This window comes from Sutcliffiella horikoshii, assembly GCF_021991925.1.
Taxonomy (GTDB): Bacteria; Bacillota; Bacilli; order Bacillales; family Bacillaceae_I; genus Sutcliffiella_A; species Sutcliffiella_A horikoshii_F.
In genome coordinates, this window is sequence record NZ_RXZI01000006.1 from 170,361 (window position 1) to 226,348 (window position 55,988).

The 55,988-nt window shown below is 39.7% G+C and carries 66 protein-coding genes and 1 other RNA gene (1 of these 67 only partly in view); 46 read left to right on the forward strand and 21 right to left on the reverse strand.

Annotated elements, in window-relative coordinates; genetic code table 11:
• On the reverse strand, positions 1 to 362 hold the 5' portion of the coding sequence (recU, locus tag EKQ44_RS15860) for a Holliday junction resolvase RecU (protein ID WP_237664516.1). Its footprint begins 235 nt before the window's first position; 362 of the gene's 597 nt are visible here — the first part of the coding sequence; the start codon lies at positions 360 to 362; its stop codon lies beyond the left edge, outside the window.
• A gap of 100 nt (positions 363 to 462) precedes the next feature.
• On the opposite strand from recU, the gene EKQ44_RS15865 reads away from it, so the two are divergent.
• Positions 463 to 1,476 carry a DUF2515 family protein gene (locus EKQ44_RS15865; protein ID WP_414491338.1) on the forward strand — a complete coding sequence of 338 codons (1,014 nt, stop codon included), beginning with the start codon at positions 463 to 465 and terminating at the stop codon, positions 1,474 to 1,476.
• Between the two features lie 43 nt (positions 1,477 to 1,519).
• Here the strand turns inward: EKQ44_RS15865 and EKQ44_RS15870 are convergent, their stop codons facing one another.
• Complete coding sequence (locus EKQ44_RS15870; protein ID WP_237664518.1) at positions 1,520 to 1,624, reverse strand: spore protein; 105 nt, start codon at positions 1,622 to 1,624, stop codon at positions 1,520 to 1,522.
• Positions 1,625 to 1,815: 191 nt separating this feature from the next.
• On the opposite strand from EKQ44_RS15870, the gene EKQ44_RS15875 reads away from it, so the two are divergent.
• On the forward strand, positions 1,816 to 2,073 hold the full coding sequence (locus EKQ44_RS15875) for a hypothetical protein (RefSeq protein WP_237664519.1): 258 nt from the start codon (positions 1,816 to 1,818) through the stop codon (positions 2,071 to 2,073).
• A gap of 39 nt (positions 2,074 to 2,112) precedes the next feature.
• On the forward strand, positions 2,113 to 2,469 hold the full coding sequence (locus EKQ44_RS15880; RefSeq protein WP_237664520.1) for a YppE family protein: 357 nt from the start codon (positions 2,113 to 2,115) through the stop codon (positions 2,467 to 2,469).
• Between the two features lie 52 nt (positions 2,470 to 2,521).
• Here the strand turns inward: EKQ44_RS15880 and EKQ44_RS15885 are convergent, their stop codons facing one another.
• Together EKQ44_RS15885 and yppF are read right to left on the reverse strand one after the other, a co-directional pair.
• Positions 2,522 to 2,689 (reverse strand): hypothetical protein, encoded by a 168-nt coding sequence (locus EKQ44_RS15885; RefSeq protein ID WP_237664521.1) that lies wholly within the window; start codon positions 2,687 to 2,689, stop codon positions 2,522 to 2,524.
• 604 nt (positions 2,690 to 3,293) lie between these two features.
• Positions 3,294 to 3,497 (reverse strand): YppF family protein, encoded by a 204-nt coding sequence (yppF, locus tag EKQ44_RS15890; RefSeq protein ID WP_237664522.1) that lies wholly within the window; start codon positions 3,495 to 3,497, stop codon positions 3,294 to 3,296.
• Between the two features lie 197 nt (positions 3,498 to 3,694).
• On the opposite strand from yppF, the gene EKQ44_RS15895 reads away from it, so the two are divergent.
• Positions 3,695 to 4,321, forward strand: coding sequence for a YppG family protein (locus tag EKQ44_RS15895; protein WP_237664523.1), 627 nt, complete (start codon positions 3,695 to 3,697; stop codon positions 4,319 to 4,321).
• A 284-nt stretch (positions 4,322 to 4,605) separates the two neighbouring features.
• Here the strand turns inward: EKQ44_RS15895 and EKQ44_RS15900 are convergent, their stop codons facing one another.
• Both EKQ44_RS15900 and EKQ44_RS15905 read right to left on the reverse strand, forming a co-directional pair.
• Positions 4,606 to 5,100, reverse strand: a complete 495-nt coding sequence (locus EKQ44_RS15900; protein WP_237664597.1) for a GNAT family N-acetyltransferase — start codon at positions 5,098 to 5,100, stop codon at positions 4,606 to 4,608.
• A 66-nt stretch (positions 5,101 to 5,166) separates the two neighbouring features.
• Positions 5,167 to 5,361, reverse strand: coding sequence for a hypothetical protein (locus tag EKQ44_RS15905; RefSeq protein WP_237664524.1), 195 nt, complete (start codon positions 5,359 to 5,361; stop codon positions 5,167 to 5,169).
• A 135-nt stretch (positions 5,362 to 5,496) separates the two neighbouring features.
• On the opposite strand from EKQ44_RS15905, the gene EKQ44_RS15910 reads away from it, so the two are divergent.
• Positions 5,497 to 5,646 (forward strand): hypothetical protein, encoded by a 150-nt coding sequence (locus EKQ44_RS15910; RefSeq protein WP_237664525.1) that lies wholly within the window; start codon positions 5,497 to 5,499, stop codon positions 5,644 to 5,646.
• 527 nt (positions 5,647 to 6,173) lie between these two features.
• On the opposite strand, the gene EKQ44_RS15915 is transcribed toward EKQ44_RS15910, so the two are convergent.
• Positions 6,174 to 6,638 (reverse strand): Hsp20/alpha crystallin family protein, encoded by a 465-nt coding sequence (locus EKQ44_RS15915; RefSeq protein ID WP_237664526.1) that lies wholly within the window; start codon positions 6,636 to 6,638, stop codon positions 6,174 to 6,176.
• Positions 6,639 to 6,794: 156 nt separating this feature from the next.
• Here EKQ44_RS15915 and EKQ44_RS15920 point away from each other — a divergent pair, with 156 nt between their 5' ends.
• The 13 genes from EKQ44_RS15920 (at position 6,795) to EKQ44_RS15980 (ending at position 21,058) form a co-directional block, all read left to right on the forward strand.
• Entirely contained in the window at positions 6,795 to 8,717 is a 1,923-nt protein-coding gene (locus tag EKQ44_RS15920; RefSeq protein WP_237664527.1) for a flippase-like domain-containing protein, read from the forward strand.
• A 163-nt stretch (positions 8,718 to 8,880) separates the two neighbouring features.
• Positions 8,881 to 9,093 (forward strand): cold-inducible protein YdjO-related protein, encoded by a 213-nt coding sequence (locus EKQ44_RS15925; RefSeq protein WP_237664528.1) that lies wholly within the window; start codon positions 8,881 to 8,883, stop codon positions 9,091 to 9,093.
• 115 nt (positions 9,094 to 9,208) lie between these two features.
• Positions 9,209 to 11,476: a DEAD/DEAH box helicase gene (locus tag EKQ44_RS15930; RefSeq protein WP_237664529.1), complete on the forward strand. Its 2,268-nt coding sequence runs from the start codon at positions 9,209 to 9,211 to the stop codon at positions 11,474 to 11,476.
• 15 nt (positions 11,477 to 11,491) lie between these two features.
• Positions 11,492 to 12,754, forward strand: a complete 1,263-nt coding sequence (locus EKQ44_RS15935; RefSeq protein WP_237664530.1) for a ribonuclease H-like domain-containing protein — start codon at positions 11,492 to 11,494, stop codon at positions 12,752 to 12,754.
• Between the two features lie 340 nt (positions 12,755 to 13,094).
• Positions 13,095 to 13,538: a spore coat protein gene (locus EKQ44_RS15940; RefSeq protein WP_237664531.1), complete on the forward strand. Its 444-nt coding sequence runs from the start codon at positions 13,095 to 13,097 to the stop codon at positions 13,536 to 13,538.
• 138 nt (positions 13,539 to 13,676) lie between these two features.
• On the forward strand, positions 13,677 to 14,243 hold the full coding sequence (locus EKQ44_RS15945) for an SLOG family protein (RefSeq protein ID WP_237664532.1): 567 nt from the start codon (positions 13,677 to 13,679) through the stop codon (positions 14,241 to 14,243).
• Between the two features lie 95 nt (positions 14,244 to 14,338).
• Positions 14,339 to 14,644, forward strand: a complete 306-nt coding sequence (gene gpsB / locus EKQ44_RS15950; RefSeq protein WP_237664533.1) for a cell division regulator GpsB — start codon at positions 14,339 to 14,341, stop codon at positions 14,642 to 14,644.
• A 62-nt stretch (positions 14,645 to 14,706) separates the two neighbouring features.
• An RNA gene (gene rnpB, locus EKQ44_RS15955) (RNase P RNA component class B) lies at positions 14,707 to 15,096 on the forward strand.
• Positions 15,097 to 15,248: 152 nt separating this feature from the next.
• Positions 15,249 to 16,391, forward strand: a complete 1,143-nt coding sequence (locus tag EKQ44_RS15960) for a THUMP domain-containing class I SAM-dependent RNA methyltransferase (RefSeq protein ID WP_237664534.1) — start codon at positions 15,249 to 15,251, stop codon at positions 16,389 to 16,391.
• A gap of 54 nt (positions 16,392 to 16,445) precedes the next feature.
• Complete coding sequence (locus tag EKQ44_RS15965; protein WP_237664535.1) at positions 16,446 to 16,649, forward strand: hypothetical protein; 204 nt, start codon at positions 16,446 to 16,448, stop codon at positions 16,647 to 16,649.
• A gap of 93 nt (positions 16,650 to 16,742) precedes the next feature.
• Positions 16,743 to 16,937: a hypothetical protein gene (locus tag EKQ44_RS15970; protein WP_047968909.1), complete on the forward strand. Its 195-nt coding sequence runs from the start codon at positions 16,743 to 16,745 to the stop codon at positions 16,935 to 16,937.
• Positions 16,938 to 17,474: 537 nt separating this feature from the next.
• Positions 17,475 to 19,394: an ATP-dependent DNA helicase gene (locus EKQ44_RS15975; protein ID WP_237664536.1), complete on the forward strand. Its 1,920-nt coding sequence runs from the start codon at positions 17,475 to 17,477 to the stop codon at positions 19,392 to 19,394.
• 146 nt (positions 19,395 to 19,540) lie between these two features.
• Positions 19,541 to 21,058, forward strand: a complete 1,518-nt coding sequence (locus EKQ44_RS15980) for a carboxypeptidase M32 (RefSeq protein ID WP_237664537.1) — start codon at positions 19,541 to 19,543, stop codon at positions 21,056 to 21,058.
• A 124-nt stretch (positions 21,059 to 21,182) separates the two neighbouring features.
• Here EKQ44_RS15980 and EKQ44_RS15985 read toward each other — a convergent pair whose 3' ends face one another.
• Positions 21,183 to 21,641 (reverse strand): chemotaxis protein CheX, encoded by a 459-nt coding sequence (locus EKQ44_RS15985; RefSeq protein ID WP_237664538.1) that lies wholly within the window; start codon positions 21,639 to 21,641, stop codon positions 21,183 to 21,185.
• 168 nt (positions 21,642 to 21,809) lie between these two features.
• Between EKQ44_RS15985 and EKQ44_RS15990 the strand changes: the two genes are divergently transcribed.
• The 10 genes from EKQ44_RS15990 to EKQ44_RS16030 all read left to right on the forward strand — a co-directional run bounded on the left by EKQ44_RS15990 (position 21,810) and on the right by EKQ44_RS16030 (position 32,042).
• Positions 21,810 to 22,343, forward strand: coding sequence for a GNAT family N-acetyltransferase (locus tag EKQ44_RS15990; RefSeq protein WP_237664539.1), 534 nt, complete (start codon positions 21,810 to 21,812; stop codon positions 22,341 to 22,343).
• A 227-nt stretch (positions 22,344 to 22,570) separates the two neighbouring features.
• A complete protein-coding gene (locus EKQ44_RS15995) occupies positions 22,571 to 23,650 on the forward strand; it encodes a type III polyketide synthase (RefSeq protein WP_237664540.1) in 1,080 nt (359 codons plus the stop codon).
• 6 nt (positions 23,651 to 23,656) lie between these two features.
• Positions 23,657 to 24,226 (forward strand): isoprenylcysteine carboxyl methyltransferase family protein, encoded by a 570-nt coding sequence (locus tag EKQ44_RS16000; RefSeq protein WP_237664541.1) that lies wholly within the window; start codon positions 23,657 to 23,659, stop codon positions 24,224 to 24,226.
• A 553-nt stretch (positions 24,227 to 24,779) separates the two neighbouring features.
• Positions 24,780 to 28,469 carry a dynamin family protein gene (locus tag EKQ44_RS16005; RefSeq protein ID WP_237664542.1) on the forward strand — a complete coding sequence of 1,230 codons (3,690 nt, stop codon included), beginning with the start codon at positions 24,780 to 24,782 and terminating at the stop codon, positions 28,467 to 28,469.
• A gap of 12 nt (positions 28,470 to 28,481) precedes the next feature.
• Complete coding sequence (locus tag EKQ44_RS16010; protein WP_237664543.1) at positions 28,482 to 29,234, forward strand: nucleotidyltransferase domain-containing protein; 753 nt, start codon at positions 28,482 to 28,484, stop codon at positions 29,232 to 29,234.
• A complete protein-coding gene (locus EKQ44_RS16015; protein ID WP_414491339.1) occupies positions 29,218 to 29,430 on the forward strand; it encodes a hypothetical protein in 213 nt (70 codons plus the stop codon). Before EKQ44_RS16010 ends, EKQ44_RS16015 begins: the two co-directional genes overlap by 17 nt.
• Positions 29,417 to 29,674 carry a YpbS family protein gene (locus EKQ44_RS16020; protein WP_237664544.1) on the forward strand — a complete coding sequence of 86 codons (258 nt, stop codon included), beginning with the start codon at positions 29,417 to 29,419 and terminating at the stop codon, positions 29,672 to 29,674. The genes EKQ44_RS16015 and EKQ44_RS16020 overlap by 14 nt, the downstream gene beginning before the upstream one ends.
• A 16-nt stretch (positions 29,675 to 29,690) precedes the next feature.
• A complete protein-coding gene (locus tag EKQ44_RS16025) occupies positions 29,691 to 30,530 on the forward strand; it encodes a sulfurtransferase (RefSeq protein ID WP_237664545.1) in 840 nt (279 codons plus the stop codon).
• Positions 30,531 to 30,604: 74 nt separating this feature from the next.
• Positions 30,605 to 30,739: a hypothetical protein gene (locus EKQ44_RS21480; RefSeq protein ID WP_010193767.1), complete on the forward strand. Its 135-nt coding sequence runs from the start codon at positions 30,605 to 30,607 to the stop codon at positions 30,737 to 30,739.
• A 433-nt stretch (positions 30,740 to 31,172) separates the two neighbouring features.
• The gene (locus EKQ44_RS16030) at positions 31,173 to 32,042 is read left to right on the forward strand and encodes a 5'-3' exonuclease (RefSeq protein WP_237664546.1); all 870 of its coding nucleotides are present in this window, start codon (positions 31,173 to 31,175) and stop codon (positions 32,040 to 32,042) included.
• A gap of 29 nt (positions 32,043 to 32,071) precedes the next feature.
• On the opposite strand, the gene sspL is transcribed toward EKQ44_RS16030, so the two are convergent.
• Positions 32,072 to 32,212 carry a small, acid-soluble spore protein L gene (gene sspL, locus EKQ44_RS16035; protein ID WP_237664547.1) on the reverse strand — a complete coding sequence of 47 codons (141 nt, stop codon included), beginning with the start codon at positions 32,210 to 32,212 and terminating at the stop codon, positions 32,072 to 32,074.
• Positions 32,213 to 32,316: 104 nt separating this feature from the next.
• Between sspL and EKQ44_RS16040 the strand changes: the two genes are divergently transcribed.
• The 3 genes from EKQ44_RS16040 to EKQ44_RS16050 all read left to right on the forward strand — a co-directional run bounded on the left by EKQ44_RS16040 (position 32,317) and on the right by EKQ44_RS16050 (position 35,105).
• Positions 32,317 to 32,805, forward strand: a complete 489-nt coding sequence (locus tag EKQ44_RS16040; RefSeq protein ID WP_237664548.1) for a divergent PAP2 family protein — start codon at positions 32,317 to 32,319, stop codon at positions 32,803 to 32,805.
• A gap of 62 nt (positions 32,806 to 32,867) precedes the next feature.
• A complete protein-coding gene (locus EKQ44_RS16045; RefSeq protein WP_237664549.1) occupies positions 32,868 to 33,140 on the forward strand; it encodes a DUF6123 family protein in 273 nt (90 codons plus the stop codon).
• 507 nt (positions 33,141 to 33,647) lie between these two features.
• Positions 33,648 to 35,105: an IS1182 family transposase gene (locus tag EKQ44_RS16050; protein ID WP_237664550.1), complete on the forward strand. Its 1,458-nt coding sequence runs from the start codon at positions 33,648 to 33,650 to the stop codon at positions 35,103 to 35,105.
• 262 nt (positions 35,106 to 35,367) lie between these two features.
• Here the strand turns inward: EKQ44_RS16050 and EKQ44_RS16055 are convergent, their stop codons facing one another.
• Complete coding sequence (locus EKQ44_RS16055) at positions 35,368 to 36,507, reverse strand: zinc-dependent alcohol dehydrogenase (RefSeq protein WP_237664551.1); 1,140 nt, start codon at positions 36,505 to 36,507, stop codon at positions 35,368 to 35,370.
• Positions 36,508 to 36,978: 471 nt separating this feature from the next.
• Positions 36,979 to 37,371: a reverse transcriptase-like protein gene (locus EKQ44_RS16060; protein ID WP_237664552.1), complete on the reverse strand. Its 393-nt coding sequence runs from the start codon at positions 37,369 to 37,371 to the stop codon at positions 36,979 to 36,981.
• Between the two features lie 176 nt (positions 37,372 to 37,547).
• On the opposite strand from EKQ44_RS16060, the gene EKQ44_RS16065 reads away from it, so the two are divergent.
• A complete protein-coding gene (locus EKQ44_RS16065) occupies positions 37,548 to 38,201 on the forward strand; it encodes a reverse transcriptase-like protein (RefSeq protein WP_237664553.1) in 654 nt (217 codons plus the stop codon).
• 22 nt (positions 38,202 to 38,223) lie between these two features.
• On the forward strand, positions 38,224 to 38,412 hold the full coding sequence (locus tag EKQ44_RS16070) for a zinc-finger domain-containing protein (protein WP_237664554.1): 189 nt from the start codon (positions 38,224 to 38,226) through the stop codon (positions 38,410 to 38,412).
• Positions 38,413 to 38,493: 81 nt separating this feature from the next.
• Here the strand turns inward: EKQ44_RS16070 and EKQ44_RS16075 are convergent, their stop codons facing one another.
• On the reverse strand, positions 38,494 to 38,775 hold the full coding sequence (locus EKQ44_RS16075) for a DUF2564 family protein (protein ID WP_237664555.1): 282 nt from the start codon (positions 38,773 to 38,775) through the stop codon (positions 38,494 to 38,496).
• A gap of 126 nt (positions 38,776 to 38,901) precedes the next feature.
• Positions 38,902 to 39,102, reverse strand: coding sequence for a cold-shock protein CspD (gene cspD / locus EKQ44_RS16080; RefSeq protein WP_168864184.1), 201 nt, complete (start codon positions 39,100 to 39,102; stop codon positions 38,902 to 38,904).
• A gap of 197 nt (positions 39,103 to 39,299) precedes the next feature.
• On the opposite strand from cspD, the gene EKQ44_RS16085 reads away from it, so the two are divergent.
• The 5 genes from EKQ44_RS16085 (at position 39,300) to EKQ44_RS16105 (ending at position 43,749) form a co-directional block, all read left to right on the forward strand.
• Complete coding sequence (locus EKQ44_RS16085) at positions 39,300 to 39,545, forward strand: hypothetical protein (protein WP_237664556.1); 246 nt, start codon at positions 39,300 to 39,302, stop codon at positions 39,543 to 39,545.
• 105 nt (positions 39,546 to 39,650) lie between these two features.
• A complete protein-coding gene (locus EKQ44_RS16090; protein ID WP_237664557.1) occupies positions 39,651 to 41,822 on the forward strand; it encodes a DNA topoisomerase III in 2,172 nt (723 codons plus the stop codon).
• A gap of 231 nt (positions 41,823 to 42,053) precedes the next feature.
• A complete protein-coding gene (locus EKQ44_RS16095) occupies positions 42,054 to 42,773 on the forward strand; it encodes an ABC transporter ATP-binding protein (protein WP_237664558.1) in 720 nt (239 codons plus the stop codon).
• Positions 42,770 to 43,522, forward strand: coding sequence for an ABC transporter permease (locus tag EKQ44_RS16100; RefSeq protein WP_237664559.1), 753 nt, complete (start codon positions 42,770 to 42,772; stop codon positions 43,520 to 43,522). The genes EKQ44_RS16095 and EKQ44_RS16100 overlap by 4 nt, the downstream gene beginning before the upstream one ends.
• Positions 43,522 to 43,749, forward strand: coding sequence for a hypothetical protein (locus EKQ44_RS16105; protein ID WP_237664560.1), 228 nt, complete (start codon positions 43,522 to 43,524; stop codon positions 43,747 to 43,749). The genes EKQ44_RS16100 and EKQ44_RS16105 overlap by 1 nt, the downstream gene beginning before the upstream one ends.
• Positions 43,750 to 43,815: 66 nt before the next feature.
• On the opposite strand, the gene EKQ44_RS16110 is transcribed toward EKQ44_RS16105, so the two are convergent.
• The 6 genes from EKQ44_RS16110 to EKQ44_RS16135 form a co-directional block, all read right to left on the reverse strand.
• On the reverse strand, positions 43,816 to 44,619 hold the full coding sequence (locus tag EKQ44_RS16110; RefSeq protein ID WP_237664561.1) for an ABC transporter permease: 804 nt from the start codon (positions 44,617 to 44,619) through the stop codon (positions 43,816 to 43,818).
• Positions 44,620 to 44,623: 4 nt separating this feature from the next.
• Positions 44,624 to 45,415 carry an ABC transporter permease gene (locus EKQ44_RS16115; protein ID WP_237664562.1) on the reverse strand — a complete coding sequence of 264 codons (792 nt, stop codon included), beginning with the start codon at positions 45,413 to 45,415 and terminating at the stop codon, positions 44,624 to 44,626.
• The gene (locus EKQ44_RS16120) at positions 45,378 to 46,406 is read right to left on the reverse strand and encodes an ABC transporter ATP-binding protein (protein ID WP_237664563.1); all 1,029 of its coding nucleotides are present in this window, start codon (positions 46,404 to 46,406) and stop codon (positions 45,378 to 45,380) included. Before EKQ44_RS16120 ends, EKQ44_RS16115 begins: the two co-directional genes overlap by 38 nt.
• A 120-nt stretch (positions 46,407 to 46,526) precedes the next feature.
• Positions 46,527 to 47,159 (reverse strand): FMN-binding negative transcriptional regulator, encoded by a 633-nt coding sequence (locus EKQ44_RS16125; RefSeq protein WP_237664564.1) that lies wholly within the window; start codon positions 47,157 to 47,159, stop codon positions 46,527 to 46,529.
• A gap of 158 nt (positions 47,160 to 47,317) precedes the next feature.
• The gene (locus EKQ44_RS16130; protein WP_237664565.1) at positions 47,318 to 47,461 is read right to left on the reverse strand and encodes a hypothetical protein; all 144 of its coding nucleotides are present in this window, start codon (positions 47,459 to 47,461) and stop codon (positions 47,318 to 47,320) included.
• A gap of 23 nt (positions 47,462 to 47,484) precedes the next feature.
• Positions 47,485 to 47,709 (reverse strand): DUF3892 domain-containing protein, encoded by a 225-nt coding sequence (locus EKQ44_RS16135; RefSeq protein ID WP_082153463.1) that lies wholly within the window; start codon positions 47,707 to 47,709, stop codon positions 47,485 to 47,487.
• A gap of 70 nt (positions 47,710 to 47,779) precedes the next feature.
• On the opposite strand from EKQ44_RS16135, the gene EKQ44_RS16140 reads away from it, so the two are divergent.
• From EKQ44_RS16140 to EKQ44_RS16150, 3 genes are all read left to right on the forward strand, one after another.
• On the forward strand, positions 47,780 to 48,460 hold the full coding sequence (locus EKQ44_RS16140; RefSeq protein WP_237664566.1) for a class I SAM-dependent methyltransferase: 681 nt from the start codon (positions 47,780 to 47,782) through the stop codon (positions 48,458 to 48,460).
• A 15-nt stretch (positions 48,461 to 48,475) separates the two neighbouring features.
• Positions 48,476 to 49,165, forward strand: a complete 690-nt coding sequence (locus EKQ44_RS16145) for an AIM24 family protein (protein WP_237664567.1) — start codon at positions 48,476 to 48,478, stop codon at positions 49,163 to 49,165.
• A 111-nt stretch (positions 49,166 to 49,276) separates the two neighbouring features.
• Positions 49,277 to 49,429 (forward strand): DUF3934 family protein, encoded by a 153-nt coding sequence (locus EKQ44_RS16150; protein ID WP_237664568.1) that lies wholly within the window; start codon positions 49,277 to 49,279, stop codon positions 49,427 to 49,429.
• 33 nt (positions 49,430 to 49,462) lie between these two features.
• Here the strand turns inward: EKQ44_RS16150 and EKQ44_RS16155 are convergent, their stop codons facing one another.
• Positions 49,463 to 50,635 carry a diglucosyl diacylglycerol synthase gene (locus EKQ44_RS16155; RefSeq protein WP_237664569.1) on the reverse strand — a complete coding sequence of 391 codons (1,173 nt, stop codon included), beginning with the start codon at positions 50,633 to 50,635 and terminating at the stop codon, positions 49,463 to 49,465.
• A 305-nt stretch (positions 50,636 to 50,940) separates the two neighbouring features.
• On the opposite strand from EKQ44_RS16155, the gene EKQ44_RS16160 reads away from it, so the two are divergent.
• The 5 genes from EKQ44_RS16160 (at position 50,941) to EKQ44_RS16180 (ending at position 55,632) form a co-directional block, all read left to right on the forward strand.
• Positions 50,941 to 52,632, forward strand: a complete 1,692-nt coding sequence (locus EKQ44_RS16160) for a formate--tetrahydrofolate ligase (RefSeq protein ID WP_237664570.1) — start codon at positions 50,941 to 50,943, stop codon at positions 52,630 to 52,632.
• Positions 52,632 to 53,123, forward strand: coding sequence for a hypothetical protein (locus EKQ44_RS16165; RefSeq protein WP_237664571.1), 492 nt, complete (start codon positions 52,632 to 52,634; stop codon positions 53,121 to 53,123). The genes EKQ44_RS16160 and EKQ44_RS16165 overlap by 1 nt, the downstream gene beginning before the upstream one ends.
• 133 nt (positions 53,124 to 53,256) lie before the next feature.
• On the forward strand, positions 53,257 to 53,733 hold the full coding sequence (locus tag EKQ44_RS16170) for a glutathione peroxidase (protein ID WP_237664599.1): 477 nt from the start codon (positions 53,257 to 53,259) through the stop codon (positions 53,731 to 53,733).
• 153 nt (positions 53,734 to 53,886) lie between these two features.
• Positions 53,887 to 54,744: an amidohydrolase family protein gene (locus EKQ44_RS16175; RefSeq protein ID WP_237664572.1), complete on the forward strand. Its 858-nt coding sequence runs from the start codon at positions 53,887 to 53,889 to the stop codon at positions 54,742 to 54,744.
• 45 nt (positions 54,745 to 54,789) lie between these two features.
• Positions 54,790 to 55,632: a DegV family protein gene (locus EKQ44_RS16180; protein WP_237664573.1), complete on the forward strand. Its 843-nt coding sequence runs from the start codon at positions 54,790 to 54,792 to the stop codon at positions 55,630 to 55,632.
• Between the two features lie 4 nt (positions 55,633 to 55,636).
• On the opposite strand, the gene EKQ44_RS16185 is transcribed toward EKQ44_RS16180, so the two are convergent.
• On the reverse strand, positions 55,637 to 55,885 hold the full coding sequence (locus tag EKQ44_RS16185) for a hypothetical protein (protein ID WP_237664574.1): 249 nt from the start codon (positions 55,883 to 55,885) through the stop codon (positions 55,637 to 55,639).
• Positions 55,886 to 55,988: the final 103 nt, after the last annotated feature.

Genomic DNA, 55,988 nt, shown 5'->3' on the forward strand with positions numbered 1-55,988 from the left:
TGAATTTGATGTTCATGAAAGTTTTGCAGGGGGAAGGATGTCTTATTCTTTGTTTCCTTCGCTTCAAAGTCGATATACCTTCCTTTATACACTCCATTGAAGTCTGTTGTGGATGCCTGTTTAAAATAGGCTTCTTTTATAACAGCAGCACTTCTTTTTGGATAATGAACATCCACTATTTGAATCGGTGTAGGCTTTTTATGGACAACCGCTATTCCTTGGTGTAGGTAATATAAATTGGAATTATGCAAATCATCCTCCAAACTCATTCCTCGATTGCCATACAATGTGGGACCAGTCTTTTTAGAAGGTATATTGCCATTAGCCTGAAAAACCTTACCGTTAGGGTATCGGATATTCATAAATTTCCCCCTCTAGACTAAAACTAATCTTATATTAGAAAAAAACGTCATCTTTTCGTAATCTTTGTCACTTATTGTTGATGAAAGGAAGTCTATGGCATTGAAGCATGTTTCATTATACACGCAGATAAAAGAAAGAAGGGCAGAGGATAAGCACTCCTTTCAAGAAAATAAGTTTATCACTACTATTAAAAAAAATACAGCAAAATACAATCTCGATAATATCTCCCGTACTAAAGCATATGCAGCCTATTATAATAGGAATCCAGAGGTCAAATGGGCCTTTTTGGCGAGCATGGTATCCCGCAATGCCGGATGGAATATGACAGACCTTCAAGGAAGATGGTTTACGCTTGCACTGGAATGGCAAAAACGTTTTCCGATTTTTCTTACGTACGAGAAGGCCAATTGGCTTATTTTTAACGATGCTTTTCCACAATTATTACTTTATGAATTATCCCTTCATTATAACAGACCGTTTTTTCATTTATTGAAAGAATTTAATGTATCTTGCTTTATGGAAGCAGAATGGCAACTTTTTTGGGAAGAAGGGGATAAGGAAAGATTGATGACATCCTTGATCATCAATGAACAGAATTTGATACAAGAACCAGTATTACATAATAAAAAAATAAAAAGAAAAGTATTTGGTACAAGTGTATATGCTTTCCAGGACTTGGGACATTTTAGTTGTGTCATTTTTCCGACACTTGAGGGCAGGTTATATGGCTACTCTGTCCATGGTTTTCAGAAACTTGATAATAGAATTGAACTTGGAAAGAAATTGTCTTCATTGTTGTTTGTCGATGAACTCAAAGATTCCTTTTATAACTTTTCCTTGAAAACCGAACATACCGGATCTCGTTATGATTATGAACAATATTTACATGAAAATTTGTATAGGGAGACCCCTTTTCTTAGGGGAGTATATCCAATCATCCCACATAATAATGTAATAGCTCAGAATGATTGGGTTTTTGGAAAGGAAAAGCAAATTCAGAAATGGAGAAAACCTGTTTCTCGAGTAGTAGGCGAAAAAATGGACATTACCGAATGGTTTATTCATAAACAACATCAAATGCACAGCTTAATTGCATTAAAAAGCTGGCTATAATAAAACAGCTCCCGTTAAAGGAGCTGTTTTCATGTTTGGTACATCATGTGGAAGGGCGGTTTGGCCCTTTTAGTTTTTTGTCTTCTTGCCCAGGTGCGCTTTCCACTTGGTTTTTTCGTTGTTGTTGATTTTTCTGTTGTTTGGACATTGTAAGAACTCCTCCTTGCTTTATCATTCATTAGTATTTTTCACTATTTGCCGTACATTCATGCGAAAAATGAAAGAGGATTTGCAAATAAACACTTTCTTTGACGAATTGCTTCTAGTTTTGTCACACGGGAAGGGAGAGGGGCTGATACGGCGAAATCATATACTAACAAAGTATGGAGGGGATTTCGTATGTCCAATTTATTGGTATCTAGAAGTGAGATTACGGACTTGTTCCACGAAATGATGCTTCAAATGGATGTGTTGGAAGAGACAATGTCAAGTTCACTTAAAATAGAGAGGGAAGAAATGGAAGAGGTAATGAAACACCAGATTAATCGCCTGCACGTTACATTGGATGAAGTGGAAAAAGTGATGGCAGAACATCGTGTGTCAAAGGTACCGGCTCCAAAAGCGATCAACTTTAACCAGAACGCTTACTCTGTGTAAGAAGTTATGGTAATATGTATTGCTAGAGGTGAGGGAAAAATGTCTGGCAATCAAAAGAGTGTCCATAAACAATCTGCTCAAGTATTGCATTACTTGGACAGGGTGGAAGATATATTTCATTTAACGAGAGAAAAGAATGAAAATCCCGATTTTTTTCTTACGGTCAAGCCATTCGCGGATGAAGTTCATGCATTGGTTCAGCAGTGGGAAAAAACAGTGAAAGAGTGGATTCTGACAGAAAAGCCAAAGAACATCCATATCCAGCAGATAGACAGTACAGTAGAGAACATAAACATGGTTACTGTACAGTGTTTCTATCCTGATACACGTGAAAAACGGTTTAAGGGCATGATACAATCCATTAGATATGTATTGAATGATACCCTATCAAAATAAAAGGATGGTTAAGCCTGATCAAGTAATTGGTCAGGCTTACCTTTTTTGTTGCTTATGAGCGATCCTTTTCTGCTTTGTTGCTTACTGGTCGGTCCTCAGCCGTTGCAACAGGCTCGATTGCATATTCTACCTTTTCGAAGACCTTCTTCTCAGCTGGCATTGCACCAATAGTTGGTTCATGCCCTTTTTTCTTATGATTAAAGCTTTTTCCACGACTCATTCTTTTCCCTCCTTTACTCGACTTAGCTTTCCACGCAAATGAATTTCTCATTACTTATAGGTCAGAAAATAAAAGGCTGTTTTCGCAAACTTTATTGTTTTTTCGTACGTTCGAATATACTTGGAGTAAGTTTAAGCTGGGGAGCCAAGCCAATTGAGATGTAAATTTCAAGGTTTCCATTTATCCAACAACTTTAGAATTTTATCCGCGAATTTTTAGATTTATCCGCTACTTTTTCAATTTATCCACTACTTTTGCTTAGATAACCGCCAATCGACACGCATCGACACAAATTAAAAGGGAGCGACCCATCAAGATACCTTCTTCTCCTCGATCTCATCATCCATAAACCTGAAATACGGCAGCAACATACCCACCAACGCGACAACAGCAATCATAAAACCTATTACATTGGTCTCACTCCCCACACGTTAACAAGCATTCCGCCAATTCCCAAGGGCTAAGAATACAACTTGCAAATTCAATAGTATGTAAAAAGCAAAAAGTCCAATGGCCTACTTTTTGCATGTAAATTGCAACAATCTTTGAGAAAAGAGCCAAATAAAAAGAGACCTTAAAAGGTCTCAAAGTAATATTCACAGTATTAAGTTAGTTCTAATAAATCTTCAAATGTATTAGGTGGAACAGCACCTTTGGCTTCCAATTCACGAATCAGATTACGAAAATGACTTATTGTCAGGTCTCCGCCAAGATAAAGCTTTCTAGCAAAATCCATTAACTCGTTGTGTTCGATCGGTTCATAGTTCTTACAGGCGACAAATTTATGACGCAACTCTTCTAGTACCATGCAAATCCCCCCACTCTTGAAGTTAATTTTATGATAGCATGCAAAGGGAATTTTTCTTGTTTTTTAAAAAATGAAACTTCCGACAAAAAAAGACGAATTTTGCAGACTGTAGCGCGTTTTCTCCAGTGATGGGAATAGGCACCTTTCCTCCTATCAGTTCATATGTTATGTATAGCTAGAAAAGAGGAGGGGTTTGAATGTTTAGGAAAATGTATGGCAGACCTAGACATTTATCATATAACCGCAACATGTCATTATTTAATCAGCTTCCTTTCTTAAACAACATTCTGCCTTACGGAAATGGTGGAGGAATGCAAGGGATGTTCCCTCAGCAGTTTATGGGTGGAGGGTGGATGAATCAACAGGGGATGAATCCTAACTACATGAATACGATGCCTTTTTCAGGAGGAAATGTTCCATCGTCAGGATTTCCAGCAAATAACATGAATCAGATGGGGCAGAATCCATATCAACCAAACATGGGAGTTGGTCAGAATCCTTTCCAACCAGGCATGCAGGTGGGTGGCATGGTACAAAATGGAATCCCTATGGGGATGCAGATACCAGGAATGGCTCAAGGCGGAGGTTTGAATGGAGGGTTCATGCCGAACCAATTGGGTATGCCTTTTATGAACCCATACCCGACTCAATCTCAATCGGCAAAACCGCAGGCATCTCAGGTGAGTTCTTTTATGAACCAATTCAAAGGACAGGACGGAAACGTCGATATGAAGAAGATGATGGATACTGCGGGTCAGATGATGAATACGGTGAATCAATTAAACAACATGTTTAAAGGTCTTGCAGCAACGTTCAAAGCATAAAGTGACGATACCTACTTAAAAGATACTATAAACAAGACAACTTTCAGATTAAAACTATCATTTAGTGAGGTTAACTGTTGAAACAGTTGATCTCCGTTGCAGGAGCTACGCTTTCCGCGGCCGGTCCGGAAGCCTCTTCAGGCTACGCCTTGCGGGGTCTTCCGTGTACCTACCTCCTGCAGGAGCCTCCGCTCCTTCCACTGCGAACAACTAGAGGTTTAAATCATTTTTGAACTTTGTCTACACACTGAAAGATGCCCTAAACAGGCATCTTTTTATGTTGCTTATAAATGCAGGGCCATATGCTCTTCGTCTAAGAATAACCCATCCACATAAAGTGCGGCTTTTTCATAGCCATAAACTTCAAATCCATAACTTTCATATAATTTTTTTGCATGGGTGTTACTTGCAGCAACTGTTAATTGAATTTGTTTCAATCCTGGAATCTTTTTAGCACGTGTTAGGGTGTATTCAAGCATTTGCTTACTGAATCCTTTACCTCTATAATCTTCTGAAATGTATACACCCCAGATGGTGCCTTTATGTCTAAACTTGAGTTTGTCTGCCCTCTGAAATCCAATCATACCAACAAGATTGGATTGATGAAAAAGGCCGTAGATGAAAGAGTCCTCATTTTCTAGGACCTTTCTTTTTATTTCTTGTAAAGTATGTGTTTTTTCTTCCGCGAAGCTAGAAGCAAAGGAAGCTGGTTCTTTTTGTAACGATTCCAACCTTAGCTTTTGATATTGCTCCGCATCTCTTTTATGTAATACTCGCATCTCCAAAGCGATTCCTCCCGGCCGATGGAAAAAAGGAGAGTGGCATACTCTCCTTTTTAGTTGCCGTCATTTATGATATTCACCTTTAGGTTCCTGTTCAAAGAAAAAATTGTCTAGCTGCTCTTCTTCCTGATGGTTAAGGGAAGAACTGTAATAGGGATTTTCATCTTTCTGTTTATCATCAAGATTCGTCTTAATAACCAGTGAAGGCGAAGTTGATGGACTAGCGTATACTTTTTTATATGTTTCTTTGCTCATCATGAACACCTCCTAACATTTATCCTGTGTGTATAGGAGAAAATTATGTAGTGATCATGGTTGAAATTCATTTCCAATCATAAAATGAAAAGCTTCTATCCAAGCTAAGAGGGACTAATAAGAAAGGGGGGCAATATCATGACAAACAGAAATGATAACAGAGAACGTAAAAATAAATACCCTAATAATCAACACGCACAAGAAACTGCAAAAGAGCTTGCAACCATCCAGATGGACTCGACTCCTGAAGAAAACGAGAAATACGGTTCTAAGTCACATAAAAACTAAAATAAAAAAACAACGCAGCTATTCTGCGTTGTTCAGTCCGTAGACAAACCCTAATTATCATTAGATTTGCACTTAACAGTTGATCTTCGTTCCAGGCGCTTCGCTTATCCGTAGGGCGGTCCGGAAACCTCCTCGGGCTGCGCCAAAGCCACTGGAAAAGTACATTATTAAAGTAATCTGTTCCATACCGCTGTTGATTTCCGCAAACGGCTTCGCTTTCCGCGGGGCGACCTTGAGCCTCCTCGGGCTGCGCCCTGCGGGGTCTCAACATTGTCGCTACCTCCCCGCAGGAGTCTTCGCCTTATGCTCCAATCAACAGCTAGAAATCATTAGCACGATAAATTATTGGGTTTTTCAGTGGCCTCGGGCTTCGTCCTGCGGGGTCTTCCCTGTCCCTTCCTCCCGAGGGAGTCTTCGTGCCTTCCACTACGATCAACTTGAAAATTTCTATGAAATTTACTTTGTCTACAAGCTGAACAACGCAGCTATTCTGCGTTGCTTTCGTTTATGGTTCTGAAATGGAAAAGCTATTCCTGTATATTGATTTGTTTTATGTTTTTCTTAGGTATTCGAATTTGCAAAAGGCCATCCCGATAGTTTGCCTGTAAAGCGTTCAATTTTACGTAGGCAGGGACAGGGATGGTGCGTTTGGATTGTTTCATGGAATAGCTGTTGCTTACATAACGTGTTGTGTCATCGATTGTTTCGAGTTGTTCTTCATTTTTGACCGAGATAGTTAAATATCTGTCAAAGGTTTCAATACTGATTTGTTCCTTCTTCACTCCCGGAAGCTTGCAGCTTACAATAAATTCTCCTGATGTTTCTCTTGTTTCAATTGGTAGGGAAGCGTCCGCAAAGGTATTCCCGAAAAAATCATCCAGTTGCTGCAACATCCCTTTTATAGGGGAACTACTAAAAAAAGAATCAATGGATGTCATAAGATTGTTCTGGGTATGTCTTTTCTGTGGAAACTTATCTTGATCATCTTTCATGGAATTTCTCCTTTCTTGCTCTTTATCATTACTATATTGAACGCAGCCTACATGGGTTACATATTTTAGTGATGGAGTAATCGACAAAATTTTCATGGTAAGCGCGTACAATCTATGATATTTTTGGAAGTAAGAAGTTAAAAAAGGAAGTTTATTATGCAGTTATTAAAGAATACATATTTTTTAAAAGTACTTAAGGTTGTTTTTCCGTTAACAATTTTAATTGTTTTATATATTGAAGGGAAAAAACAGATACAAACCATCAATATGGTTCTTGTATTGGAAAAGATTCGAGATATAGGATTTTTCTCTTTTGCGTGGCTAGTGATCTTGGGATTGTTGGCTGTTTCCACTATGATTTTTTATGATCTGTTCCTTTCTAGGGGAATGAAATTGAATATACCTGCAAGAAAGCTGGCGATTTACGGCTTTTCTTCCAATTCCTTCGCAAATTTCATGGGCTTTGGTGGTTTTGCGGGGGTAGGGTTAAGAACATTGTATTACCGCAAATATACTGGGGATTTCCCTGTGCTATTAAAAAGGGTAACAATAATTCTGCCTTATATGCTATGCGGGCTATCCATTTTTGCATGGTGGGTTGTCATTTATGAATGGTCATACCCTGCTTTACTTTTAGAATATCCGATATTGAAATTGCCTCTTCTCATTATGAGTGGCTATTTGTTTTTCATTTTTATAGCAAGTCATTTTACGAAAAGCTTGCAAACAAGGCAGCAGCTCAAGCTGATAGGCGTTTCCATTTTGGAGTGGGCTTTTGCGGGGCTTGTGTTCTGGCAGACTTCCGTTCTGTTGAATGTCGAGGTTCCGGTAGTCATTACCTTCACCCTCTTCTTTATGGCTGCCATAGCAGGTGTATTAAGCACAGTGCCTGGTGGTGTTGGAGCATTTGATTTCGTGGTTTTAGTTGGATTTGCTTCTTATGGGGTTTATGAAGAAAAGCTGGTGGCACTGCTTCTTCTGTATCGGTTAGTGTATTATGTAGTGCCTTTTCTCATAAGTGTTGTTTTTTTCTTTTACTTCATGTTCAAGGAAAAAGCATGGAAATTGCTGTTGCCAGAAAGACGTTCTTGGTCGTTACTATGCCATCGAATCCTTTCCATATGGGTACTTATTGTGGGGGCATTATTAGTATTGTTTCCAGTCATTCCTGCAATCGTACGTAAAATTACCATTGCGAATGAATTCCTATCCATGGAAATGATGCAAATCTCTCATCAGTTTTCTATTACTATAGGTATCACTTTACTTGTTTTGGCAAGAGCCATCGAGGATAGGGTGAAGAGGGCATACTATTTTACATTTTTCATTCTTGCTTTCGGTATACTAGTAAGCTTTTCGAAAGGGTTCCATTTCTGGGAAGCGGTTCTGTTCGTTGTTGCGATGCTACTCTTGTATTTTTCAAGAAAGCTATTCTATAGAAAAAGCAGTCAATATACTTTTTTGAAAGGACTTATTGACGGTGTTATCCTTTTAGCGATAGCTCTGATATATGTTATAGTGGGATCTCTCCAAATTTCTTATATTCAACGTATTGTACCAAGGAGATTACAAGACCTTTTTTCTCTTGATACACAATCGTTGTGGCAAGACGTAAGTTTTGGGGTATTACTGGCAATCGTGCTTATCTATTTTGGTTTGTTTTTCAAAAGATGGAGGGGGTCTTCCTCTTTGTTTGAGACGGTTCCTGAGGGGGAAGACCTTATTGCACATCCTCTTTTCAATAATAAAACCATCTATGTCTACTCCTCTGATCAAGGAAATATATATTATCAAAAATGGATGGATAATCTTATCGTGATGGAAAGGATTGAGTTGGAGCACGACTCACAGATGCAAAGTGTTTTTCTCTGTCAAAAGTTTGAAAATGAGATGGATAGATACGGTTTTGTCGTAATTGTTCCGAGTATTAAAAAAGAGGAGGTTTCATCTTTTGTTGATGCGGGGTTTCAGGTTATTACAGAAGAAGAAACAATCTATGCTTTATCGAATAATGTACCGCAAATTGTCGCAAAAACGAATATAAAATGGTTAAATCGTATCGTGAATAAAATGACATAAGCATGCTTTTTCACTGAATATATGTTATAATTTATTGGAAGAGATTGTATGACGAGGATGCTTTTTTTATTTTTTTCTTATTTTTTCCTCGTAAAATGGAATACTAAGAGTATATTAGTGAGGATAAACTGCGCCCCACCTCAACAGATAGGAGAGTGGTACTATGGCTTTTGGAAGAAGAGAAGTTGAAGAAATCGTTACTGAGGAAACGAAAGTATGGGTTTGTGAATCAGAGGATTGCAACGGCTGGATGAGAGATAATTTCAAGAACAGTGAGAGCGAAGTCCCTACATGCCCTTTATGTCAGAGTGGCATGACACAATCCACCAAAGTCTTAGCAGTCATCAACAACTACAGTCAAAATCAGAAGATGTAAATACATTACCAGAACGGAAAACCAAGTGCTGAACAAGTGCTTGGTTTTTCTTTTTTAGACTTTACGAACCGAACGCTTATTCGCTAAAATAGAAGGTAGACAATGAGGTGAGCGAATGAAATGGAGAAAAACGATTTATGAAGTTATTGACTGGATGAAAAGGGAAGAGTCGATAGCAAAAAATATTGTACACTGGGAAACGGTCCCGCCTAAAGAAGCACAGTCCGTTCCTTTCCCAAAAGAGATAGATAAGAGGCTGTTACAATCGTTGACCAATAGAGGTATTTCCTCTTTATATACACACCAGGCAGCTGCTTTTGAAGCAGCCATACATAAAAGACATTTTGTTGCCGTCACACCGACTGCATCCGGTAAAACGTTATGTTACAACCTGCCTGTCCTACAGAAAATCGTTCAAAACAATGATGCCCGTGCACTTTATCTATTTCCTACGAAAGCACTTGCACAAGATCAAAAGAGTGAATTGAATGAAATCATTACACAAATGGGCGTTCCAATCAACAGCTATACCTATGATGGAGACACCGCACCGACTATCAGACAAAAGGTAAGAAAGGCGGGACATGTGGTGATCACTAATCCCGATATGCTACATTCCGCCATTTTACCACATCACACAAAATGGGTTTCCCTCTTCGAAAACCTGGAATATATCGTGATAGACGAACTGCATACTTATAGAGGGGTATTTGGCAGCCATGTAGCCAATGTGATACGAAGGCTAAAAAGGATCTGCAACTTTTATGGCAGCAACCCAACATTCATTTGTACCTCTGCCACCATTGCCAACCCGAAAGAATTGGCAGAAGAATTGACTGGAGAAAACTTTGAACTAATAAACAATAACGGAGCACCATCGAGCAAGAAGCATATTGTTTTTTATAATCCCCCAATTGTCAATAAGCCGCTCAATATAAGAAGGAGTGCCACATTGGAAGTAAGGAAGCTAGCCGCCGAGTTCCTTCAGGAAAAAATTCAGACCATTGTGTTTGCAAAGAGCCGCGTGAGAGTGGAAATTTTACTAACATATTTGAAAGAGCTCGTGAAGGATCAGCTTGGGGAGAAATCCATTCAAGGGTATCGTGGAGGTTATTTGCCCACTCAGCGAAGGGCAATCGAAAAAGGGTTGAGGAATGGTGAGATTTATGGTGTCATCAGTACAAATGCACTTGAGCTTGGGGTCGATATAGGACAGTTACAGGTGTGTATCATGACTGGTTATCCAGGAACGATTGCGAGTGCTTGGCAGCAAGCGGGACGTGCTGGAAGAAGACAGGGGGAAGCGGTCATTGTAATGGTTGCAAGCTCCAACCCACTTGATCAGTACGTCATCCAGCACCCTGAGTTCTTCCTGAAAAGCAATCCAGAATCAGCTAGAATCAATCCCAATAACCTTGTTATTCTCGTTGATCATATTAAGTGTGCGGCATACGAGTTGCCATTTAAAAAAGGTGATACCTTTGATGGAGTGGAATTAGAGGACATACTTGATTATTTGACAGAAGAGAGGGTTCTTCACGAAAACGGAGGAAAGTGGCATTGGATGAATGACGCATTTCCTGCGCATAACATTAGTTTGCGTTCAGCTTCCCAAGAGAACGTCATCATAGTTGATCAATCATCAAAACCTGCTAATAAGGTGATAGGGGAAATGGACCGTTTCAGCTCGATGACACTTCTTCATGATGAGGCCATCTACCTACACCAAGGTGTTCAATATCAAGTGGAAAAGCTGGATTGGGAAGAAAAGAAGGCTTTTGTCAGGGAAGTCAATGTAGACTACTTTACCGATGCAAATCTTGCGGTTTCCTTGGACGTTCTAGAAGTGGACAAGCAGACGGAGTATTCCACTGGAACCATTTCTTTCGGGGATGTTTCTGTTAGAGCCATGGCGACGATCTTTAAAAAAATCAAATTTGAAACACATGAAAATATAGGGTCTGGCCCCATATACCTGCCAGAAGAAGAATTGCAGACAAGTGCCACGTGGATAACTTTAGAGGAGGAAATCACTCAAAACCTCAAAGGGGATGATTTAGAAAAAAGTTTGCTGGGAATCGCCCACGCTTTAAAACATGTTGCTCCTTTGTTGTTGATGTGTGAGCCAATGGATGTTCAGGTAGTCCCACAAGTAAAATCCACGCATGATGAAAAGCCTGTTATATATTTCTATGATCGTTATCCAGGTGGAGTAGGACTTAGCGAAAAGGCATTTTCACATATAAATGAACTGCTTAAAAGAGCAAGCGAGTTGATTGGCAGCTGTCCATGTCGATCTGGATGTCCGTCATGTATAGGTGCGGACTATCCTGACGAAGACTCCAAACAGTTGGCACTATCACTTCTTCGACAACTTGTCTAGAGAGGGGTGAACAGTATGAGCATAAAGAACAAACTCAAAAGGATGAAGAACCATCTTCAATCCGATGCTTCCAAGACAGCAAAGAGGGAAGTGGAGCGATCAGAAGAGAATTCTGCTTTCAGCCAGATTGACATACCAAACAGGAAAGAATGGGAATCTTTCGGTGCTAAACCGTATTATGCCAATGGTGAATATTGTCTCATCCGTGAAGTGGAATATGATCTGAACTATCGCCATGGAAAGTACCGATTGGGAGATCTTTTGCCTGTAATGAAAGAGTGGCAAACATCTGAAGTAGAACATCCATTATCTGCAAAAGGTCATCATGCTTCTGACCTTTTCTTCTTTGATACGGAAACGACAGGGTTAAGTGGGGGAACGGGAACCACCATTTTTCTTCTTGGTTATGCCAGGGTGTTGGAAGATAAAGTAATAGTAAGGCAACACTTGCTTCCTGGTCCGGGTAACGAAGTGGCACTTTATCAAAGTTTTTTGGAAGAAGTAGATTACACGACATTGGTCACCTATAATGGGAAGGCATTTGATTGGCCACAAGTAAAGACGCGTCACACGCTGATAAGAGAGCATGTGCCGAAACTCCCTTCATTCGGGCACTATGATCTTCTGCATGCATCAAGAAGACTATGGAAAAGTAAAATGGAATCGGTTAGGCTTACAAATGTCGAGAAGGAGGTCCTTGAAATTCAACGTATAGATGACGTACCAGGGTTTTTGGCTCCCATGATTTATTTTGATTTTATAAAAACACATGAATTGCAAGGGATTAAAGGAGTACTTAAACACAATGAATGGGATGTGCTCACCCTCATTACCTTGTATGCACACCTGTCAAAACTTCTTCTCGTCGGAAACGAAGATAGAAATAAACAAGAAGAATATGAAGTAGGACGTTGGTATGATGCATTGGGAGAAAAAAAGGCGGCAGCTGCAATATATAAGAATATTGTCGATTCCTCTTGGAAGGCCACTTTTAAATTGGGTATGCTTAAGAAACAGGAGCGAAATTATCAAGAGGCTAGAATGCTGTTCCTCCAATGTTTTGAACATAAAGATAACTCCGAGAAGGATGTGGCAGGGATAGAATTGGCGAAAATTCTCGAGCATAAAGAAAAAGATGTGTCGCTTGCCTTGTTTTATACGGAGAAATCCCTTGATTATTACAATCAAAGAAAAAAAGGTTTATCGAAAAACAACCCTTCTGTTATAACAGATTTTGAAAAGAGAATGAAACGATTGCAAAGAAAATTGAATAAATGAAATTTTTTTCGCATTTTGTCTTAATTTCTGTAAAACTTATATTGTCAACGTGCTTTTTACCATGTAAAATTAACTATTGTGAATGACAAAACTACTATTAGAAACATGGGAGAGAGAGCACGTTGTCTAGATTTATTTTATGCTTGTTTTTTGTTGTAATCGGTCTTACGCTATTTGGGCTTTCCAATTTAAAGGAAAATATCTACACGATTTTACTATAAAAATGGTAGGAAAATGTATATATATTGTGAAAATAGGTGTTTGTATTAGTACATGTACCTCACTTCTTTCATAGTTTGTTAATGTAAAGAGAAAAACAAATTGAAAGGAGATTGAAAGTATGTACAACTGCAGACCTAACATGATGGCACCAATCGTCCACCCTACTAAATGTTGTGTAAAAAATCTTTATTCTACTACCGAGGTTCCTCACATCCATCCTTCACACACAACATATGTAAACAACCAACAGTTCCAACACAAACACTATTTCCCGCATACGGATTCCATGGTGGATTCTGTGTCTCACCAACACTTCAATTGTGGCCCTGGTGGCCCTGGAATGGGTGGAGCTCCTGGTCAAGTGATGGGAGCACAAACAGGTCCTGGATATGGCCAAATGGGAATGCCTGGTCAAGTAATGGGTGCGCAAACCAATGTTGGATATGGTCAAATGGGAATGCCTGGTCAGGTAATGGGTGCACAACAAGGTCCTGGAATGGGACAAATGGGCCCTGGCGGCATGCCTGGTAAATGTAACAAATCTTATGGTTATGGAAGATAAGCGGTTTAGCATTCGCTTTGCTTAAATAAATAATGGAGAGAAAGAACTGGCTTTATGTCAGTTCTTTTTTCCTTTACATAATCGTATAAAACTTGCGCTTTTTTCGCTTTCTATTTATTATTTTAGATAGAGGTGCTTATGAAGGTATTAGTAATTACTGGGTATAAACCGCAAGAACTTCAAATATTTAAAAAAGATGATCCAGCCATCGGCTTTATTAAAAAGGCAATACAGAAACGGCTAACAGCTTTACTAGAAGAGAACAATGAGTTAGAATGGATTGTCATCAGCGGACAGTTGGGAGTGGAGCTTTGGGCAGCGGAAGTTGTATATGATCTGCAGCTGACATTTCCAGAGCTGAAAATGGCTGTCTTCACTCCATTCCTAGAGCAGGAAGAAAAATGGAGTGAGCAAAATAAGGAGTATTATGAGTTTATTTTGTCAAAAGCTAATCATATTGATTCCATTACTAAAAAAAAGTATGAATCCCCTTTGCAGTTACGATTAAAAAATCAGTTCATCGTGGATAAATCAGATGGATTATTAGTGGTTTATGACGAAGAGGGTCCGGGGAGTCCAAAATATATCATCGAGCTCGCCCGAAAAAAATCGGAAATATCCAATTATCCTATATATATAATTGACAGCTATGATCTTCAACTTGTAGTAGAAGAAGAACAGTTTAATGACCCACAAAATTGGTAATGAGATAAGAAGAACTTATAAAAATAGAAATCGACAAGTGACCCATTATTTGAATGACACCATAAAATGGGCACTCGTATTGAGGTGAGGAACTTATGCTATCAGATAAAATTAAGTTAACGTCAAAAGAAATCTTGGAAAAAGAGTTCAAATCAGGTATGAGAGGTTATAAAGCTGAAGATGTGGATAAGTTTTTAGATGTGGTAATTAAAGACTACGAAACGTTTTACCAGGAATATGATCAATTGCTCCAAGAGAACGCAAGATTGAAAAGACAGGTTGAAGAAGCAGGCAAAAAGCCGCAGCAGACCAATACCAATAGTGGTTCTACCAACTTTGATATACTAAGAAGGCTTTCAAATCTTGAAAAACATGTATTCGGAAGTAAATTATACGACTGACAGTAATTTACAGTTGCAATCATCGCTCAAATTTACTATACTATATCTTGCTGACATCAATAGTGATTGGGTAACCGCTACAGTTTCGGCTGTAGAGGAAAGTCCATGCTCGCACAGGCTGAGATGCTTGTAGTGTTCGTGCCTAGCGAAAAAATAAGCTAGGGTAGCTTGGTTTTCGGACGAAGCTAACGGCAGGGAACGCACCTAAGTCTTTTAGATATGGTGTTAATACCTTGAAAGTGCCACAGTGACGTAGTCTTACAAGAAATTGTAAGAGTGGAACGAGGTAAACCCCTCGAGCGAGAAACCCAAATAATGGTAGGGGCACCTTCTCTAAGGAACTAAACGATGAGAGGGACAGATGCTTTAAGTATCTGTAGACAGATGGTTACCACCTGCGTACAAGGAGCGATCCGTTTGCAGTACAAAGGAACAGAACATGGCTTACAGATCACTATTGATTGAATGTCGCATCCAACTATGATTATGTAACATAAGCTCTCCTGTTGCCAGGAGAGCTTTATTTGATAGATGGGATATTTTCAGATACTTCTTGTAAAAAATACATATAGTAGAAATCGAATAAAGTTAGGGTGAATCTTTAGTGAAGAACTATACATTGATCGCAACAGCAGCAATGGGTCTAGAATCCCTTGTGGCAAAGGAAGTAAGAGATCTAGGGTATGAATGTACAGTGGATAATGGAAAGGTTATCTTCAAGGGGGATGCCATGGCAATTTGTCGAGCAAACCTTTGGTTACGTACAGCAGACCGTATCAAGGTAGTGGTTGGAGAGTTTAAAGCTACGTCTTTTGAGGAGCTTTTTGAGAAGACCAAGGCTTTGCCTTGGGGAGACTATCTTCCGGAAGATGCGGAATTCCCGGTTATTGGGAAGTCGGTAAAATCCAAACTTTTCAGCGTGCCGGATTGCCAAGCAATCGTGAAAAAAGCAGTAGTGGAAAAAATGAAGGCTCATTACAATATCCAGTCCGCCTGGTTGGATGAAAAAGGAGCCGTTTATAAAATTGAAGTGGCTCTGTTGAAAGATACTGCTCAAATAACCATTGACGCTTCAGGTATTGGCTTGCATAAACGTGGCTATCGAGCTGACCAAGGGGAGGCTCCCCTAAAGGAAACACTTGCAGCGGCCCTCGTTATGTTGACTAACTGGTATCCTGATAAACCGTTTGTTGATCCATTTTGTGGGTCCGGTACTATCCCGATCGAAGCGGCATTAATTGGACAAAACATTGCGCCTGGCTTTAATCGTGACTTTGTTTCTGAAGATTGGCATTGGGTAGGGGAAGATTTATGGAATACCGCACGTGAAGAAATGGAAGATAAGGCTAATTATGATCAGCCCCTTGATATAGCTGGTTTTGATATTGATCACCGTATGATTACGATTGCAAAGGAGAATGCATTCGAAGCTGGGCTAGGTGAACTGATTGACTTTAAACAGATGCAAGTCAGTGATTTTACTACCAGAAAAGAATATGGAGTCATTATTGGAAACCCACCATATGGCGAACGTCTCGGAGATCGACCGGAAGTAGAAAAGATGTACCGAGAGATGGGGAAGGCATTCTCTGATTTGGATACATGGTCTGTCTATATGCTGACCTCACATGAAGGATTTGAAAGTTTCTATGGGAAGAAAGCAACCAAGAAACGGAAACTATTTAATGGTTTTATTAAAACCGATTTCTATCAATACTGGGGGAAACGTCCACCTAGAAAAGGATAGGGTACGTTTAACCTTTTGAGCAGAGGGAATTACTCCTAAAAAGGAGTGATGGTGATGAAAGACCATAATAAAGATAAAGCATTACTAGAGCGAAATGAAAAAGAGAAGGCTTTCAAAGAGAACGAAAAAAAACAGAAGAACCGTGATCAACTCGTCATGCCAATAGATGAACTTCCACTTGAAGAAATTAAATACGAAAAAGAGGAAGAACGTGACAAAAAGGGTTCCAAAGATCGATCATCGAGTAAAGAAAATTAAACAAACTATCTAAAAAACTTAAACACCCCCGATGAATATTTTTAAACAAATGGGCATAGAATACTTCTATCAATACTGTTTGGAGGGGTTTCTATGCCTTTGCATGTGAATGATTTTATGAGAATCTCCAAAGCATTGGAAAGTAGCTATCAGCGACTTGCAAGTGAAAATCTACTAGATAATCATGAATGTGTGGAACGAATGAATGCTGCACGTGATGAATATACAAAAGCAATGCTGTACGCCACTCTGCTTGATGATGAGATAATCCATATCACGAAGAATTAAGTGAAAAAACCTCCTTCTTGGAGGTTTTTTCATTGTGTAGACAAAGTCCAAAAATGATAAAAATCTCTAGTTGATTGCAGTGGAAGGAGCGGAGACTCCTGCGGGAGGAAGGGACATGGAAGACCCCGCAGGGCGTAGCCCGAGGAGGCTTCCGGACCGCCCGCGGAAAGCGAAGCTCCTGCAACGAAGATCAACTCTTCCAACAGATAACCTTACTAATTTATTGTTTGTCAACAGTCTGAAAAAACCTCCCTCTTGGAGGTTTTTTATTTGGAGTGAATAGGTATGTAAAGACCTTGGAGGAGAAGTGGGAAAGGATAAAGAAGTATTCTTGTAGCGGATGAAGACCTCAATGAAGCGTGAATCCGTCGGGAGGAGTCTTCACGTAGCGAATGAAGACATCAGTGAAGCAAGAATCGAGATAAAGAAGTTTTCATGAAGCTTCACCGATCAATTAAAGCCTTATATTCACCTTGACAAACATACATAAAATGTTAGATAATGACTAGATGCAAACTTTTCTCGGAGGTACATAGAATGAACAATCGTCTGCCATTTACAATGAACAAAGGGGATTCTTTTTTTGATAGACTGAACGAATGGATTGGGGATGTATTTTACGACATCCTGCCTGAAGCTGGTTTTGAATTGCGTGATGAACAGATTTTTATGGCGTTCCAACTGGAGAGAGCGTTTAAAGAGAAGAAGGTGATTTTCTCGGAAGCCGGTGTTGGAACAGGGAAGACGATGGTGTACCTTTTATACGCAATCTGTTACGCGAGGTATATGGGAAAACCGGCCATCATAACGTGTGCCGATGAATCACTGATCGAACAACTTGTTAAAAAAGAAGGAGACATATCAAAGCTTTCCAAGGTTCTTGACATTACGGTCGATGTTCGTCTTGCCAAGTCCCCGGATCAATATTTGTGTTTAAACAAGCTGGATTTTGCAGTGGACAAGTATGATAACGACAACATAGATGAAGTGTTTGACTCACTTCCTAAATTTGTGAATAAACCTGCAGCCATGCAGTCGTTCCATGCCTATGGCGATCGAAAGGATTATGCCAACCTGAACGACGAAGAATGGGATATGATCGCTTGGGATAGCTTCCAAGACTGTTTCAGCTGTGAAAAAAGACATCGTTGTGGACAAACCCTTTCACGCGATCATTACCGAAAATCAACAGACCTTATCATCTGCTCCCATGATTTTTACATGGAGCATGTGTGGACATATGAAAAGCGTAAACGCGAAGGACAACTTCCGCTTTTACCAGAGGCTTCAAGTGTAGTGTTTGACGAAGGGCACTTACTGGAATTTGCTGCCCAAAAAGCTCTGACATATAAGATTAAAAATCAACAAGTGGAAGAAATTCTTACTCGCCTATTGGGGAACGATTTACGAGAAGAGTTTGCCTTATTAGTAGAGGATTCTCTTCAGTCAAACGACCTCTTCTTTGAAATGCTGGAAGATAATCTAACAAGTATTGAGGGTTCGGACCGTAAAGATATAAAGATGGATATCCAATTTGTTAAAAGTGCAAAAGATCTTCTTTCTAAAATCGAGGAGATAGGCAATCAACTTGTTTTTGAGGGAGAGCTTCATACTGTAGACCATTACCAGCTTCACATTGTGGAAGAATACTTGGATTCTATTGAATTCTTATTAAAGTTGCTTTTATCGAAAGAAGATGTAATCGCATGGGCAGAACATGCAAACAAGGACCTGACATTGGTCGTCATGCCAAAAACGGTAGAAGAAGTACTAAAGGAAAATGTCTTTTCAAAGCGCATTCCTTTTATCTTCTCCTCGGCGACATTATCCGATAATGAAGACTTTGGTTACTTGGCAACTTCTTTAGGAATAGAAGATTACCTATCATTTTCAATCAATTCGCCTTTTGACTATGAAGAAAATATGAAGCTTTCTTTAACGGTAGAAGAGGATTTTCACGTGAAGTTCAACAGGACGCTTGATTCGATAACTCGAAATGGTGGCAGGACGCTTGTCTTATTCTCCTCCAAACAGGATCTCCTCAGGTTCAAAATGGAGAATATGAACAATAAAGACTATCCATTTCTTTATGAAGGAGAAAAGGAAATAAGCGTACTGGTTTCGGAGTTTCAAAATGATGAAAGTGCGGTACTGTGTGCCTATCACCTTTGGGAAGGATTGGATATCCCTGGTCCTTCCTTATCCAATGTGGTCATCTGGTCCCTGCCTTTCCCTCCGAATGATCCTGTATTTGCTGCTAAACGGAAAGGGTTGGATGACCCTTATATGCAATTGGATGTTCCGTACATGCTTTTGCGCCTCCGTCAAGGAATGGGCCGACTCATTCGTACCACTGAGGATAAGGGGGAGATTACCTTGTATCTTCCTTCAGGACTTCGCGCAGATGTTCGTGAAAAACTAGAAGGTGTACTTCCAACCAGCCCAGTGACAATATAATATTTCATTCATAAAAAAGCACCGGAGTCCCATTCGGTGCTTTTTTAGCATGTAGACTAAAATCTTGTTGGAAAAAACGTATTGCCAAATAGTGCGAAAATTGTGTATTCTTAACAGTAGTTCTAATGATTATGGGGGAGATACATATGGTAGAGATCAGCACAGTAAAAGATGAATATTTAAATCATATTAATAAAATGGACAGCTATAACGAGGCCCTATCCCTCATTTTTTGGGATTTGAGAACGGGCGCCCCTAAAAAGGGAGTGGACCGTCGATCAGATGTCATTGGGATTTTATCCTCAGAACTATTTAAAATGTCTACTTCGGAAGAGATGGCAAGTTACCTGACTCAGCTTTTACATGATGATAATTATAAGACGTTAGATGATGTTACAAAGGCCTCCCTCTTGGAGAGTAAAAAGAATTATGACCGTAATAAAAAAATTCCGGCTAAAGAATACCAGGAATATGTAGTCCTTTCCACAAAGGCAGAGTCTGTGTGGGAAGAAGCGAAAGAAAAGTCGGATTTCTCCATGCTTGAGCCATACCTGGAAAAACTGGTGAATTTCAATAAAAGATTTGTTGAGTACTGGGGCTATGAAGGAAACAAATATAATACTTTATTAGACATGTACGAGCCAGGAATTACAGTAGAGAAATTGGATGAGGTATTCGCTAAATTAAAAGATCGAATTGTTCCACTTGTTCAAAGCATTGCTGAATCTTCTGTACAACCAAGGGCCAATGATCTTTTAGTGCATTTTCCAAAAGATAAACAGCGGGACTTCAGCATGGAAATTCTAAAGGAATTAGCTTATGATTTCGACTCCGGCAGACTGGACGAAACAGTCCATCCTTTTGCAATAGGTCTTAATCCAGGAGATGTCCGAGTGACAACTAAATATGACGAAGAGGATTTCCGTACTGCTGTTTTTGGAACGATACATGAATGTGGCCATGCCCTTTATGAGCAGAATATCTCAAAAGACTTACAGGGAACAGGCTTGTGCTCTGGTACTTCGATGGGAATACATGAATCACAATCCTTATTTTATGAGAACTTCGTAGGGCGTCATGAGAACTTCTGGAAGCGTCATTATCAGAGCCTTCAACGCTTTGCAGGAGGACAGTTTGATGATATTAATTTAGAAGAATTCTATTTGGCAATAAATGAATCCAAACCTTCCCTGATTCGTATCGAGGCAGATGAGTTGACCTATTCTTTACATATCATGATTCGTTATGAATTGGAAAAAGCACTGTTTAATGATGAATTGGAAGTGAAAGACCTTCCTGCTGCTTGGAATGAAAAATATCAGAGCTATCTTGGCATCACACCACCAAATGATGCAAAAGGTGTTCTTCAGGATGTTCACTGGTCTGGAGGAAGCTTTGGATATTTTCCTTCCTATGCACTTGGCTATATGTATGCTGCCCAATTCAAAGAGGCGATGCTGAAGGATCTTCCACATTATGATGAGTTACTGGCCAATGGAGATCTTGAACCTATTAAGAAATGGTTGACCGACAAAGTTCACCAGTATGGTAAGCTGAAAAAGCCACTGGAAATCCTGAAAGATGTAACAGGTGAAGAATTGAATGCAGACCATCTCATCAAGTATCTAGAGGACAAATATAATAAAATCTATCAATTAACATGATGGAATGTAAAAAGACCAGAGGAAACCTCAGGTCTTTTTATTTTCTAAAAAAAGCCGGAAATACCTTTAAAGTCCAACAAAAGCAAACAAAATAAAAACCCGCCATATGGAGGGTTCAAAGGAGTTATGATGCATCTTCCAACTCCATGATAATTTGCATTTTCAGTGTATCTTTCAAATAAACAGGAGTATGTAGTCGGTTCATAAGGTGGAACTCTTTTTGTTGCTCGTTCAGTACATCCGGAGTGGTGATATCCATATGGATGCCACTTCCCGCAACTTTGGATGAAAGAGTCCCTGCAATCATATTTCCAAGTTCTCCTGTAAAGGATTGGAGCATATCACCTTCCAATTGCATGCCAAACATCAATTCTCCAATGTGCTGAAAAGCATGACGTTCACCTTTTATGATCAATTGACCGCGGATGTCACCTGTCAAAATGATGAGTACCCCGTATGTAACGTTTGTCCGTTTTTCAGTGTAAAGGCTTGGTTCATCAAAGGTGATATCCACTGGGATGACAGACTTAAATGAGTCTATAGTCCTGGCGAACACTTGTCTCAAACTCTCCGAAAGGTACATTTGGCACCTCCTCATTTCATTTAGATAGTACAATTTTATCATATCACACTTCCAGAATTGTTTTTCAACAAATTTCAACATTTACTTGGTTGATAAAAGGTTTTTTGTTGAACAATAAGGATAAATGAAGTAGGATGTAGTACCTAAAGAGTTTATAGGAGGATCATCATGTTAGATTTACGTTTTGAATTTACAGCTAAGGATGAATCGACAGTAATTTTACGTCCAGTGGAAGAAGCGGATGCAGAGGATATAGTGACCGCTGTGGAGAGTATCATTGCTGCGGGCCAATATATTCAGAAAGACGTACCTCGAACGCCTGAGGAAGAAAGGCTGTTTATTCGTGATATGAAAACAAAAGAGAATATGTATATTGGAGTAGAGCGTAATGGAAAAGTGGTTGGGATAGCTAGGATCATTCGTGGTGAAATTCAAATGAAGCGACATACAGGCTTATTTCGTACCTGGCTTGCTGAGGAAGCACAAGGGCTTGGTATTGGAAAAAAGATTATGGATTACACGGATATGTGGTGTGAGCAACATATAAGAAAACTATCTTTAACCGTCTTTTCTTCGAACGAAATCGCCTACCAGTTATATAAAAAATATGGGTTTCATGAAGAAGGAAATCAGAAGGAACAAGCGTTCATTAATGGAGAATATGTGGATGAGCTTTGGATGGCAAAGTTCTACAAAAGTTGATTTCCAATAATTTATAGTGTTAATACCAGCTGTTTTCGTTATAATAAGGATGCACAACACAACAACTCCTTTAAAACGAAATGTACCTTCCCAAGTTAATTGGGGAGGTTTTTTTTATACTTTTCTATATCCTACTTCCAATCTGATTATATATAGTCTATTTATCAGTATATTTATATAAATTATGGCAAAATTAACAGTACCATAATTGATGAGGTGCACGAATTATGCCAAAAATATTGTCTGTTGGAACGTCCATTCCTAAATTTCCAATCCAACAGGATACAGTTGTTGAATTTGCCAAAGAATTATTTGAAGATTCTTTTAAAGATATAAATCGCCTTCTCACGGTTTTTCAAAATGGCCAAATAGAAAAACGTCATTTTGCAAGGGATGTTGAATGGTTCAGGGAACCTCATACATTTGAAGAGAAAAATGATATTTACATTAAAGAAGCAGTGGCTTATGGTTCAGAGGCGATAAATGCATGCTTGCATAATTCGGCAACTCTCTCTCAACCTATAGCCCATGAAGATATTGAAGCCATTTTCTATATTTCTACAACTGGGATGTCTACACCTAGTATTGAGGCGAGGATCATGAATGTCCTCCCTTTTTCCCCATATACCAAAAGAATTCCAATATGGGGACTCGGCTGTGCTGGTGGTGCTGCTGGACTTTCTAGGGCGTATGAATACTGCCTAGCATTTCCGAAAGCAAAGGTTCTAGTATTAAGTGTGGAACTTTGCAGTCTTACATTCCAAAAGAATGACCGCTCGAAGAGTAATCTAGTAGGTACCTCACTATTTGCTGATGGCATCGCCTGTGTCTTGATGGTTGGCGACGGGGTGCAATTGGAGGATAGTAGAAGTTATCCAAAAGTATTGGGTAGTCAGTCCACTTTGATGAAGGATTCGGAGGATGTCATGGGATGGGAGGTTAAGAATGAGGGGTTATTTGTTGTCTTCTCAAGAGACATCCCTAAGATTATCACAAACTGGCTTGCTCCAAACGTGAGCAGATTCCTAGAAAGTCATCATGTTAAGTTGGAAGAGTTGGAGCATTTCGTTCTGCATCCTGGTGGAAAAAAAGTATTGGAAGCATACCAAGAGTGTCTTGGAATGGAAACGAATAAGCTCGATACTTCCTTTCAGGTGTTAAAGGAATACGGAAATATGTCTTCAGCTACGGTGCTGTATGTCCTGAAGGAGATCATGGAAAAGAATCCGGATAAAGGTGATAAGGGAATAGCTGCGGCACTTGGACCTGGATTCAGCTCTGAAATGCTATTATTGGAATGGGAGTGAAGAAGCATGGTTTTCTCGTTATTCTTTGCAATTATAGTCACTCAAAGAATTTTGGAGCTTGGCATTGCCAAAAGAAACGAACAATGGATCATGTCGCAAGGTGCTATTGAATACGGGAAAGAACATTACAAATATATGGTCTGTTTACATATAATATTTTTGATAAGTTTCTTATTGGAAGTCGTGTTGCTTGAAAGAACACTTAGCCCCTTTTGGCCGGTCATCCTTATCCTGTTTCTCTTGACACAATCTCTCCGTATATGGGCAATACAGTCACTGGGAAGATTCTGGAATACTAAGGTTTTGATTTTGCCTGATGCATCAATTGTGAAGTCTGGTCCATATAAATTCCTACGTCATCCAAATTATACGATCGTGGTGCTAGAAATCCTGCTGATACCGCTAATGTTTAATGCCTATTTTACAGCCACGGTATTTACGTTGTTGAATGCCTGGATGTTAAGTGTAAGAATTCCGCTCGAGGAAAGGGCGCTATCAGATATGACAACAAATTATGCCTCTTATATGGAGGAAAGGAACCGTTTTTCTCCAACTTTTCAGAAAGAATTAGAATGAAAGTCATTGTCAATTAGCCTATAAGCTGGTATGATTATGATAATAATTATCACTATCAACGAGGGGGCCATACCAACATGACATTATTGTTAATTGGTACAACTGTTGTAGCATATTCTATTTTAATGAAAGTTGTTTTACATCAAACATGTGAACCTAAAACGATAAAATAATACATATCAGGGATTTCTACTTCAGTATTGGTAGAGGTTCCTGTTTTTTTTTAGACCTTTGTTCGTGAGGCCATTCCTGTAGATAGATGTGCAGGGGGAGACTCCGGCGTGAGGTAGCGATAGAATGGAGTACCCACAACTTACCGAGGTGACTCATGCACACCGAGCTGAAAGCTACCGATATCTATCAGAGTTGAAAAACAATAAACGTAGAGTATCTCTATTGGTAACAAAAATCCTAAGTAGAAAAATCCATGCACATGTTCCTTTAACAAAAATATTAATAAATAAGGCAAGTAAAGTGGGAAAATACTGCAATATCAAGTAAAATAGACTAAAGAAGCGGAGAAAAGATACACACAACTAAGGGGACATAAGAAATGGGATCAAATAATCCAAAGCAACAACTCAAACAAAAGGAACAGCAGACAAGTCTGCTCCAAATGCAATTAAATTTAATCTTAGAGAGATTACATAATCATGGGGATCAAAGAAGTGCCAAGAAAGTGGCCGAACTTTTGAATAAAAACGCAACGAAAGAATTGAGCATAGCATTTTGCGGTCATTTTTCAGCGGGGAAATCATCCTTTATCAATGAAATATTGGAGGAAGCCATCTTACCGGCGAGTCCGATTCCAACCTCAGCAAATGTTGTCCAGATCAAAAATGGGGAAGAGCTTGCACATGTCCATTTCTTTGAGGGGCAATCCCTGGAAATACTTCCTCCAGTGTCTTTCGAGCATGTTAAAGCATACTGCAAAGATGGGGATCAAGTAGAAGCTGTAGAGTACCAATTCCCTTTTGAGAAGCTCCCCTCGGACATGGTCGTTTTGGATACACCAGGGGTGGACTCCACCGACGATGCCCACCGGATATCCACTGAATCTGCCCTTCATTTGGCGGACGTGATCTTCTATGTAATGGACTATAATCATGTCCAATCGGAAGTGAATCTCAAGTTTATCAAAGAATTACAGGACAAGGAAAAAAGGATATATTTAATTATTAACCAAATCGACAAGCATCAAGAAGAGGAAATTCCTTTTTCCATCTACAATGCAAGGATCATGGAGTCTTTTGAGGACTGGGGAATTGAACCGGCAAGCATTTACTTTACAAGTCTGAAAGAGACCAATCATCCTCTCAATGACCTTCCAATAGTCAAAGAGACCATTCATATACTTAGACAAGATAAATTGAATATCCTGCCAAAGACGATTGAAAAGGCACTCCATACTATTATGGAAGAACATAAAGAATGGCTGTTGGAACAAAGGGAAGAGGAAATGGAACGCCATGAACAGATCATTCAATCAACAACAGATCTACCAAAAGATGTAGCGGCAACCTTGAATGAAGTCCAAGCCAAGCTTACTTCCATTGAGTCTGAAACTACTCAGATAAAAGAAGCTTTTGTCGATCAGACAAAGCGAATATTGCAGAATGCCAATATTACACCGTTTGAAATGAGGGAATTTGCAGAGAAGTATCTTGAATCCCAGCAAAAAGGATTTAAAGTCGGCTTACTATTTTCGGGTAAAAAAACGCAGGAAGAGCGTGAGCAAAGAAGTGGAGCGTTTCGAAATGATTTGGGAGAGCGTGTAAAAACACAGATTGAGCGGTTTATCCATGAACATATTCTTTCCTTCTTAAAGGAACAGAATTTCTATTCCCCCGCCATATTCGATAAGGTCCAAGGTATTACTGTCCCTATCACAGAAAAATTTATATCCGCGCATGTGAAAACAGGTGCTGGATATACGGGAAATGCCGTTTTGCACTATACAAAAGATCTGGCTCATTCCATTAAATTGGAGTACCAGAAGCAGGTGCAAAAATTCATGGAGAATTTCTTTGATCAACTCGAGAAGGATATGCAGGAGAATACGAAAGCTTTAAAGGTGGAAGTAGAACGACTGGAAACGGTGCATCATGCACAAGAAGCCATTACTATCCTTCATATGGAACTTGAAAAAGAATATGAGGTTTTAAACAATATCCTTATGATGAATGGCGAAGCAATTATGGAACATGATGAAAAGGTTGACCTATTGACCAAATATCTGAACCGCAATTATAGAAGAGTACGTGGAGATGAATTGTCATTCATTACAACCAAACAGAAGGATGACAAGGATAAACAAGAAATCGTTGTTCAAGATGCAATTAAGCAGAATGAACCGACTTCACTGATAAAAGGGCTAAGGGAGACTGCGAACTCTCTGAAAGAAATTCATGGATTTCAAACAATTGTGGATGACTTGAAAAAGAGAGCAGATAAAATAGAGAACCAAACTTTTACAGTTGCGTTATTCGGTGCTTTCAGTGCAGGGAAGTCTTCCCTTGCGAATGCGCTGTTCGGTGAAAAAGTGCTACCTGTTTCACCGAATCCAACGACTGCTTCCATCAATAAGATCTCCCCAGTTTCTGATGGGAATCCGCATGGAACGGTTTGTGTACAGATGAAAACAGCAGAACAGCTTTTTGAAGATGTCAAACAGGCATTGTTGATCTTTGAAACCAAATTAATCAACCTTGAAGAGGCTAGTCAGAAAATCAAGACTATTATTTCTAAAAATGAGCACTTAGAACTCGATGCAAGCAAGAAGACTCACTTTCATTTTTTGAAAGCCTTCTTGAAAGGCTGGGAGTACATGAGTTCACACTTAGGTACGCTCCAAAAGGTAACCCTTGATGAATTTGAAGCATATGTCGCTCAAGAAGAAAAATCTTGTTTTGTGGAATGGATTGAAGTATTTTATGATTGTCCATTCACAAGGCAAGGGCTTACGTTGGTGGATACACCGGGAGCCGATTCCATCAATGCAAGGCATACGGATGTGTCATTCGATTACATCAAGAATGCGGATGCTATATTGTTTGTAACCTACTATCAGCATGCCTTTTCAAAAGCGGATCGTGAGTTTTTGATTCAACTTGGCAGAGTGAAAGATGCCTTTGCCATGGATAAAATGTTCTTTCTTGTAAATGCAGCAGATCTTGCGAATAATGAGGAAGAGCTTGAACTGGTATGCGATTATGTGGAAGAACAATTGACGACTTACGGAATCCGCCATCCAAGATTATTTCCAGTATCTAGTCTGCTTGCATTAAAAGAAAAAGAAGGCCAGATGTTCCAACATCCATTTTTGAAAAACTCCTTAATGAACGATTTTGAAATGGCTTTTTCTGATTTCATACAGGCAGATTTGGTCGAGATGAGCCTTCATGCAGCGCAATTAGACCTAAACAGAGTCATTGGTTTGTTTGATCATTTTGTACAGCAAGCAAAGCTTGGATCGGGCGAAAAGGAGAAATTAAAGCTTTACCATGCCAATAATAAGGTTGAGATGGAAGCATATTTAAAGGAATACACAACAGACAGCTTCTTCACACTACTCGATCAAGAAGTAAATGAATTGCTTTATTATGTAAAGCAACGGACATTATTGCGATTTACTGATTTCTTCAAGGAAAGCTTTAATCCTGCAGTGATCAGGGAAGACGGGAGGAATATGAAAATACAGCTCGTGAATTGTTTGCATGAACTTGTTAAAGATATATCCCACAACCTCTCGCAGGAAGTAAGAGCAACAACTGTTCGCGCGGAGAACTTTATCGGGAAGACCTTACTTTCCTGGCAAAAAGAAATAGAAGCAGAGGCGAAAAAGCAAGAACCACAGCTTTCCTTACGCATTCTGGAAGTGGAGGATTTCCTACCGTTTAAAATGAATGGCACATTTCCACCTATTTCGTCCAAGTTGGAAAAACAAACGATAGGATATTATCGCAATTCGAAAGCTTTTTTTGAGAAAAATGAAAAACAGAAAATGGCTCAGTTTCTAGAAGAGCAACTGTCCCCTATGATGGATAGTTACTTGAAGAACAGCGAGGCGAATCTATCGGTCCATTATAAAAATGAACTAAACAATTCCTTGCAAGGTGTGAGGGAGTATATCCTTAGACAGCTATATGATTATTTTGAAGGAATGCAATCCGCACTTGAGCAAGAACAAGACATCCCGAATTTGGAACATATCTTAGTAAATATTCAACAGCATAAGAACTAAGGAGGGAAATAGGTGAATCGAATAGGGGATGTACTCAAAGAAATCGAGTTCAAACATCATGTGAAAATTCTCTATGCCTGTGAGGCCGGAAGTAGGTCTTATGGGTTCGCATCCGAAAACAGTGATTTCGATGTCCGATTCATTTATATCGCCCCGCTTAGGGAATACCTTACCTTGTTGGGGAATGGGGATACAATCACCCTGCAGGATGCTAATTTTGACATACAGGGATGGGACCTGAAAAAAACTCTCTTATTGGCCAGAAAGTCCAATCCCTCCTTATACGAGTGGATGTTATCTCCCATTGTATATAGAGAAATGGACCCGGTCATTCTCGAATTACAAGCGATGGTACTAAAAGGTTACTCACAAAAAGTGCTGGGGTACCATTATGTGAAAATGGCTAAGAAAAACCTCCTGGCATGGTGCGATAAAAGGAACGTCGCATACCTTGTCCATGCGGTGCGTGCTTCATTAATGCTGGAACAGGTCCTTTCCGATAGGTCATCAACCATTCAATTAAAGGAACTTGAAAAGACTAGCAGGTTTTTCCATAATGAAGAGCTATCTCTGCTATATCGTTTGAAGATGGGGGAATGTTTGAACGAACATCCTAAGATAGTTCAACTTCCTTCCAAAATATCGGACTTTTTAAATGAGCCAGAAGTGTCGTTGATTCAATTGGACAATGGGTCCATGGATATAAAAGTGTTAGAGAAGCTGTTTTTTCAGCAGCTGGGAATAGAGGGTGAGAGTCATCACTAATCGATTTCATGCTTGTGCCACCTGTCAGCACTATCAAGTACAAAAGTGGGCAAGTGCTACTATCTATCGTTGCAGCAGACTTGGTTACGAAACAAAGCCGCATTTCAAATTTGATTGTTGGCAACCTAAAGAGAACGTATTACAATTAATGAAAAAAGAAGAAATAAAACGGAGGAACAACCATGAGCGTACATAAAGCAATCAGTGAGCATTCTAGAAAACAAAATCAAGTTGTGATGAGCTTTCTGCAACTAGAACAGCAAAGAGAGGCATACATTGAAGAGGCAATCGTACTATGCCAGCAAAAAAAACCATTTACAACGGAAAAAATAAATGAGGTAACGAAGAGAATCAATGGACTGGCGCGAAAAGGAATCGCTCCTCAACGTCAATTGGTAACCAAGGAAATGGTGCAGGAATTTGTTTCTCGAAGTAGATAATCACGGAGGGGAAAGCATGAAGCATATCGTTTCAGCAAAATGGGTGAAGGAGCAGTTGGACGAGCTTACTATCATTGATTGCCGTTTTCATCTACATGTTCCAGATAAGGGTTTTGAAGAATATAAAGAGCATCATATTCCAGGTGCCCATTATATGGACTTGAACAAAGATTTATCCAGTGCAGTAGAAACACATGGCGGAAGGCACCCTTTGCCAGATTTTCAGGAGCTGTTTCAGAAACTGGAAGGTATTGGGGTTCATGACGATGGTAGGGTCCTTCTTTATGATGATCAGAACGGTGCTATGGCATCAAGACTTTGGTTTCTTCTACAGGTTATGGGACATAAGCATGTGCTAGTTATGGATGGCGGTTATCAGAAGTGGTTGAAAGAAGGGTATCCTGTTACTGCAGATGTACCCGAAAAGGGTAAAAAGGGCAATTTTTCTTTTAAGTTAGAAAAAGATCTAGTGGTTGATATGGAAGACGTTAAGTCGCATTTATCTGCGTTCAATAATGGAGATGCATATCTTCTTGATGCAAGAGAGCCAAACCGTTATAAAGGGTTAGAGGAGCCAATTGATAAGATAGCCGGCCATATACCCGGTGCCCTTAACTTTTTCTGGATGGATAGTTTCGAAAATGGAAAGTGGAAACAGAAGGAAGCATTGGTAGAAAGGTTCTCCTCGCTGGATTCCTCCAAAGAGGCTGTTGTCTACTGTGGCTCAGGTGTTACAGCCTGTCCCACTATCTTGGCCCTTAAGGAAGCAGGTTTTGATAATGTAAAGCTTTATGCAGGTAGCTGGAGTGACTGGATAAGTTACACAGCCAACCCAATATCTAAAATAAAGAACTAAATTTACCCTCTCTTAAATGGTTATCTCCTTGAGCAAACTATAAGGGATTCACCTTAAAAAGGAGGGGACCCAGAATGGGACGCACAAAAAAAGGAAATGCCAATGCCCAACGTAATAATAACGCTAAACAAAAAGGTAACATGGATTCAGAGTTTGCTTCTTACGCTGAATACGAAGCAGCAAAAATGACGAACAAGAAAAATCAATAATAAAAAGGCCATCACATCTAAAAGTGATGGCTTCAGTGTGTAGACAAAGTCCAAAAATGATAAAAATCTCTAGTTGATCGCAGTGGAAGGAGCGGAGACTCCTGCGGGAGGAAGGGACATGGAAGACCCCGCAGGGCGTAGCCCGAGGAGGCTTCCGGACCGCCCGCGGAAAGCGAAGCTCCTGCAACGAAGATCAACTCTTCCAACAGATAACCTAACTAATTTATAGTTTGTCAACAGTCTGAAGCCATCACAATTATATGTGATGGCTTTACTAACTAATCTTTTAAAACGGTGCCCCAATGTCGCTTTTTGACGTTGGGGTATTCTTGTGTTTCCTGAGCATTTGTCCTTCGCCGTCTAGATAGGAGTGTCTGTCCCCCAACTCTAATTTATGCTATAATCATAAGCGGAATAGAGAGGGAGTGTCCTTATGAAAAAAGTATTACTGATCGATGGAATGGCTTTATTATTCCGTTCCTTTTTTGCAACAAGTGTTTATAATCGCTTTATGTATACATCTAACGGAATCCCGACCAATGCCGTTCAGGGATTTGTTAAACATATGATCACCTCCATGGAAACATTTCAACCCACACATGTTGTCTGCTGCTGGGACATGGGAAGCAAAACGTTCCGCACAGAAATGTTCGATGACTACAAAGCAAACAGACCTGCGCCACCACAAGAGTTGATTCCTCAATTCGATCTTGTCAAAGAAGTGGTTGAGGCGTTTGACATCCCAAATATTGGACTTGCAGGTTTTGAAGCAGATGACTGCTTGGGAACTCTTGCCGAACTATACAGAGAAGAAGCGGAAGTCATTATTCTAACTGGTGACCAGGATGTCCTCCAGCTTATCAAACCCAATATAAAAGTAGCATTGTTGTTAAAAGGCTATGGCAACTATGAAGTTTTGGATGAGAATGGGTTCTATGAGAAAAAGGGTCTTACGCCACATCAGCTCATAGACCTCAAGGCAATAATGGGTGACAGTAGTGATAACTACCCTGGGGTAAAAGGTGTCGGGGAAAAAACTGCTACAAAGTTATTAATGGAGTACCAGACCGTGGATGGGATCTTAGAAAACCTTTCTGCACTTACAAAAAGTCAACGCCAGAAATTTGAAGACAGCTTGGAGTTATTGCACCTTTCAAGAGAGCTTGCAACTATCAAGTGTGATGTACCAGTTTCTTGTGAATTGCATGATGCGACCATCAGTATTGATCGAAGCAAGGTTGCAAGTAAATTTGATGAATTGGAATTTAAAAACTTGCATGGATTCATAAATAAGGTTTGTTAAGAGAAGATGAACGAGTCATCTTCTCTTTTTTATCGTTTTGTATTATCTTTTTTGGCTTTATTTTCAAGCTTAGAATGAACCTCATGTGAAAACTCTGCATCTTGGCCATAACCTTGAGGGTTTACACCGGGTGCTTTCTTTCCTCTGTTTGCGGATTTATTTCTGCTCATGCTTTTCACCTCCGTTACCTATCACATAGGTTTCCTTTTTCCTCTATAAATTATGTTGCATCTTGAAGTTCATATTGACTCAAACTACATAAGAGGTGATTAGTTTGAATCGACCATTAAAAATAGCATTAAGTGCCATTACTTTGGCACAATTCTTAAAAATTCCCATTAAATATGTAAGAACAGGCAGATGGGAATGGAGTACTTTCTTTGAAACGGGAGGGATGCCAAGCTCTCATTCAGCAGGAGTATCGGCATTGGCAACCATCATAGCGTTAAAAAGGGGTTATAAAACCATAGATTTTGCACTATCAGCTATATTTGGATTGATTGTCATGTATGATGCTCAAGGTGTAAGAAGACAAACTGGAGAGATAACCCTTGCTGTTAATGATCTTGCTGAAAAGTTGGACAGACTCGAGGGGAAACCTGATAAGAATGTCCATGATAAATTGGAAAAGCGATTAAAAGAACGGTTGGGACACCAACCGGAGGAAGTGGTTGGCGGTGCATTGTTCGGAATTGCTCTTGCTTTTCTTGGAATGCATTTGCTACCGAAAAAGAAAAAAATGGAACTTTGGGACAAACTTTAATGGGCAAACGACAAATTTTGCGGTAAGATTGTAGAAGGGGATGAACAAAAGGATGGATCGATATGAAAAAATCATGGAGTACAGAAGAATACCTTCAGCAACTTACCTCAAAAGGGTTTAAATTTGGAGAAGATTCTCTTGGTTTTATAGAATTTGGCAAGCATTATACAGATAGTTCCGACTACTTGGTTAATATAGCCATTGAAGTAACTTTAAAGGCGCAAAAGCAATTTGATGGGAGTTTCTTTGTTTCATTTCTTGAAATGATTAAACAAGAACAGATTCATTCCAAACGTGCTGCTTTTCTTTTGGCCAAGGAAAAGAAGATTATTTAAAGGTCTTTCCAATTCTAATGGATAAGTCCTTTCGTCACATCCAAGCTAAATCAATTGTTTATATAAGAGCTTGAAATACATCCAGGCTCTAGAACTGTTCACAAACTATAAATTAGTTAGGTTATCTGTTGGAAGAGTTGATCTTCGTTGCAGAAGCTTCGCTTTCCGCGGGCAGTCAGGAAGCCTCCTCGGGCTACGCCGAGGCCACTGAAAAAGTACTTTAATTTATACTTTGATACTTTGGCTAAACACCGCTGTTGCTTTCCACAAAAGGCTTCGCTTTCCGCGGGGCGACCTTGAGCCTCCTCACTTCGTTGCGGGGTCTCAAGATTGCCGCTACTCCCCCGCTGGAGTCTACGCCTTTTGTTCCAAGCTACAGCTAAAGACACTATTTACTCAAAAAATACTCATTTTGAAAAGCAGAAGAAAGTTGATTCCAATCAAACTTCTTCTGCTTTTTTTGTTTTATGCTATTAATAAATAACGTTAATAGGTGGTATTCAACGAATGATTTCAAACCAAGCATCCTTTAGTCTTAGTCCATTTTCAGCAATTTATGATATCGTAGTCCCCAAACAAAACATTCTCCGTCAAATAAATGAACTGGTAGACTTCTCCTTTATCTATGAAGAATTAAAAACAAAATATTGTCTAGATAATGGCCGCAAGGCAATACCACCTATACGTATGTTCAAATATCTGTTGCTTAAAGCAATCTATGATTTATCAGATGTAGATATTGTAGAGCGCTCCCAATATGATATGTCATTTAAGTACTTTCTCGACATGGCCCCAGAAGATCCAGTAATTGACTCCAGTTCCTTAACAAAATTCCGTAAGCTCCGCCTAAAAGATGTGGGGATTCTAGACATGCTTATAGAGAAAACAGTGGAAATTGCATTGGAGAACGGAATCATCCAAACAAAAACGATTATTGTAGATGCCACTCACACAAAAGCCCGATACAACCAAAAAACCGCAACAGAGTTTCTACAAGAAAAATCTAAAATTGTACGAAAAGCTATCTATCAGGTGGACGAATCAATCAAAGAGAAATTACCAAAGAAAACGACATCTCACGATGTCGAAGATGAGTTAATTTATTGCCGCCAAGTTATTGAGGTGGTCGAAAAGAATCCACAAGTAGCATCCATTCCTGCCGTTAAAGAGAAGTTAAATGTGCTTAAAGAAGTAGTGGAAGATTATACAGAACAAATTTGTTACTCCAATGATCCGGATGCTCGCACTGGCCATAAAACAGCGGACTCCTCTTTCTTTGGCTTTAAAACTCACATTGCATTAAGTGAAGAACGTATCATTACAGCTGCAGTTATTTCGACAGGAGAAAAAAATGATGGAAAATACCTTCCTGAACTTATGAAAAAAACAATGGAAGCTGGAATGGTCGTTGATACTATCATTGGGGATACTGCTTATTCAGAAAAAGATAATATTAATTTTACAAAGGAAAATAAAATAGCACTTGTTTCTAAACTAAATCCTGTTATTCAAGGAACTCGTACCGAAGAGGAAAAATTCGACTTTAATAAAGATGCAGGCATGTACGTGTGTAAGGCGGGGCATTTGGCAACTAAAGTAAAACGACAAGGCAAGAAAAATGTAGGAAAAAATCAACGTAACACCTATTTTTTTGATATAGAGAAATGTAAAGTGTGTCCTTTAAGACAAGGGTGTTATCAAGAAGGTGCAAAGAGTAGAACATACTCCGTTACCATAAAATCTACAGAACATAAAGAGCAGGAAGCATTTCAAAACACCTTGGCGTTTAAAGAAAAGGCTAAATCTAGATATAAAATAGAGGCCAAAAATAGTGAACTAAAACATAGACACGGGTATGATATAGCATCATCAGCGGGTCTTTTAGGTATGGAGATTCAAGGAGCCGCATCTATATTTGCGGTTAATATGAAGAGAATAATGAAGCTTATAAATGAAAAAGAGTAAATAAATAACGTTATAAGGCAACCTTTTATCCTTTTAATGGATAAAAAATTGCCTTTTTTTAAAAAAATTCATGGTTACTTCAAAAAAATAATAAGTTTTTCAGTGGCCTCGGCTACGCCCTGCGGGGTCTTCCATGTCCTTTCCTCCCGCAGGAGTCTTCGCTCCTTCCACTGCGATCAACTAGAGAATTTCATTATTTTAAGCTTTGTCTACACAATGAGAGCCTGGAAGAAATCCAGGCTCTCATTGTGTATTTTCAGTATTATGGTTTCAGGATAACTTTGACACATTCATCCTCATGGTCGTTAAAAATCTTATAAGCTTCAGCAGCATTTTCAAGTGGCATCTTATGGGACACTATTTCTGTTGGATCGAACTTTCCTGAAGTGATCATGTCAAACAACTTTGGCATATAATGAACAACAGGTGCCTGGCCCATTTTCAGGTTGATATTTCGTTCAAAAAGGTTGCCCAATGGGAACATATTATATTTTGATCCATAGACACCTGTAAGTTGAATAGTACCGAATTTCCTGACTGCATCGATACCTATGTCAATAGCGCTTAAAGTTCCGCCCTGCACCTTCAGCTTTTGGCCAATCTCTTCAAGGGCTGATTTCTTGCCATCCATTCCTACGCAATCAATAACCACATCTGCTCCTCCGTGAGTAATTTCCTTCAGGTGGGAGCCCATATTCTTGAATTCCTCGAAATTGAAGATTTCCACATTGTTCATTTTCTTAGCTCGCTGTAATCTATACGGGAGGTTATCAACAGCGATAACACGTTTGGCACCTTTCATCCAGGCAAACTTTTGTGCCATCAGGCCAATGGGGCCGCACCCAAGGACGACAACGGTATCATCATTTTTCACCCCAGCATTTTCAACGCTCCAATAGGCGGTTGGCAGAACATCCGACATGAAGAGCAGTGCTTCATCTTCAAGTTCCACAGATTCAGGAATGACAAATGGAAGGTAATTTCCATAGGGAACACGTAAGTATTCAGCCTGGCCTCCCGGATGATTACCATACCTCTCCGTAAAACCGAAATAACCTCCTGTGTCTACTTCAGGATTTTGATTCGAATTGTCACACTGACTCTCCAGATCGTTTTGACAATAGAAGCATCTTCCGCATGAAATATTAAACGGGATGACTACCCGATCGCCTTTTTTCACCTTCGTAACCTCTGGACCGACCTCTTCGACAATCCCCATTGGTTCATGTCCGACCACATAATCCTTTTCCGTAGGCAGTGCCCCTTGGTAGATATGTAAATCCGATCCGCATATGGCCGTAGAGGTAATTCGGACAATTATATCCTCACTTTTCTTAATTTTTGCGTCCGGTACCTCTTTTACTTTCATATCCTTGATTCCTTGAAATGTTACTCCCTTCAATAGAAAAACCTCCTTTTAATGGTAATAACCTTTCTATACCCGAATGATTAAGATATAATCTGATACATTTTAGCCATTTATGATGGATGGAGGGGGAGAAATGTCCATTCAACTTCTCCTATAAGTCGGTTTGAAAGTGAAATAGTAAATGATGGTACTGCCAAAAGAGAGTATAGGTTAGAATGATTGTGTACAAATTTAAAGACTCTTTTGGTAAACTTTATTGCTTTTTCGTATGGATACAGTAACCGTTATTTTCCTTACTGTCGTGCTCTTTTCCCTGCCGGACTTAAGAAATTACTTGCACCTTATAGAGTAAAAAGTCAAATTGCCGACTTTTTCAAGGATATAGCAATAATCTTTGAGAAAAGAGCCAATTTAAAAGACGTTCCCATTATTCTATAATTGGGAACGTCCTCTTTGGATTGAATCACTTGTTTGATAGGATTTTTTACTGTCATGCTTTTTAGTTTATTTGTCGTTAAGTTGTATCGCTTTACGTGATAGCTCATCCGCCATTTTGTTCTCTTTGCTCGGTATCCATTTAATAAAGAATAAATTAAGCTGATCGGCAAGAGCCAGTGCCTCTTCCAAAAGCAACCGATACTCTTGTTTTTTTGCATATCGCTTTTCCATGGCATTCTCCACAGCCTGGGAGTCGGTCCGAAAAGAAACCGTTTGATAGCCTTGTTTCGTACAAATTTTCAATGCTTCAATCAATGCACGGAATTCTGCTTGATGATTGGACATAATCCCAAGAGGAATACTGTATCGTTCAGCAGACCCATGCCCTTTTATGAATATTCCAGCCCCAGAAGGACCTGGATCCCCAGCACTTGCTCCATCTATGTAAACTTCAATCATCACAATCGCCTGCCTATTAAATAAGTGTTACACGAACATATTTTCATATGTCCTGTGATAAGATAAGAATACACAATAATAATTCAGGAATAAAGCCATAATAGGTAATACTTTTACTTTTTAGATCTATTGGGTATAAGAAAGAAATACTTAGATGTAAAGGGGTTTTCCTAAACATGAAATTAACCTTGGAGTGGCACTACCACACACCAAAGCACATAGAAACCACTTTTAAAAGTGATGAAGTTGATATAAGGCTGGCTCTAAGGCTTGCAGAAGATATTGAAAAGACTGGAAGAGTGAAACGGTTGTCCTTCTATGATAAGGATGGATCGGAATGGACTAAAAAAGAAATTAATAAGTGGATCAAACAGAGTGAAGTGGGAATATCCGATGTTGTCGCCTACTTTGATGGAGGATATGATGTAGATTCGAAACTGGCGGGAATCGGAAATGTGGTTTATTATAATCAAAATAGAAAAGACTATCGATATAGAATAAATGCAAGGCTGGAGGAACTTGAATCCAACAATGAAGCGGAATATGCTGCGTTTTATTTTCTTGTTCAACAGTTGGAGCATCTGGAAATTCGTGCGATGGAAGTAACCTTCAAGGGAGATTCCCTTGTTGTTTTGAACCAGCTTTCTGGAGAATGGCCTTGCTATGACGAACTTTTCAATCGCTGGCTGGATAAAATAGAACAGAAATTAAAGGAACTTAAGATTAGGCCTAACTATGAGCCTGTCACACGTAAAGAAAACACAGAGGCACACCAGCTAGCCAAGCAGGCTTTGGAAGGTACCCCAATAGAAAGCAAATTGCTACTGTGAACAATAGGAGTGAAAAGAGAGAATGATCAATCGTAAAAAGATCTTGATGGAGGTTGGTGAAATTTTAGATACTTATTGTACGGAATGTCTGGTGAAGCAGACATTGCGGAAGGATTATGGGAAGACACATGCTCAATCATTCTGCATCGGTGAATGTACAGTGGGTGCTGAAATAAAGAAATTAGGAGATCAGTTGGTGGAGCGCAAATAATTCGCGCTTTGTCAGCTGGTTTTTATTTATGCTTTTATCTTAGAACCTTTCCTACCCATAGAAAAACCGCCAATTTGGCGGTCATTTTCGTGCTTCAGATAGCTGGTGTTCGCACTGTGATAGGGTCATTTCACAGTTTTGTAGAAAATCTGTATCAAGACCAGTACCAGCGCTCTTTGCATCATTCAGTAAAGATCTCGCATTGGAAATAGCTCTTTCTGCATGATCCATCGCTTCCGGGTCTAGGCTCATGGTAGCGGACCCGACCATTTTTTCAGCAGATTGGATGGAAACTTCCACTTGTGCTAAGTCGTTATATCCTGTGTGTAATTCAGTATCGTTGTTATGTTGTTGGTTATCCATTTTCACAGCCTCCTTCTTTTTTTAGAATCGGTAAAAGAAGCAAAAGATATGCATGATAAAACAAAAGAGACCTCCAAAGTTATAGGAGATCTCTTTCTTTATCATTTATGTTTTCCAGCCTTAAAATTAAAGTTTTGTAACGTTAGCAGCTTGTGGTCCGCGGTTTCCTTCAACGATTTCAAAAGAAACTTCTTGGCCTTCTTCCAAAGATTTGAATCCTTCTCCAGTAATTGCAGAGAAATGTACGAATACGTCATCTCCACCTTCTACTTCAATAAATCCAAAACCTTTTTCGTTGTTGAACCATTTAACTTTACCGTTTTGCATCGTTCTTTTTCCTCCTAAAAATAGCGCACATTTGTGCCGTAAAATTGTATTATCATAACCAATTCCCGAAAAAAAGAAAGCGGTTAAATGACAATTTCAATATACAATATTTCCTCTGTAAGAGTCAAGGTTTCAAACTTTGTACCTGTTTTATTTTCTACTTCTCCTCATATATATAGGTAAAGGAGGGATAAGCCATGCTACGGACACATTTTGAAGGCAAGGAAATGATCTTGCGCATCAAGACAAATCTTCATCTATATTCCTTAAACGAGGACACCATCTACGAGAGTTTATGCGCGGCATTAAAGGTTATCTACTTTATGGATAGCTTTGCAGTAGAGATGGGAGATTATCTAATTGTTGGAGAAAGCCAGCAGAGCGAATATCCGCTAATTACAGTGCAGAACATAGTTCCCGCTAAAAATATTGTATCCTTGTAACTATACAAACAAATGTTTTGGTTTTATAATAAATGTAGGAAAAGGGATGGGAAAGAGCACTCTTTTCCTTCATTTATTTTTACATAGAGCGGAGTGGAAGATGTAGTGAAATTAATTATTGCCGAGAAGCCAGATCAAGGATTGAAGCTTGCTGCTCCATTTTCCTTCAAAAAAAAGGATGGATACGTAGAAATCCCCCCTCAACCGATGTTCCCCAAAGGCGCCTTATTGACTTGGGCGGTAGGACATTTATGTGAACTCTTATCTCCGGAAGAATACGATAAAGCATGGAAAAGATGGTCCCTGCAAACTCTCCCAATCATACCCGAACGTTTCCAACACAAAGTTACGAAATCCAAATGGAAGCAATTCCAAACAGTGAAAAAATTAGTACACCATCCTGAAGTATCAGAAGTCATTATGGCAGGTGATGCAGAGAGGGAAGGAGAAGCAATCATTCGGATCATCCTTCTTGTCAGCAATTGTCATAAGCCTTTAAAACGCCTATGGATATCTTCTCTGACACCAAAAGCGGTACAAAAAGGATTCGAAAACCTTCTAGAGGAACATCAAACCAGGAATGTTTATTACGAAGCTTTAAGCAGATCATGTGCGGACTGGTTAGTAGGAATGAATGCTTCAAGGGCTTATACTTTGCTTTTACAACAGAAAGGAATTTCTGATGTATTTTCCACTGGAAGAGTACAGACCCCAACCCTTGCTTTAATAGTAAAAAGGGAGTTGGATATAGAGAACTTTCAATCAAAACCGTTCTGGGAGGTGCTGGCAACCTTCCAGATGAATGGAAAAATGTATAACGGAAAATGGCATAAGGACGAGGAGTCGAGACTGGATGATCCAAATTTAGCAGAAAAGATTGTACAGTTCTGTAATGGGAAAGAGGCGAAAATTGACACACTTGATAAGGAACGCAAAGAATTTCAACCTCCCTACCTTTTTAATCTTTCTTCCTTACAGGCAACAGCCAACAGCATGTATAAATTTTCCCCACAAAAAACACTTGAAATAGCTCAAAAGCTATATGTTAAGGGGATTATTTCCTATCCGCGCTCTGATTCAAGCTTTGTAACGAAAGAAGAGGCAAGCATGTTTCCGGATACCCTTAAGAAACTGAGTACATTTGATGCTTTCAAGGAATATTTTCCTCTTCCCTTTGCGTCTGTCATGGATAACAAACGAGTGGTAAATGAGAAGAAAGTAACCGATCACTATGCCATTATACCCACCGAGCAGGTGAAGGACCCTTCTAAATTGTCACCAGACGAAGAGAAAATTTACACGCTTATAGCAAAGCGCCTTATTGCGGCTCACTATGATAAAGCAATATTTGACTACACCACTATCAATACCTTAGTGGATGGGCGTGCCACATTTCTTTCCAAAGGCAAAGAAGAGGTGCAGGCTGGGTGGAGGGCCGTCATTTATGGAAACAAAAAAGACAAAGCAACAGATGAAGAGGATCAGGATCTCCCTTCCCTGGAAAAAGGAGAAACAGGCAATGTCCATGATGTGAAAGTAAAAGAAGGAAAGACCCAACCACCTAAACGCTACACCGAAGGTCAATTGATAACTGTGATGAAGACAGCAGGCAAGCATTTGGAGGATGGGGAGTTAACGAAAGTACTCAACAAAACGGAAGGTCTTGGCACAGAAGCGACTCGTGCTGGAATTATCGGGGTGCTAAAAGATAGGAAGTATATCGAAGTAAAACGAAATCAGGTTTTTGCTACCAATAAAGGTAAGCTACTAATCCAATCTATTGGGTCAAGTATTCTAGCAAGTCCGGAAATGACTGCCAAATGGGAGCAACGGCTTCATGAAATAGGGGAGGGGAAGGCGTCCCCCGAAGAATTTATGGAGCAGGCCAAAAAACTCTCGATAAAATTAATAGAGGATGCTAAAACGCAAAGCGAGCAATGGTCATTTGAGGGGATGGACATCAGCGAGTTTAAATATGCTAAAGGAAAGCGCCGAGGACGTGGTTCTACCGGAATGGGAACCAAAGTCGGTGCCTGTAAAAAATGTGATGGAGATGTCGTGGACAAAGGGTCTTTTTATGGATGTTCCAATTACAAATCTAATAATTGCAATTTCACTATATCCAAAAAGATACTGGGAAAAACAATCTCCGTAGCAAATGCGAAAAAGCTGTTAACGGAAGGGAAATCTGCTGAGATAAAAGGGTTTAAAAAAGGGGATAAAGTTTTTAATGCATCCCTTGAGTGGAAAGGGGAAAAGATTCAATTTGTTTTTTAAAGGCTCTGTTAAAGCATACTGTTGATTTTTCAGCTACCTAGCTGTTGATTGGAGCAATAGGCGAAGACTCCTTGAACTCCCCTAGGAAAGCGAAGCCTGGTGCGGAAATCATCAGCGGTATCTAACAGATCCATTTTAAATAGTGCTTGGGTCGAGTGTAAAATGCTCGGCCTATTTTTTTTACATATAAGGGAATAGTAGTAGGGAAAGACCAGGAGAGGAGGGGTATGCTTGCAGGAAGCAATACGATTACATAACGTACAGTATGAAACAGAAGACATACATATTTTAAAAGGAATAACAGGCACCATTATCGAGGGGGAAATCACTACTTTTGTCGGACCGTCTGGTGCCGGCAAAACAACCTTACTTAAGATGCTTAACGGTCTTCTTTCTCCCACTTCAGGTGAAATCTTTGTAAATGGAAAAAAGATTAATCAGTATGAACCGACAGAACTTCGACGCCTGGTTGGTCTTGCCTTACAAAGTGCACCGATGGTCGACGGAAATGTATATGATAATCTTACCTTGCCATTGCGTCTTCAGAATGACTCCTTGTCGGAAGAAGAAGCGAAAACTATCTTAAAAGTTGTAGGTCTTGGAACCGACCAACTATATCAGAATGTGAAGGATCTATCGGGAGGTCAAAGGCAGAAGGTGTCCATCGCAAGAACATTAGTAAATCGACCAAAGGTATTGCTATTGGATGAAATAACGGCATCTTTAGATCAAGTATCACAAAAAGAAATCAATGAATTGATTCAGAGGGTAAGTGAGAAATACGGTACAACTATTGTGTGGATCACTCATAACTTGAAACAGGCTCTGACAGTGGGAAATTACACGTGGTTTTTAATGAATGGACAACTGTTGGAAGCGGGAAAAAGCCATGAAATTGAAAATTCCCGAAATGAAAAAGTGCAAGCATTTCTTAGGGGGGAGTTGGAATGAACGCCCTTACTCTTTCGATAGCACTTGTATTTGTCCTCATACCTATTGTACTTTCCAAATCCTTCCGACTGGATTTGGAGAAGGATACTATAATCGCGGTTGTAAGATCAGTGATACAACTCTTTATCGTCGGTTATCTGCTTACATTCGTTTTTGAATCGGGTGGATATTTCTTTATTACGTTAATGGTTATCATCATGATTGTTGCTGCCGTTCAGAATGTTGCCAGAAAAAAGACTCCGATTAAAGGGATTACTTGGAAAGTGGCTGCAACCTTCATTTTTATTGAAATCTTGACCCAAGGAATTTTAATCGGATTCCAAATCACGCCTCCAACCGCCCAATATATCATTCCGATCAGCGGCATGATCATCGGGAATTCCATGGTACTAGGAATCTTATTTTTAAATAGATTTATCTCTGAGGTAGAAGCAAGAGAGGATGAAATAGATTTGATACTTTCTCTTGGTGGAACAACCAAACAGGCCATCCATACACAACTTATTCGGGCAATCAAAGCAAGCATGATTCCCACTATAGAAAGTCAAAAAACAATCGGGCTTGTCCAGCTTCCGGGAATGATGAGCGGACAAATCATTGCTGGTGCAAGTCCTATTCAAGCGGTGCAGTTTCAGTTGCTCATACTGTTTTTACTTTTGACGACGGCTTCTGTAACAAGCATTATGCTTGGATTCCTCTCCTATCCCACCTTGTTTAATGAGAGAAAGCAGCTTATAAGGATGAGGTAATGAAGCTTAATATAAAAAAGCCATTGATTCTGATGGCTTTTCAGTGTGTAGACAATGAAAAATTCATAGCAGTTTTTAAGTTGATCATAGTGGAAGGCGCGCAGACCCCCGCGGGAGGAAGGGACAGGGAAGACCCCGCAGGGCGTAAGCCCGAGGAGGCTTCCGGACCGCCCACAGGAAAGCGAAGCGCCTGCAACGAAGATCAAACTATTCCAACAGTTACCTAACTATTTTATAGTTTGTCAACAGTCTGAAAAGCCATCATTTCTGATGGCTTTTCTTATTGATATACATTAACTCCCGGTACTTGTAAAAGCCCGGATCCCTCTATTCCAGAACCAATACGCTATGATAAATGAAAGAATGGCAATGGCAGGAGTGAGGAGAGGCATCGTTATCATTGAATCTTTTTCGAAAAAATAGGTTGCTGGATAATAAGCAGTGAATCCGTATGGAATTAGCCAGGTAATGATCAAGGTGACAACTTTTGGGTAGATGGTTAAAGGATATCGGGCAAATTCACTTAATTGAAATACAGAGACTACAATAGGAAGACTATCCACCATCCAAAAGGAAAAAGTAATGAAAAAGAGGTTGATGGCTACGAACAGAATTCCACTTGAAATGATGAAAACAAATAATAAAAGTAAACTTTTTATCGTCCACTCGATCTCCAGGTTCACGCTAGCAATTGTCAGGACAATTCCTCCGATGATCAATTGTCCGAATCCGTCTTGCTGAACTCTTTCGGCCACTATTTGAAAAAGGGGATTGACTGGCCGCAATAATAGCCTGTCAAAGTTACCCGACCTGATATATTGCCATCCGAGCGTCCATAAATTATCAAAGAATATATGATGAATGGAACGTCCTAAAAATGCGATTGCATAAATGAATAGAATCTCATAATAGGTCCACCCTTTAAGAACCTCTATATGATCAAATACTATTTTCAAGAAGAAAAGAGCGGTAAATTGTTGGACCATAACAGAGAACAATCCAATGAAAAAGTCTGCTTTGTATTCCATCATTGCTTTTAAATGGTTGCTAAAGTATTTTCCGTATAAGAACGAATATCTTTTACACTTTTTCAACATAGGGCTACCCTCCAAACACGGTCACTTTTTTTACTGCTTGTGCCCAGACGATACGTACGATGATAAATAAGATTCCAAGCCAAAATAATTGGGTAAAAAAAGCGATAAGCGCTTCAGTACCCATTGGAATTTGCCCTGTATAGATGGCTACAGGAACAAAGATCATGGACTGGAAGGGGAGATAGCTACTAATTTCCTGGAACCAACCAGGGAAAAGGGTGAGAGGGATAAGTGCCCCCGAAAAAAACTTGACGATGGCTTCTCGCAATACCCGTAATCCCCATACATTGACCGTCCAGAATGCCAGTACTCCAATGATCAAGTCAATTTGCGTCCCAATTAAGATACCTACTAACATGCTTCCAAAAAATAATGCCGCACTCTGCCAGGAAAGAGGCGCTTGAATCCCCATAAATAGAATGGCTACCAAAAAAATTGGTATGGTTGTACGGACAAAACTGTTTGCTTTGGAACCCAGGTCCATAAAAATCAATTTGGTTAAATAATCATATGGTTTCAGTAATTCCAAAGCGATATCGCCATTTTTTATATTTCTAGCCATTTCATTTCCAGCGCCGGATACATAGTTTTCTAGCATCATGGCAATGACAACATAGGTTATCATGGATTCGAAAGAAATGGAGGAGATTTCCGTTCGATTATGGAATACCGCCACCCAAAAAAAGTACATGATGACTAGTCGGAGCAATGTAGAGACGACATCAGCCCAGTACCAGGCGAGGTAAGCTGTCTCGACTTTAATTTGAGACTTTAACAGCTCCAAGTACTTCCGCATGTTCTGGCCCCCGTTCGTAAATTTCCTGAACCACTTTTTCAATCCCAAGCTCTGTTATGGTAAAGTCTAGAACTGGATAGTCTTTCATCACTTCCTTGATGATTTCACTTCCAGTAATGATAGTGCTGTTAAAATGGAGCAAAAAATGATTTTCTCCCTCGGGTTCTTCGAGGTGAACTGCCATCTGTAAAGAAGAAGGAAGAATGAAATTCTTAGTGGAATCTATCTCTAATTTGATGGTTCGGTTAAATCTAGTTTGCTGTTTTAGAGCAAGAAGGCTTCCGTCATAAATAACACTTCCTTTGTCGATTATGAGGATGCGATGACATAGCTCTTCAATATCTTGCATATCATGCGTGGTTAGAATAATGGTAGTTTGATGTACTCGGTTCATGTGCTTAATGAATTGCCGAATTTTCACTTTTACCGAAGCGTCCAAACCAATGGTCGGTTCATCCAAGTACACAACGGAAGGATTGTGCAGAAAGGCTGCAGCAAGCTCACAGCGCATTTTTTGTCCTAGTGAGAGCTGTCTTACCGGGATGGGTAAAAGCGCTTCCAAATCTAACACTTCTTTAAATTTCGCAAGATTTTCTTCATAGATATCTTGCGGAACTTCGTAGATATGTTTTAATAGTTCAAGAGATTCCTGCACTGGAATATCCCAAAAAAGCTGGGTCCGTTGACCAAAGACGGCACCGATGCTTTTGGCGTTTTTGGTTCTTTCCATATATGGAGTAATACCATTGACTGTCACAGAACCCTCATCAGGTGTGAGTATCCCACTAATCATTTTGATGGTGGTGGATTTACCCGCTCCGTTAGATCCTATATAACCTACAATCTCACCTTTAGGTATGGTGAAACTAATATCATTTACTGCTGTCTTCTTCACGTATTTCCGTTTGAATAATGCTTTTATCGCACCAGTCAAACCCGGCTCTCTTTCAAACAAACGGTAATGCTTGCTGATGTTATTTACTTCAATCATCTTCTCGACCTCCTGGACTTTCCAAATGAAAGCACTGACAAATGAATATTATATACACTATTCACAGAAGATGGAAGAATTTTCTTTGAAAGAAAGAAAAAAGATAGATCCAAATGAGATCTACCCTTTGTTTCTTCTATTAAGTTCCGTTTCCATTAATCTCGCTATTTCTTTTGAGTCATAATGATTCTGTTTCTTTAGTTGTTCAATGACTCTTTCTTTACGCACGTTTGTATGATGTTGGTTCAACTTCCATTTACCTTCTAATTTCTCCACTTGCATTTTTAATCCTACGATTCCGCTTAACATACTATCCACGGTTACCTCATGTTCCTCTAATTTCCAGGGCTTATCAAACCCTTTCTCATAGAAATCTGTCGCTTCTTTTAATATAGTTTTAAGCGAATTCTCATCTTGGACTATCTCCATTTTTCCGTGAACATGAGCACTTATATAGTTCCAAGTTGAAACAGTATTTTTCTCTTCATACCAAGAAGCAGAAACATAAGCATGCGGCCCTGTGAAAACGGCTAACCCGCTTTGTGAGTCCAATGATCTCCACTGAGGATTTGCCTTTGCCATATGAGATAGTAGAGTGATGGTCCCATCGTCTTTAGTAGATACTATGAATGGCAAATGTGTGGCAGTGGGCATCCCTTCATGTTGTGAGAATAATACGCCAAAGCTATGTGATCGAATAAACTCAATGATCTCAGCAGAGTCTTCCTTTCTGAATTGTTTTGGTATATACATGATGTAGGCTCCTTTTACAGAATTATTTTTCACTTACAGAAAATTATAAAGGATTATCGGAGCTAAGTGTAGGGGTGTTAGTGGTAAATCATCAAGTATCAGGCATAAAGAAAGCTGTCCAAAATACGTTAAGCTTGGACAGCTCCCAGGGGGGGATATTATATGTCAGTTTTGTCTTTCTGATCTTTGTTTCGCTTATTGCCTTTGCTATTATCTCCAGGAACTTTCTCGCTTCCGCCTGTAAAGCTACTTGTAGGACTGTTTTGGTTTCGGCTTCCGCCTTTGTTATATTTCTTTGTCATGGTGTTTGTCTCCTTTTGATAGTTTAGAACATCGGTAAGTTATCCAAGTTGTTGGTGGGATCTCCGTCGGCGTTACCTCGGATATACATTTCGCCGTCCTTGCCTTTAAATACATTTGCTCCAATGACCACACCTTGATTTACATCGTTCAATGCTTCTTGATAGGAGAGGACTCTTCCGGTGGATGTCTTGAAACCTGTGATGTCTCCATCCCCATTTTTCTGTACTGCCACAAATGTTTCGCTCAAAGTTAATCCTCCTTTCTCTATACGGTTGTAGCGTTTCCTTGTAAAATAAAATTATTCGGGGGTGTATAAGATGAAAGCATTCGATTGGAAGGTAGAAACGGAAAAAGCATGGAATGAACGTGCTGATTTTTGGCATGAAAATAGTGAAAATATGTGGCTGCACGGGAGCAGGAAGACCATTGTACCGTTCATCAAACAAAGGCTTGTGGAGGGTTCACATATTTTAGACGCTGGATGTGGGGATGGATTTGGGTCTCTTTTATTAGCGGAGAACGGGTTTCACGTAACTGGTATAGACATATCAGAGAAAATGATTGAACGTGCAAAGGAAAAAAGGGTACATAAGCATGTTGCTTTTCAAAAAGGAGATCTAACGGCACTGCATATGGAGAATGCCTCCATGGATGCCATCATGGCTATCAACTCCATTGAATGGGTAGAACATCCTTTAATGGTGATGGAAGAGTTTCATAAGGTTTTAAAATCAAAAGGCAAGTTGTTTCTAGGGTTGCTTGGACCTACAGCAGGTCCCAGGGGAAACAGCTTTCCAAGACTATATAATCAAAAAGCCATCTGCAATACGATGATGCCTTGGGAGTTTGAACAGCTTGCACAGGAAAATGGTTGGGAACTTTTGGACGGAATGCCCGTATATAAGGAAGAAGCAAAAAAGCTGGACACGACGAACTTACCACGAATCTTGAAGCAATCCTTAACATTTATGTGGGTGTTCATGCTACAGAAAAAATAAAGGAGCGATTTGTCTATGTCTAAATATTCTATTCAACAATTTATCCAAAAGAGCAAACAGGAGGATAAAGGAGAGGGTTTGTTTGAACTGGAAACGGAAAGAATACTTGAAATAAACCTTAACGGTGATATTTGGGCAAAGATGGGTTCGATGATTTCCTATGAAGGCTCTATAAAGTTTCAGCGGGAAGGGATTCTTGAGCACGGGTTAGGGAAACTTATGAAAAAGGCATTTACCGGTGAAGGGTCCCAGCTGATGAAAGCATCTGGAAAGGGCAAATTATACGTTGCAGATCAAGGGAAGAAAATAACCATACTTGATCTAGAAGGGGATAGCATATTTATCAATGGAAACGATCTTCTTGCATTTGAACAGGGGTTGGAATGGGATATCAAATTGATGAGAAAAGTGGCCGGCATGATGGCTGGAGGATTATTCAATGTTAGATTAGAAGGACAAGGAATGGTGGCCTTTACCTCCCACTATGAGCCGCTTACCCTAATGGTGTATCCAGGACAGCCTGTCTATACTGACCCGAATGCTACTGTAGCGTGGTCGGGCAATCTTCAGCCTGAATTTGTCACAGATGTGCAGTTAAAGACCTTCTTTGGTAGAGGGAGTGGGGAGTCCATCCAAATGAAATTTGCCGGCAGTGGCTTTGTAGTCGTTCAGCCATTTGAGGAAGTGTACACCACAAGTGAATAAAGCTTTAGTCACTTGACAGGAAAATCCTTTTCATAAACACTCTCCTGTAGTAAGCTAGATGTTTAATCAAATGTTATTAATTATGGATCCCCATATACAGGAGTGAAGGCAATGAGTGGAGCAAAGAGCAAGGGTGGAGGAACAGGCCGAGGCACTGGTAAGAAGGGTTGGAGCCGCTGGCAGAAAGCAGCTAATAAAGCTAAAAGCAACAAGCCTTATAAAAGTAAGGGAGCAAAAGGCAAGGGCGGCAGTGCTTCGGAATGATAAGAAGGAACAAAAAGCTTGGGAGCACAAATATCAGCTCCCAAGCTTTTTATTTACAGTCTTAGTGGTTGCTATATTCGATTGAATAATCCTATCACTTTCCAATAAAACATCTTCCACAATTTTTTTATGTGATTGTGGTTGGTGTAAACTTTTGAGTGATGTGCTTATGCTCATTTGCCACTCTCTATTCTCCAGTAAAGAGTGTATGGTATCTATTAAATCTTCCTGATTTCGGACAGTAAGGGCAGCCCCTTTTTCGTTGAAAAACAGTGCATTCTCTCTTTCCTGACCAGGTACAGGTTTATATAGGATGAGAGGGGTTCCAATAGCGGTCGCTTCAGTAAGGGTAATTCCGCCTGGCTTTGAAACCATTACACTTGCCAGCCTATAAAGTTCGTCTATTCTTTCCACATAGCCATAGGAATGGAACCTCTCTGTATCTTTCTCTACCAGGGGAACCAACTCCCTCCGTAAAGAAAGATTATTTCCACACACTACTGCTATTTGATATTCTGTTTTTTGAAGAAGTGTTTCACAAGTTTCCTTTATGTTCTTTAGAACTCCTTGGGCTCCTGCGAGAAAGAGGATAAGTTTTTTTTCAGATGGGATACGGTATTTTTTGAATAAAAGCTTCTGGTCCTCTACTTCTGAAAATACAGGGCGGATGGGAATCCCACTGACAACTACTTTGGATTCTACAACGCCTTCTGATAATATTTTCGACTTTAAGTCATTGGTGGAAACATAGTAGCGATCTACATCATCATGAAGCCAAAGTCTGTGAAGGCAATAGTCGGTAATTACATGGAAGGTTGGAATGATGATACCAGTTCGTCTTCTAAATTCAGGGACCGCATTTATCGGAAAAGTATTGATCAATATATCGGGACTTTCTGATTGGATAAGAGAAGTTAATCGTTTGAATCCATAATTATAATACCAGCGAAGCAATTTCTTATGTTGCATTCTATCCGTTCCATAATAGAAAAGTTTGTAGAATTGCTTTCCAAAGGTAAAACTCTTCTTATATAGCTTTTCTGTCAGTTCAGAAAAGAAAGGATGAGATTCGGCATAAAGATTACAAATATTGACATTTTCAAAACCTCTGTTCAAACACTCTCGGTAAAGGGAATTCGCAACCTGCAAATGACCATTTCCATAAGAAGCAGTCAATATGATAATCCTAGGGTTTTTCTTATCCATCTTTAACCTCCTCACAACGCTTCAATGGTCTCAAGCTACCGCTATCTCCTATATGAATCGAGTACCTTTAGCTCCCATACAAGTGCTTATGAATTTTCTAAAAGCCTAAGTAAATGATAGCAACTGTTTGTTGACGGAAAATTAAAGTTTTTCAAAATATATGTTAAGGTTTTATGAATTTTTCTAGATATAGAGCAAGGTGATGAGCAGTACCAACCCATAATTTTTCCGAAAAGTGGTACAATAATAACGTTGTTTAGGCTTAATTTTAGAGAGGTCATTAATTATAAACGGGGGAATGTACGATGAAGCATACCAATACTGCCGTACTTAGCGATATTGAGATTGCACAGCAAGCATCTATGAAAAAAATTATGGACATAGCTAGTCTGCTTGATATTGAAGAAGATGAAATAGAGCTTTATGGAAAATATAAAGCAAAACTATCGCTTGATATCACCAAACGTTTACATACAAAACAGAACGGGAAAGTCATTTTGGTTACGGCCATCAACCCGACTCCTGCAGGGGAAGGGAAATCTACGGTTACAGTAGGACTCGGTCAGGCACTGAATAAACTTGGCAAAAAGGCATTGATTGCGATGCGTGAACCTTCCCTTGGGCCAACGATGGGCATGAAAGGCGGCGCAACAGGCGGAGGCTACTCACAGGTGCTTCCAATGGAAGATATCAACCTTCATTTTACAGGCGATATTCATGCCATCACAACTGCCAACAATGCCCTCGCGGCGATGATAGATAACCACATCCACCAAGGAAATAACCTGCAGATTGACACGCGAAGAATTACTTGGAAACGAGTGCTCGATCTAAACGACCGTGCCTTACGTAAAGTTGTGATTGGTATGGGAGGACCTTCACAAGGTGTTCCTCGTGAGGATGGTTTTGATATTACCGTTGCATCAGAAATCATGGCAGTGTTCTGCTTGGCAAAGGATTTAAGTGATTTAAAAGAAAGGCTGGCAAGAATCGTCATTGGATATGATGTTTCTAAAAAACCGGTTACTGTAAAAGATTTAAATGTAGAAGGTGCATTAACATTGCTCCTCAAGGATGCCTGCATGCCAAACCTTGTACAGACTATGGAACATACACCTGCGATAATCCATGGTGGGCCGTTTGCCAATATTGCACATGGCTGCAACAGTGTTATTGCCACTCAAATGGCGGCAAAGCTAGGTGATTATGTGGTAACGGAAGCAGGATTTGGAGCAGACCTTGGAGCGGAGAAGTTTTTGCATATCAAAACGCCTGCACTTGGATTTAATCCAGAAGTAGTGGTGATTGTGGCAACTATTCGAGCAATCAAAATGCATGGTGGGATGTCAAAGGATCAGCTGAAAGAAGAAAATCTTGAAGCTTTGACTCAAGGAATTGAAAATGTGAAAAAACATGTGGAAACTGTAGAGAAATTCGGTCTCCCTTATGTTATCGCGTTGAATGAATTTATTACCGATACAGAAGCTGAAATTGACTTTGTGCGACAGTGGTGCGAGAAAAACCAGATACCAATGGCACTGACCCAAGTATGGGAAAAGGGCGGGGATGGTGGAGTGGATCTTGCAACGATAGTTCTAGAGCAAATTGAAAAGAAGCAATCAAATTTTACACCTCTTTATAAATCGGACGACCCACTCGAACAGAAGTTAGAATCGATTGTGAAACATGTCTATGGTGCTTCAGGTGTTGACCTGTTGCCTGCTGCTCAGAAACAGCTTCAACAGATTGTGGGAGAAGGATGGGGGCATCTGCCTGTGTGTATGGCAAAGACACAATACTCTTTGAGTGATGATGCAAAAAAGCTTGGTAGACCAGAAAATTTCACCATCACCATAAGGGAACTGAAGCCATCCGTAGGGGCTGGATTCATTGTCGCATTGACAGGGAATATCATGACCATGCCGGGTCTTCCAAAGCAGCCTGCAGCACTTAATATGGATGTAGACGTGGATGGAAAAGCAGTAGGTCTTTTCTGATGTTCGATCCAACTGTCTTTGATAATTTGAAAGTGGTTATAGAGGGTGATTTATACGATTTGGACCTTGAAGGAAAGATTCAAATCGTTGACCGGAAGGATAGGATTGATCTTGCGACGATGTCTCGTTCCTTCAGTATGGAAATTACGTTGGATGGGTCAGTATTCGGAGAGATTACCCTTTCTTCAGATATAGAGAATATCTCGGGAGAATTACTCCGCCTTAATGAAAAACCTGGTTGCCGAGTAAAGCTGAATTTTAGGAAAACAGCTCGTCCAGAAGCCGATATCGAGACGGAAGTATGGAACTGGAGAGGGCTTCTATCCCAAATATGGGGAGAAAGAGAAATTTGTTTTTTTTCTACAATTAATCATGATAAAAAGGAAGAAATTAAATTAACAGCGGAAGTCGGTTTTTCTAGGCTTATCCTCGAGGAGAATATCGATGACTTAAGAGATATGCTGACATATATGGTCAAAAGTCTTAGATGAAGCATATCCAACATAGACAGCACTCATACCCTTGATTCATAATGGCTATAGGCCCCAGGGGGAAAGCGAAGCTCTGTGTGGAAATCAACAGGGGTGCATTATAAAACCCTAATAAGAAGAGGTGAAGAAATTGATGACTGTTTATGACTTTTCTGCTACGGACATCAGAGGTAAGGAGGTCCCATTATCCGAATATAGAGGATATGTCCTGCTTATTGTCAATACAGCTAGCAAATGTGGTTTCACTCCACAATTTGAAGAACTAGAGGATCTCTATAAGGAGTATAAGGATAAACAATTCATGGTACTTGGTTTCCCGTGTAATCAGTTTGGTAATCAAGAACCGGGAAAGGAAGAAGAAATAAGTGAATTTTGTCAATTGAATTATGGGGTTTCCTTTCCGATGTTTTCAAAGGTGGATGTGAATGGGGACGACACCCATCCGCTGTTTGAATATTTGAAAGAAAATGCTAAGGGATTATTAGGCTCAAAAGCTGTGAAGTGGAACTTCACGAAGTTTCTTGTTGATAGAAACGGCGAAGTGGTAGAACGCTTTGCTTCCGCAACCTCTCCTTCAAAAATGAAAAATGATATTGAAAAGTTACTATAATAAATTTAACTTATATTCTTAGGTTCAAAAGAATAACTATGACTTATAAAACCTATTATAAAAGAAAACCCTTTTCTTAAATTTAGAGAAGGGTTTTTTTATATTATTATCGAATTAATAACAATATCACTATTCAGAGAAAGGAGTAAACCTTTGAAAGTAATTGATGCTCATATCCACTTTTCAACCATAAAAAGCTTTCAGGATACAGCTGATAACATCTCCTGCCTTTCTTATTCATACGATGGACTCCTGAAAGAATGGGAGCAACAGGAGGTGGTAGGTGCTGTCGCGATGGGTGTAACAGAAACAGAGCCCTTAGGGTTTCCAGACCATCGTAGCGAAACACCAATGGGTCTTGATCTTGCTTCTTCCATACCATCGAATATGGGATACTGTCCAGGAATTAACCCATATAAAATGGAAGAGGGGAATCTTAGGGAACTTGAAAGAGAAATTCAAAAATCGAATGTAGTGGGATTGAAGATTTATCTGGGGTATTACCCTTTTTACGCCTACGATGAACTATACAAACCGGTGTACCTATTGGCAGAGAAATATCAATTACCGGTGGTATTTCATACAGGGGATACATATTCAGAAAGAGGATTGTTGAAGTATGCACATCCATTGACGCTTGATGAGGTGGCTGTAGCTAATAGAGATGTCACTTTTGTCATGGCACATTTCGGTGACCCATGGGTACTGGATGGTGCAGAGGTTGTGTATAAAAACAAAAACATGTATGCGGACCTCTCTGGGTTAATTGTCGGCACGCAACGGGAAATTAATCGCTACAAGCAAACAAGGTTCCTACAACATTTATTGCATGCTCTAGACTATTGCGATCACTATGAGAAACTGATGTTTGGGACAGATTGGCCACTAATATCTGTAGATAACTATATTCACTTCATCAAAGGGATCATACCTGAAGATTTTCATCAGGCAGTGTTTTATGATACTGCATTAAAGGTATATCCTAGATTGGGAGCATTATTATCAGAATAGTACAATAAAATAGGGATAAAGATAGAAAGAACGGGGGAGTTTTTAATGGAGAAAATAGCTTGGGTTACAGATAGTACGGCATATTTGGACGAGGTATTAAAGAATCACCCAGATGTATATAGCATTCCGATGGTGGTGTATTTTGAAGAGGAAGAATATCTTGATGGGGTTACCTTATCCTTAGAGGATTTCTATACAAAATTGGAGGCAAGCAATACGCCGCCCAAAACCTCCCAACCTTCTGTAGGGGCATTCGTGGAGTTGTACACCAAGTTGGCAGAATCCTATGATCGCATCATTTCAGTTCACCTCTCCAGTCATCTAAGCGGTACCGTTTCGTCTAGTACACAGGCAGGGGAACTTGTAGAAATTCCTGTTCATACAGTAGATTCGAAAGTCATTTCTTTTCCACTGTCTGCCATGGTAAAGAAGGGGATAAAGGCTCAGGAGGAAGGTAAGACATATGAGGAGATACTGGACTACCTCCATGATCTGGCAACAAAATGTGATATCTATGTGCTTATTGGCAGCCTCGAACAACTACACCGCAGCGGTAGGATGTCTGGGGTGCAAAAATTATTGGGTAGCCTTCTCCAGATTAAACCGATCATTCGTATCGAAAATGGGAAGCTGGATGTTGCTGAAAAAGTACGCACACATAAGAAAGCATTGTCCAAGATTGTGGATTTTCTGGACGAGGCTCATGCCCAAGCAACCATCAAAGAATTGTTTGTTTTACATGGTACCAACATGGAAGATGCGGATGGTCTTGTTGCTAGTCTCAGGGAAAAGTATCCAGATATCCCGATTAACCCATTCCCTTTATCCACTGCAATTGCCGTACATGCCGGAGTGAATACGATAGGGATTGCGTGGTATAACGAATAAAGGCTCATCGGTACTGCAAAACATATTGAACTTCACTGTCATTTAAGGGATATGCCCCAATAAGTGTATAGCCGATACTAATATATCTTGAAAGAGTTTCAGCGCAAGTTGCTGCAGCAGGTTCGGATGGGGCATGATCACTCTTAAATAATGCTAAAGTGTCGCCTGTTTGGTAATTGCAACGAATGAGTACAATATGAGTTCCGAACCAAGCTGTGCCAATTTGTGAATTGTACGTACGAGGATAGTACATTTTCTCTCCTCCTAATAGCTGATGTGCATCCTTCTGGCATGATAGCCAGAACTTGCCATCGGCTTTTTGTTGTCTACATGAGCCTGTATTTGTATTTTATGTG

Coding starts and splice junctions, on each gene's coding strand:
- EKQ44_RS15870 (WP_237664518.1), bottom strand. CDS start 1,624: ATGTCCAAACAACAGAAAAATCAACAACAACGAAAAAACCAAGTGGAA.
- EKQ44_RS15875 (WP_237664519.1), top strand. CDS start 1,816: ATGTCCAATTTATTGGTATCTAGAAGTGAGATTACGGACTTGTTCCAC.
- EKQ44_RS15880 (WP_237664520.1), top strand. CDS start 2,113: ATGTCTGGCAATCAAAAGAGTGTCCATAAACAATCTGCTCAAGTATTG.
- EKQ44_RS15885 (WP_237664521.1), bottom strand. CDS start 2,689: ATGAGTCGTGGAAAAAGCTTTAATCATAAGAAAAAAGGGCATGAACCA.
- yppF (WP_237664522.1), bottom strand. CDS start 3,497: ATGGTACTAGAAGAGTTGCGTCATAAATTTGTCGCCTGTAAGAACTAT.
- EKQ44_RS15895 (WP_237664523.1), top strand. CDS start 3,695: ATGTTTAGGAAAATGTATGGCAGACCTAGACATTTATCATATAACCGC.
- EKQ44_RS15900 (WP_237664597.1), bottom strand. CDS start 5,100: ATGCGAGTATTACATAAAAGAGATGCGGAGCAATATCAAAAGCTAAGG.
- EKQ44_RS15905 (WP_237664524.1), bottom strand. CDS start 5,361: ATGATGAGCAAAGAAACATATAAAAAAGTATACGCTAGTCCATCAACT.
- EKQ44_RS15910 (WP_237664525.1), top strand. CDS start 5,497: ATGACAAACAGAAATGATAACAGAGAACGTAAAAATAAATACCCTAAT.
- EKQ44_RS15915 (WP_237664526.1), bottom strand. CDS start 6,638: ATGAAAGATGATCAAGATAAGTTTCCACAGAAAAGACATACCCAGAAC.
- EKQ44_RS15920 (WP_237664527.1), top strand. CDS start 6,795: ATGCAGTTATTAAAGAATACATATTTTTTAAAAGTACTTAAGGTTGTT.
- EKQ44_RS15925 (WP_237664528.1), top strand. CDS start 8,881: ATGGCTTTTGGAAGAAGAGAAGTTGAAGAAATCGTTACTGAGGAAACG.
- EKQ44_RS15930 (WP_237664529.1), top strand. CDS start 9,209: ATGAAATGGAGAAAAACGATTTATGAAGTTATTGACTGGATGAAAAGG.
- EKQ44_RS15935 (WP_237664530.1), top strand. CDS start 11,492: ATGAGCATAAAGAACAAACTCAAAAGGATGAAGAACCATCTTCAATCC.
- EKQ44_RS15940 (WP_237664531.1), top strand. CDS start 13,095: ATGTACAACTGCAGACCTAACATGATGGCACCAATCGTCCACCCTACT.
- EKQ44_RS15945 (WP_237664532.1), top strand. CDS start 13,677: ATGAAGGTATTAGTAATTACTGGGTATAAACCGCAAGAACTTCAAATA.
- gpsB (WP_237664533.1), top strand. CDS start 14,339: ATGCTATCAGATAAAATTAAGTTAACGTCAAAAGAAATCTTGGAAAAA.
- EKQ44_RS15965 (WP_237664535.1), top strand. CDS start 16,446: ATGAAAGACCATAATAAAGATAAAGCATTACTAGAGCGAAATGAAAAA.
- EKQ44_RS15970 (WP_047968909.1), top strand. CDS start 16,743: ATGCCTTTGCATGTGAATGATTTTATGAGAATCTCCAAAGCATTGGAA.
- EKQ44_RS15975 (WP_237664536.1), top strand. CDS start 17,475: ATGAACAATCGTCTGCCATTTACAATGAACAAAGGGGATTCTTTTTTT.
- EKQ44_RS15980 (WP_237664537.1), top strand. CDS start 19,541: ATGGTAGAGATCAGCACAGTAAAAGATGAATATTTAAATCATATTAAT.
- EKQ44_RS15985 (WP_237664538.1), bottom strand. CDS start 21,641: ATGTACCTTTCGGAGAGTTTGAGACAAGTGTTCGCCAGGACTATAGAC.
- EKQ44_RS15990 (WP_237664539.1), top strand. CDS start 21,810: ATGTTAGATTTACGTTTTGAATTTACAGCTAAGGATGAATCGACAGTA.
- EKQ44_RS15995 (WP_237664540.1), top strand. CDS start 22,571: ATGCCAAAAATATTGTCTGTTGGAACGTCCATTCCTAAATTTCCAATC.
- EKQ44_RS16000 (WP_237664541.1), top strand. CDS start 23,657: ATGGTTTTCTCGTTATTCTTTGCAATTATAGTCACTCAAAGAATTTTG.
- EKQ44_RS16005 (WP_237664542.1), top strand. CDS start 24,780: ATGGGATCAAATAATCCAAAGCAACAACTCAAACAAAAGGAACAGCAG.
- EKQ44_RS16020 (WP_237664544.1), top strand. CDS start 29,417: ATGAGCGTACATAAAGCAATCAGTGAGCATTCTAGAAAACAAAATCAA.
- EKQ44_RS16025 (WP_237664545.1), top strand. CDS start 29,691: ATGAAGCATATCGTTTCAGCAAAATGGGTGAAGGAGCAGTTGGACGAG.
- EKQ44_RS21480 (WP_010193767.1), top strand. CDS start 30,605: ATGGGACGCACAAAAAAAGGAAATGCCAATGCCCAACGTAATAATAAC.
- EKQ44_RS16030 (WP_237664546.1), top strand. CDS start 31,173: ATGAAAAAAGTATTACTGATCGATGGAATGGCTTTATTATTCCGTTCC.
- sspL (WP_237664547.1), bottom strand. CDS start 32,212: ATGAGCAGAAATAAATCCGCAAACAGAGGAAAGAAAGCACCCGGTGTA.
- EKQ44_RS16045 (WP_237664549.1), top strand. CDS start 32,868: ATGAAAAAATCATGGAGTACAGAAGAATACCTTCAGCAACTTACCTCA.
- EKQ44_RS16050 (WP_237664550.1), top strand. CDS start 33,648: ATGATTTCAAACCAAGCATCCTTTAGTCTTAGTCCATTTTCAGCAATT.
- EKQ44_RS16060 (WP_237664552.1), bottom strand. CDS start 37,371: ATGATTGAAGTTTACATAGATGGAGCAAGTGCTGGGGATCCAGGTCCT.
- EKQ44_RS16065 (WP_237664553.1), top strand. CDS start 37,548: ATGAAATTAACCTTGGAGTGGCACTACCACACACCAAAGCACATAGAA.
- EKQ44_RS16070 (WP_237664554.1), top strand. CDS start 38,224: ATGATCAATCGTAAAAAGATCTTGATGGAGGTTGGTGAAATTTTAGAT.
- EKQ44_RS16075 (WP_237664555.1), bottom strand. CDS start 38,775: ATGGATAACCAACAACATAACAACGATACTGAATTACACACAGGATAT.
- cspD (WP_168864184.1), bottom strand. CDS start 39,102: ATGCAAAACGGTAAAGTTAAATGGTTCAACAACGAAAAAGGTTTTGGA.
- EKQ44_RS16085 (WP_237664556.1), top strand. CDS start 39,300: ATGCTACGGACACATTTTGAAGGCAAGGAAATGATCTTGCGCATCAAG.
- EKQ44_RS16100 (WP_237664559.1), top strand. CDS start 42,770: ATGAACGCCCTTACTCTTTCGATAGCACTTGTATTTGTCCTCATACCT.
- EKQ44_RS16105 (WP_237664560.1), top strand. CDS start 43,522: ATGAAGCTTAATATAAAAAAGCCATTGATTCTGATGGCTTTTCAGTGT.
- EKQ44_RS16110 (WP_237664561.1), bottom strand. CDS start 44,619: ATGTTGAAAAAGTGTAAAAGATATTCGTTCTTATACGGAAAATACTTT.
- EKQ44_RS16115 (WP_237664562.1), bottom strand. CDS start 45,415: ATGCGGAAGTACTTGGAGCTGTTAAAGTCTCAAATTAAAGTCGAGACA.
- EKQ44_RS16120 (WP_237664563.1), bottom strand. CDS start 46,406: ATGATTGAAGTAAATAACATCAGCAAGCATTACCGTTTGTTTGAAAGA.
- EKQ44_RS16125 (WP_237664564.1), bottom strand. CDS start 47,159: ATGTATATACCAAAACAATTCAGAAAGGAAGACTCTGCTGAGATCATT.
- EKQ44_RS16130 (WP_237664565.1), bottom strand. CDS start 47,461: ATGACAAAGAAATATAACAAAGGCGGAAGCCGAAACCAAAACAGTCCT.
- EKQ44_RS16140 (WP_237664566.1), top strand. CDS start 47,780: ATGAAAGCATTCGATTGGAAGGTAGAAACGGAAAAAGCATGGAATGAA.
- EKQ44_RS16145 (WP_237664567.1), top strand. CDS start 48,476: ATGTCTAAATATTCTATTCAACAATTTATCCAAAAGAGCAAACAGGAG.
- EKQ44_RS16150 (WP_237664568.1), top strand. CDS start 49,277: ATGAGTGGAGCAAAGAGCAAGGGTGGAGGAACAGGCCGAGGCACTGGT.
- EKQ44_RS16155 (WP_237664569.1), bottom strand. CDS start 50,635: ATGGATAAGAAAAACCCTAGGATTATCATATTGACTGCTTCTTATGGA.
- EKQ44_RS16160 (WP_237664570.1), top strand. CDS start 50,941: ATGAAGCATACCAATACTGCCGTACTTAGCGATATTGAGATTGCACAG.
- EKQ44_RS16165 (WP_237664571.1), top strand. CDS start 52,632: ATGTTCGATCCAACTGTCTTTGATAATTTGAAAGTGGTTATAGAGGGT.
- EKQ44_RS16170 (WP_237664599.1), top strand. CDS start 53,257: ATGACTGTTTATGACTTTTCTGCTACGGACATCAGAGGTAAGGAGGTC.
- EKQ44_RS16180 (WP_237664573.1), top strand. CDS start 54,790: ATGGAGAAAATAGCTTGGGTTACAGATAGTACGGCATATTTGGACGAG.
- EKQ44_RS16185 (WP_237664574.1), bottom strand. CDS start 55,885: ATGTACTATCCTCGTACGTACAATTCACAAATTGGCACAGCTTGGTTC.